We start from the raw sequence: 57,671 nt of genomic DNA, 5'->3' as shown, positions 1-57,671 counted from the left end.
GAATATGGCCACCGGCGAGGACATCGCCGAACTCCAACGTCTCCAGGACCTGATTGAAGAGAACAACTTCGCCGATACGTTCAGGCACAGCGAGCTGGATACCGCCTTCCACACCGTGATGTACCAGCGGCATTACAACCGCCATGCCGCCGAGCTTTGGTGGAAGCATCGTGAAGTGCTGCGAGCCGTGAGCCGGCGTTTCAATTTCACGCTTGCCCGGCGTGCCGCGATCATTCGCGAGCACTGCGAGCTCATCGCGTTCGTAAAAGCCGGAGACGCCGACAAGGCGGCCGAACTCGTTGCTCGCCATGTCGAGGGCTCCGGCCGGCACATCCTCGAACATATGCGTGCGCGCAACGCCGCTCGGGCCGGATAGAATGCCCGTTCCAGAACATCGCTAGCCCGACGATCAGACAGAGGTAGCTGACATGAAAATTACGAGCATTCGGCCGTGGCTGATCAAGTCCGATGCGTCCTATTGGGGAGAGTACCTGTTCGTCGAAGTGACGACCGACGAGGGGGTGAGCGGCTGGGGAGAGATCACGACCACCACCAAGCTCGCCAACCGCGCGCTCTGCACGATCCTACGGCAGATCGGCGCCGCCGTGACCGGCGAGGACCCGGCCCGGATCGAGCATCTCTGGCACAAGATTTTCCGCAGCTTCACCTATATGGGCAGCCGCGGCGCCGCGGTCGAATGCGTGAGCGCCATCGACATAGCTCTCTGGGACATCCGGGGCAAAGTTTTGGGCAAGCCCATCTACGAGCTGCTGGGCGGGCCGGTGCGCGATGAAATCGCGCTCTACACCCATCCTAACCAGTCCAAATTTACCAGCAAGGAGGCGGTGGTCCGCGAAATTCGGGACATCGTCGAGTCCGGACACACCGCGCTCAAGTTTGATCCTTTCCCGCATCAGGGACGTAGCGCCGATGGCGTGTCGCGCGAACAGCGGGACGGCTACCTCGATGGCAGCATGACTCGCAAGGACGAGCGCGAAGCGGCCGAACTCACGGCTCTGATCCGCGAAACGGCGGGCCCTGATGTCGACATTCTCATCGACGCGCACGGCCGTTTCGATGTTCCAACCGCCATTCGCCTCTGCCGAAGCCTCGAGGAAGCCGGCCAGATCGACTGGTTCGAGGAGCCTTGCCCGCCCGAGAGCCTCAATGCCCTCAAGCAGGTGCGTGAGAAGGTCAGCGCCGCCATCTCGTGGGGAGAGCGCGGCCACACCAAGTGGGACTTCGTGCCGGTGCTCGAAAACAAGCTCGCTGACTACATCATGCCTGACGTCACCTGGACCGGCGGCATTACCGAACTCAAGAAGATCTCTGCCCTGTGCGAAGCCTACTACGTCCCGGTCTCGCCGCATGACGCCGCGGGGCCGATCAACGTGGTGGCGGGCGCGCAGGTGATGATGACAGTTCCTAACTTTTACAAGCTCGAGACGTCGGAGTGGAACCTGGGTAAATACGATCATCTCATCGACACACCGCTCGACGTTTCGAACGGCAGCCTGAAACTGACGTCGAAGCCCGGTCTCGGCATCGAGATGGACCGCGAGTACCTGCAAGCCCACGAGATTGAGCTGGGCTGACGCATGTCGCCTCATGTCGGGGCTGCATGCCGCCGAAAAGCCCGCCTACCAAAACGAGGATAAGTGATGCCCAAGACCGGTGGAGCCGACGAAGCCCTTGATCGGGTGAACATGAACTCCAAGCCGTCCGATCTTCGCATCACCGACATGCGGGTGGCTGAAATCGTCGGCGCACCGTTCACAACGGCGCTGCTCAAGATCTACACCAACCAGGGCATCGTCGGGCTTGGCGAGGTGCGCGACGGGGCCAGCGCCACCTACGCGCTGATGCTGAAGAGCCGGTTGCTTGGCGAGAATCCCTGCAACATCGATCGCCTGTTTCGCCGGATCAAGCAGTTCGGCGGGCACGGCCGGCAAGGCGGCGGCGTCTCGGCGGTCGAAATCGCGCTGTGGGATCTCGCCGGCAAGGCCTATGGCGTTCCGATCTACCAGATGCTCGGCGGCCGGTTTCGGGAGAAGGTGCGCCTCTATTGCGATACCGATGCAACCGTGCCGAGCGGCACAGAGACCGGCAAACGTCTCAAGCAGCGCATGGAGCTCGGCTTCACCTTCCTCAAGATGGATCTGGGGCTGATGCAGATCGCGGATGTGCCCGGCGCGGTCGTGTCTCCTGCCGGCTCACTGGAAGGCTATCGCGTTCATCCTGCCCGCGGCCCACTCAAGACCGTTGATGAGCGGCGCGCCCGCAACGCGGCCTACGACCTGCATAATGTCGCCCACCCGTTTACCGGCCTCCATTTTTCCGACAAGGGCCTCGACCTGCTCGAGCAGTACATTGCCGAGGTTCGCGAGGTCATCGGCATGGAGATCCCGCTCGCGATTGACCACGTCGGCCACATCTCGTTGCAGAACGGCATTCGGCTCGCCAGGCGAATTGAAAAATACGTGCCGGCCTGGCTCGAGGATGTAATCCCCTGGCAGTACACCGAGCAGTACCGGCAGTTGCAGGACGCCACCACGGTGCCCATCTGCACCGGCGAGGACATCTACCTCAAGGAGGGGTTCGAGCCTCTGCTCAAGAGCGGTGGCCTCTCCATTATCCACCCGGACCTGCTCACCAGCGGGGGCATCCTGGAGACCAAGAAGATCGGCGACATGGCGCAGGATCACGGCGTCGCCATGGCCATCCACATGGCCGAAAGTCCAATCGCCGCGATGGCCGCGGCCCATGTCGCCACCGCGACCGAGAATTTCATGGCGCTCGAATATCACTCCGCCGATGTCGACTGGTGGGACGATATCGTCACCGGCCTTCCCAAGCCGCTCGTGCAGGACGGGTTCATCACTGTTCCGGACAAGCCGGGTCTGGGGATCGACGACGTCGTAGACGAGGTGATCTCGCAGCATCTGCAGCCGGGTGTGGTCGGCATCTGGCAATCCACCGAGCATTGGGACAATGAATATAGCTGGGACCGGACCTGGAGTTAGCCCAGACCCCCAGCCCTCATTCCTCCAGCTCACAGGGCCAACGACCGGCCATTCGTGTCGACCTCTCCGAGGGGAGAGGCGAAGAAAGAAACGGACGAAACCATGATCTACGAACTGCGTATCTATGACTGCCTGCCGGGCAGGCTGCCGGCTTTGCTCAAGCGCTTTTCCGACCAGACGCTGGCCATCTGGGAGAGGCATGGCATCCGCCAAGCCGGGTTTTTCACCACGGCGATCGGCGAAAACAGCAATCGCCTTACCTATTTCCTCGCCTGGGAATCGCTGGCCGAGCGTGAGGCGAAATGGGCGGCTTTCGTCACCGATCCGGCATGGCACAGGGCCCGGGACGAGTCTGAGCGTGACGGGCAGATCGTTGCCAATATCGCCAGCCAGCTGCTCACACCGACAGCTTTCTCGTCTGTGAAATAGGACTGTGCCATGAAGATCGCCGACCTGCGCTGCGCTGTCATCGGGCGGCATCCCATCGTTCGCGTCGTCACTGACGAGGGCCTCCATGGCCTTGGCGAGGTCGAGTTCACAAAGACCTATCTCAAGCCCTTTGTGCTGCATTTCCGCGAGGCGCTGATCGGCGAGGATCCGACCGACGTCGAGCGGGTGATGCTGAAGATCCGCCAGCGAGGTTCGTTCAAGCCCTATGGCGCCGCCGTCTCCGCGATCGAGCATGCGCTGTGGGACATTGCCGGCAAGGCCGCTGGCGTGCCGGCCTACAAACTGCTCGGCGGCAAGGTGCGCGACAAGGTGCGCGTCTATAACGGCTCGATCCGCCGGAAACGCGCGGGCGACCGGCCGGAGGATTATGCGGCCGACGTCAAATGGATGATGGAGCAGCCGCAGAACTTCTTCATGGTCAAGCAAGGAATCTCGTTCCACTCGAACATGAAGGACAGCATCGAGGACTTCCATTATGGCGTGACGCAGAAGAAGGCCGGCTATCACGGTGCCATGGATCAGGGCGTGATCAGCGAGCGCGGTTTCAACCACATGCTCGACTGCGTGATCGCCATGAAGGAAGTGCTGGGCGACAAGGTCAGCCTGGCGCTCGACTGCGGCCCGGGCTGGATGCTGCCCGACGCGATCAAGTTCGCTCGCGCGGTGGAGAAGTACAATTTGATGTGGCTCGAGGACATGCTGACCGGCGACTATGTGCCGTGGGTCAATCCGCAGGCCTATCGGGAGCTGACAACCTCCACCTCGACGCCGATCCATACCGGCGAGCAGATCTACTTGCGGCACAATTTCAAGGAGCTGATCGAGACGCAGGCCGTGCGCGTCATCGGCCCCGATCCTGCCGATATCGGCGGTATTGCCGAACTCAAATGGGTCGCCGAGCACGCCTACATGCACTCCATCCTGATGGCGCCGCACGGCACCGCCAACGGCCTGCTGGGCCTCGGCGCCCTGATCAACGTTTGCGCCACCTTGCCCGCCAACTACATTGCCTTCGAATATCCGAGCGCCTCTGACCCCTGGTGGGAGGATCTCGTGATCGGCCTGCCGTCGCAGATCGTGAAGGACAGCATGGTGGACCTGCTGGAAGCGCCGGGACTGGGCCTCGATATCGACGCCGAAGCAGCCAGGAAGTATCTCAGGGAAGAGGATACGGGCTTCTTTGATTGAAGCCCTCTTCTTTCGCCACCGGACACACGCCGACCGCGCCGCCTACATTCTCATCGGTATCCGTCGTCAGACGCCGGTTGATGTGATCGACAGCTTGGGTCAAAGTTGGTTGGTCTGAACTGGACCGTCAGAGGCGGTGGCGTTGAAGCGGACTGGCAAAAACATCGTTGTCTGCTGCGATGGAACGGGAAACCAGATCGAGCGCAATCTCTCGAATGTCTTGAAGTTGTTCCGCATCCTGAAGAAGAATGAGGAGCAACGCGTCTATTACGAGGCCGGTATAGGAACAATCGGTGCCAGCGATGCCTGGGCGCGATGGCGTCAGAACACGAAATCCGTGTTCGAGCTCGCAACTGGATATGGTCTCGACGCTGAAATCGCCGGCGCCTACGCCTTCATCTGCAGGCACTACGTCGAAGGGGACGTAATCTTCCTCTTTGGCTTCAGCCGGGGAGCCTATACAGCCCGCGCCGTTGCGGGCTTGATCCACATGATCGGCCTGCTGCATCCGGACCAACTCAACATCGTCGAGTATGCCGTAAGCTCTTACAAGCAAGCCAGCGACGAGCACGACCTTAACGTTGCCTGGCACTTTTCCAAGGTTTCAGGAGCCCGGGACGCGCGCATCAAGTTTCTTGGTGTCTGGGACACCGTAGCGTCGATCATCGTGCCGCGAGGCGACCGGCTTCTGCCACAGCTCCTCACACTGCCGCATACGAGGACCAACCCGAGCGTCGAAGTCTTTCGACATGCAATTGCGATCGATGAGCATCGTCGCATGTTCCGGCTGAACCGGTGGGTCGAGCCGCAGCCATTCGTCGAAAATCCTTTCGACAAGATTTCGCCGGCAAAAGAGCAGGATATCAAACAAGTCTGGTTCGCCGGATCTCATTCCGATGTCGGCGGTGGCTATCCTGAAGAGGAAAGCGCCATATCCAAATTTCCGCTCGACTGGATGGTTGATCAGGCCAAAGCATTTGGATTGCAGACCAATTCCCGCATGCTGGAGCGGCTTGTCTTCGGGGAAGGGAAGGGCGAGGGGACGATGACGTTCGTCAGCCCCGATCCGTTGGGGATCGTGCATGATTCAATGACCGTGGGCTGGAAGCCGCTCGAGTGGATCCCAAAGTCCGTCAAATGGCGTGAATGGAAGCGAAAATCGGTCCTCGGCTTCTACCTACCGCAAGCCGAGCCGCGCACGATCGAGCGACAGGAACGGCGGCCGCTGGTCCATCAGTCGGTTCTGGATCGGAAGGCGGCGATCCCGGCCTATAAGCCCGAGAATTTTCCAACCGCATTCGATGTTGAACCTTATGGTGACCTCATGCAGGACCACCTGGCCAACGAAGCCGCTACCTAGCGCGGACACCGAGCGGGCCAGCAGGTCTGTGACGGCAGAGAATTTCGGGTGGGTCGGTCCTACTTCGGCAGTCAACGCGTGGAACGCGCGCGTTTCGTCGGGTCATGGAACTCTGCTGCTTTCAACGCCGGTTCAACGAGACGGCAATGATGATGATAGCGCCCTTGATCACCTCCTGGATGCTGGTCGAAAGACCGAGCACGAGAAGACCGAATCCGAGAATTCCTATGAAGATTGCTCCGACGACAGAACCGACGATCGATCCATAGCCGCCGAAGAGACTTGTCCCGCCTATGATCACGGCCGCGATGACGTCGAGTTCGAGACCCGCCCCGAGGCTGGGATTGCCGGCGGTGGAGCGGGCCGCGAGCATCATGCCTGCAAGGGATGCCATCATGCCGGACAGCACAAAGGCGAAAATCTTGACGCTGTCCGTCCGCACCCCGGAAAAGCGGGCGGCTACAGGGTTTCCACCAGTCGCATAAACACGCCTGCCGAAGGGCATCTGGTGCAGAAGATAATAGCCGACGGCAGTTAGGACGATCGTCCACCAGATTGGCGCCTGCACGCCCAGAAAACTGCCGTTCCAGAACAGGTTCGAGAAATCATCGTCGACGATCGACACTGGCCGGGTGCCGGTGATCGTCAGCGCCAGTCCGGAAAAGATCGACAGCATGCCAAGGGTCACAAGAAACGATGGGATGCGTATTTTCGTAACAAGGATGCCGGAGGTGGCCCCGATCGCTGCGCCGGCTGCCAGCACCAGAAGAGCTGCGACGTAGGTGGGAACATCCTGGCCGAGCAGCAGCGCTCCGATCATCCCTGAAAAACTTGCAACCGATCCTACCGACAGGTCGATTTCGCCGCAGATGATGACGAATGTCATGCCGATCGCCATTGCCGAAACGATGGCCGTGATGCGCAGAACCGCGCTTGCGGTCGAGACAGACGCGAAGTGGGGAGCAAACAGGACGAAGTAGAGGGTTATCGCCAGGAAGATCACATAGGTGATGTGATCGCGGAAAAAATTTATCGCATTTGCGTGCGAGGGCATAGGCGAAGGTTTCATGCTGCAACTCCCTGGGCGCGCGTACTGGCTTGTCTGGCCGCCTCGGCCTGCAGCAACGCGCGAAGTTTTGTCTCGTCGTCCGCGCGATCGATGCTGCGCGTGATCCGCCCTTGCGCCATCACCAGAATGCGATCGGACAAATCCAGGAGTTCTTCGAGTTCCGAAGAAATGAGCAGCACGGCGACGCCTTCGCCGGCCGTGCGGCGCACAAGTTCGCGCATATCGCGCTTGGCATTGATGTCGACGCCGGAGGTTGGTTCGTCGAGGATCAACAGCTTCGGCTTCATGGCCAGCCATTTGGCGAAGACGATCTTCTGCTGATTGCCGCCCGAAAGCTCCTGGGCTTTCTGTAAGGGACCGCGGCACAGGATACTGAGATCGTCCCGGTATTGTCTGAACAGAGCCGTTATCCGGGCCTTCGCCATCGGCCCGAACGGACCCGCCAGCGAGAACTCGGAAAGGCGGGGAAGTGCGAGGTTCTCCTCGATCGAACGTCCACCCACAAGACCTTCGAGCCGACGGTCTTCGGGGACAAGCGCGATACCGGCAGCGATGGCCCTGCTGACACTGCCCGGCTGGACGGGGTCGCTCCCGACGGCGATGTGGCCGGTTACATCCGGAAGGATGCCGAACAAGGCCTTGCCCAGGGTCGAGCGGCCACTGCCGACAAGCCCGGCAAGGCCGACGATCTCGCCCGGGCCGATCGAGAACGACACGCCGGACAGTTTGCGCGAGGTGGCAAGGTCACGGACCTCAAGAGCCGGCGTCCCGGCGGGCGTTGCAGGCTGCCGATTTGCTGGCGCGGCTGCGGCGGGGGAAGGCGTTTGGACCTTGGGCCGGGACATCAACGCCGCGATATCCTCGATGGACGTCTTCTCCGGATCGAGCGGACCGACCAGACGTCCATCCTTGATGATCGAGATGCGATCCGAAAGCTGCAGCACATCGGCCATGCGATGGCTGATGTAGACGATACCGATTCCGTTCTGCTTGAGCTGACCGATTGTCCGAAAAAGCGTTTCCTCCTCATGGATGGTCAGCGACGAAGTCGGCTCGTCCATTACGAGCAGCTTGGCGCCCCGCGAGATCGCTTTGAGAATCTCGACCATCTGGCGCTGAGCGAACGCCAGGTCGCCCACACGTGCCGAAGCATCGAGCGAGAAGGCATATCGCTCGATCAGAGCCCGGGCCTCGCGCAGCATTTTTCTGGCATCGACACGTCGGCCGAAGGCGAGCGGCTCGCGAAGGATAAACAGGTTTTCGGCAACCGAACGATTCGGCAACACGCTCAGTTCCTGGAAGATCATTGCGATTCCGCGATCTATCCTCTCTCGAAGCGACAGGGCGGTGACATCCTCGCCGTCGAACAGAATCCGGCCTTCGTCCGTCCGATACGCGCCCATGAGGATCTTCATGAGCGTCGACTTGCCCGCACCGTTTTCGCCGAGCAGTGCATGCGTTTCGCCGGCCTTGACCTCGAACGAAATGTCCGACAGCACGCGGTTCGCGCCAAACGACTTGCCGATGCGTTGCATCGTTACGATAGGGCGCTGGGACGTTGGAGTTTTCGCTTCGGCCATGACGATTTTCTCGATCGCTCGGGGAGCGCTGGCGGACTGCTGCGGCCCGCCGGCGAAAGAAGGAGCTAGAGCAATTCCAAGAAACGTGTGTACGGTTTTCCGTCCGGAATTGCGCAAAAACAAAGAGATAGAGCAGTTCACCGTTTCCGTGAAACGGTGAACTGCTCTAGAAGCACTCGCCGTTGCAGATTTTCACCACCGAAGCCGGCGCATCTTCCTTGGTGACCTGCTTGAGGGCACTGAGAAGGTCGAGCTTCTTGACGCGCAATGTAGGTACCGAAATATACGGCGGGACGTCATGTCCAAGCAGAGCAAGCGCGGCCGCCTTGGCCTCCGCGACGCCCTGGTCATAGGGGCGTTGCGCACCCACGGCCAGAAACTCGCCACGTGCAACGTTCAGCGCGCTGTCTGCGGCAATGTCATTCGTGGTGATGACGATGTCGCGGCCGAGTGTCTTGGCCGCTGCCACGACCTGCTGCGCGGGCGTGTCCCAGGCAACGAAAATGCCCTTCATGTCGGGATGCGCCGTCAACATGGCTGTGGCGACCTCGTAGGCCTTCTCAGGCGCGGTGAAGGTACCGACGTCCGCGACCTTGATGTCGGGGTGTTCGCCGAATGCCTTGAGTGCGCCGACCTTGCGGGCCGCGACCGAGTAGTAATAGTCATAGACCAGCGTGATGATGCCGACCTCGCCCTTGCCACCAATGGCCCCGACAAGTTCCTGCGCGGCGAAATAGGCGTTCTTCTCATTGTCGGAAGCGACAACGGACACATAATCCTTGCCCGGCGCCATATCGACCGGAACGTTGTCCATGAAAACAAGCTTGATGCCGGCTGCCGCCGCCTTCTTGTAGGCTTCGGATTCGGACTTCGGATCGATCGGGATCGAGAAGATCACATCCGGCTTGCGTGCGATCATCTGCTCGAGATCACTGATCTGCTGGCCGGGCTGGAACTTGGCGTCGGTGGTTCCGACAACCTCGATGCCAAAATCCTTGAGCGTGTTCGAGATCCCGGCCACCTGCAATTGAGGCCAGCCGGCATCCATGGTGTGCATCACCAGCCCGGCGGTGAACTTTCCGGCCTTCAGCTTTGCAAGGTCGGCATCGGAGAATTTCAGCACGTCTGGCGACACCGCCGGTGGACCGTCAGGGAAGCCCGGAACGGGTTGGCCTCTCGGCGACAGGGGCAACGGCTCAAGCAATGCCTTTGCTTCCGGTGGAATGGTGTCGTCGGCGATCGCCGAAGATGCGGCCAGTCCTGATAGTGCCACGGCCAAAGCCGCCGCCATGAATCCACGATAGTGCATTTTATTCCTCCCGATGAGATAAAACGGCCATTGCGGCCGGGTAGCGACCTGGCTGGTCGTACTGGCTGGGCGCTGTTCAGCGCCCGTAAGGCATCAATGCCGCCGTGGCGGCACCCGAGTAATTCACGTAGACCGTCTTCTTGCGCATGTAGCTCTCGAGCCCGTGTACGCCGTCATCACCGCCCAATCCGCTCTCGCGGAAGCCGACATGGAAGCCCTGCAGCATTTCTGGCCCGATCCGGTTCACATAGATTTCGCCAAACGAAACCTCGTTGACGGCGTTCATGACGCGACCCAGATCGTTGGTGAAAAGATAGGCCGACAGGCCATAGCGACTGGCATTGGTGATGCTGACTGCCTCCTCGAAGGTGCCGAAGGGCATGATCGGCACGACCGGGCCGAAGATTTCCCGCGTCATGATCGGCATGTCGGGCGTCACGTCGGTCAATACGGTCGGATTGAGCCAGTAGCCACCGTCGATCGGCGCCTTGGCCGGGCGTCCGCCGGCCAGAGCCAGCTTCGCGCCGCCCGCAACGGCTTCCGCCAGGACCACCTCGACCTTTTCCAATTCCTCACGGCTGACTTTGGGACCGATATCGGTATTCGCCTGCATAGGGTCACCGACGACCAGCGACTTCGAGAACTCCACGAAGCGCGTGACGAACTGATCGTAAATCGAACGGTGAACGAGCGTGCGTTCGTTGCATATGCAGACCTGCCCGCAATTCATGTAGCGCGAAGTGGCCGCCGACCGCACCGCCAGGTCGAGATCGGCATCGGCCAGGACGATGAAGGGCGCCTTGCCGCCAAGCTCCAGCGAAACGGGCGTCAGGTTGCGCGAAGCATTCGCCATAATGCGCTTGCCGGTCGGCACGCTTCCGGTCATGGTGATGAGGTCGACGCCGGGTTCCGTGCACAGCACCTCGCCTATGGTTTCGCCTCGTCCTGTTATGATGTTGACCACGCCGTCCGGCACGCCCGCTTCCACAAAGATGCGAGCCATTTCGAGCGCCGAAAGCGGCGTGTCTTCATGCGGTTTGAGGACGATGGTGTCGCCGGCGATCATGGCGGGCGCCACCTTTCGGCTGACCAGGGCGCTCGGATAATTCCAGGGAATGATGGCGGCGACGACGCCTACGGGTACGCGCTGGATCCAGACCTGCTCTCCCGCGTAGTCGGATGGCAGGATCTCACCTTGAATGCGGCGGGCAAACTCGGCGTAGTAGTCGAAGAACTCGGCCGCACCGCCGACTTCACCCATGGCCTCATTGATCGGCTTGCCTTGTTCCCTGACGACCACCTCGGCCAGATGCCGGGCGTTCTGCCGGATCAAGACGGCGATCCGCTTCATGATCGCCGCACGAGCGAGGGGGGATTTGAGCCCCCAGGCTTTCTGCGCCTTACGGGCTGCCTCTATCGCCTGGCGAGCCTGATCCGGACTTGCCTCGGGCACGTCGACAAAAGCCTTGCCGTTGGCCGGGTTGATCACCGGGCGCGTGCCGGCTTCGCCGGTGACAAATCTGCCGTCGATCAGCATGAGATGGGACGTCTCTACAGCCATGGTTCGATCCGCTTCTTCGTGCGTTGCAGGCGTGCCGGCGCCTAAGGTTTGGATTTTGCCGCGGCCATCTGGACGGCGAACTCGATCGCCTCGACCAGGCTGTCCTCGTTGGCGATGCCCTTGCCGGCGATGTCGAAGGCCGTGCCGTGGTCGACGGAGGTACGAATGATCGGAAGGCCGAGCGTCACATTGACACCGGAGAGCGCTTTCCATTCACCGGTCGCGGGATCGACATTGAAGCCGAGCAGCTTCACCGGAACATGGCCCTGATCGTGATACATCGCGACCACCGCATCATACTGACGGGCACGTAGCTTGACGAAGACCGTGTCGCCCGGAACAGGTCCAACCACGGTGAAATCGGGCGATGTGTAAGAGGCGACGACCGGAGTCGTGATGTCGATATCCTCACGACCGAAAATGCCGCCTTCGCCAGCGTGCGGGTTGAGCGCGGCAATCGCAATGCGCGGATGCGCAATGCCGAGGCCCTGCAATGCCTCGACGGTCAACTGGATCACCCGCCGCAATCGGGGTTCGGTCAGTTTCGATGGAACCTGAGCCAGCGCCACATGGGTCGAGACATGGCTGACGCGAAAATCCCCATGGGCAAGCATCATCACGGAATCGCGTGCGCCTGTCAGTTCTGCCAGCATGTCGGTATGGCCGGCATAGTGATAGCCGGCCAGGTTGAGCGCTTCCTTGTTGAGGGGGGCCGTAACGATACCCGCAATCGAGCCGGCCTGGGCCAGGCGAACAGCCTTCTCGATGGCCAGGTAGGCAAGGCGCCCGCCTTCGGCCGACATGACGCCTGTCTCTATGGGTGTCCGCTCTGGTCCGGCCTCAAGAATGGCCACGGGCGGAAAAGGTCTGGCGGCCGAAGCCGACGGTTCTTCCCGCTCGATACGTCCTGAAATGGACTCCATCGCGCGCATCGCGGTGGCGCTGCCGATGATGAGAAGCGACAGTGACCCGTCGGCCAGGCGCGGTTTCAGCCGTGCGCATGCCTTCGCGATGATCTCGGGGCCGATGCCCGCGGGATCACCCATAGTGATGCCGAGCCTTGGACCAGACATAAACACTCCATATCGGTCAATTGTGATCATCTTCTAATCCTTCTGGCCATATATGCGCAATAGTTTTCTTTCGCGATCATTCGCAATCAAACTTCACGGCTGATCGGGCTCGCATCTCTCCCTTTGCGGGCTGAAATCTCGACCACACCCGGCTTCGCAGTGCTTTTTGACGCTATTTGACCGGCAAGGCGGATGTACCGCGGCTTCGCCGGCGATCGTTTTGATCAGGGACGCGCGAGAGCGGCAAGCCTGCAGAGCAGGGCGCTGTCGCCGAACGCGCCCGATTTCGAAATCGTGGCCAGCCCCTCGAAAACGCCGCCTTTGATGACGGAAACCGGCAGCCCCGGCTCGATCTCGCTTTCGACCGTGAGTTCGACGGCGCCTAGGCTGTCGCACACCGACCGCAATGTTTCGCCGCCAGTGACGAGCAACGTGCCGGGCCTTGGCAAACCTTCGAGAAGCGAGGCAAACACCTTGCCGATATGATCCGCCACCGCGTGGCGATCACCCGATGCAGCGACGCTGACAATTGATGGCGCGCCTTGCATCATACGCTCCGCCAAGCGCTTTTTCGCTTTGTCGATGTCGCGTTCGACGACGATATGCGCATCCGCATGCCCGGCGGCAAAGACGGCCACCTGTCCCGCCGTGATCTCGTGATTTGTGCCGACAAGGCCAAGGAACGGCCCGGATAACGCAAGAGCAGGCTTCTGCGGTGCTTTCATGTGCCGGGCGAGTGCCGCCGCCAAGCCGCCTGTACCGACCCACAAGATCCGTGCCTCCGGCATTCCGGCCGTTGCGACGATCTTGTCCAGGTCCGTGTCCGTTTCGGCGTCGTAGAGGGTGATGAAATGAGCCGACCGTACCCCCGGTGTTGAACGCCCGACCGAAAAGCGCTGGCCGAGGTCGGCGAGGAGGTCGGGACCTACCATTTCGGGGCGATCGAGCCGCCATTGGCGTCCGACGCGCGTAACGCGCCCCTGAAACGGGAAAGCAGGCGCCAGCACAACGCGCTGGTACGTCCCCTCGACGATGCAGGCTTCTATTTCGGCGATGACGTGACCGCGCAAAAGGCTGTCGATCTTCTTGAAACTCAGCTGTCCGGCGGCGAGCCATGGCGCGAGCGCCCGGTGCCTCGCGACGGCCGTGGCCTCGGCGCCCTCTCGTGTGGCGACATCGACAGCCATGCGCTCCGAAAACGGAACGTCCAGTCGCCAGCTCACCCCAATGCCGTGGCCAGGCGACGCGAAAGAAACCGCGCTGTCCAGGGCGCCGGTCAGGTCGTCGGCTACGACCCGGATATCCGCAATCTCAAGAGCGCTCAACTGAAGAACCTGGACGGCTGACGCGCACGACGCGGACGTTCACATCGAGCGTCCGAAGATTGGTGAGGTGAGCCTGATCGATGCCCTCGTCGGTAATGATCTGGTGGACATCGGCCAGACGGCAGATGGTGCAGAAATTGGGGGCAGTGAACTTCGAATTGTCCGCAAGCACGACGACACGGCGCGCCGCCGCGATCATCGCCTGCTTCATCGCCGCAACCTCTAGCGAGGTCTCCGTGAGCATGTCTCCGGTGATGGCATGGGTCCCAAGAATGGCCACATCGGCGTGGATGGTTCGCAGGAAATTCTCGCCGGGCTGGCCGACCAGGGTCAGTGAGCCTGGCTTGCAGGTGCCTCCAAGCATGACGAGGCGTACTTCCGGCACGGTTGCAAGTATCTGCGCGATCGCGAGGCTGTTGGTAACGGCGGTAAGCGGAATAGGCGCCGCGGCGATGGCGCGGGCGACTTCCAGCACGGTCGTGCTTGCGTCGAAAATGACGCTTTGGCCGGCGCGGAGTTCCGACATCATGGCGGCACCGATGGCCTCTTTCTCTGCCCTGGCGAAATGCGCCGCGGTGGCGAGATCCGGCTCGAAGGTGGCGAGTTCCGTGCGCTGAAGCATCGCCCCGCCATGCGTTCGCTCCAGTGCTCCCTGCCGTTCAAGCATCTCGAGGTCGCGCCGGATGGTCGAAGGCGATGCGCCAATGAGATCGATGAGTTCCTGAACGCCTACAGCTCCTTGCCGTTTAAGGCATTCGAGAATGAAGGCATGACGCTTGGCCGGAATCAAATCGACCCGTCCGCGCCCGCTATCGTCTTCCCGTGACCCGGCGGACGCCGAGGGCGCCATGTCTTCCACCGCTGATTTTCGGACATTCCTAGCCACGTTTGTATCTCCGCACGGTGCCGCAAACGCGCTCGCCTGAATCACGCGAGCGATGTCCCGCAAATATCACCAATCCATCCAGCGAGCCCAATCGTTTGTCATTTTGGTGGGCGATTTCCCACCGTTTGGCTCCATTGGAATTATTTTGACTGATTTTGACCGCATATGCTAATCAAATGCGGTCAACCTTGGTCAGGAGAAATTGAAAAACGAGCAGTTTTCGTCAAACATTAAACAGCAATGCCGGTCCCTGTGGGCTTCCGTTGCGAACCGGATTGGAGGAACCATGTCTTTCTTGTCGAGCCTCAAATCGGCCGTCGTCGCTGCCGCGGCCTCGGATAGCAAGCGACCCGCAGGGAAGGCGAGATGATGGGCGCCAAGGCGAGGAATCCCGACGCCAAGCTCCTCCGGCTCGAAGCCAAATTCAACGCCGCGAGCGATCGATGGAACAAGGCGACGGACCGGACGGCGGCAGTTGAGGAGAAATTCGAAAAGGCGATTGACCGCCTCAAATCGCGTCTCATGTCGCGCATCGCAAAGGCGGAAAAGAAGGAGGAGAAAAGGGCAGTGGCCTTCGGCCGTGCGCTCGATAAGGTCATGAAGACCAGGGCGAAAACCATTGAAGGCCTAGCCGCGAAAGTGAGAGTTCGGGAACGCGACTATACCGATGCCGAGGATATCGAGATTGAAATCCTCAAAAGCCTGGTCGATGACATCAAGGCGATGGCCGGCGGCGTCACAGGAGAAACGAGCGGTGTAACCGATTGAGTACGGTGGCTAATTTTGCCACGATTTGACAATGGTCAGGTTGGGGAAATTCCCCACGAGGATGGGGTCCGCAAATTTGTGGATCCGGCACCCCTGCCCGAGCTGCGCTATGACATACACGACCTTGCCCCTTGGCTCGACAGCCCGGAATTCGGCGATCTAGCCCGCGACGAACTTGTCGGAAAACTGGGCGATCGTTCGCGTCAAGGGCATTGCCGTTTGCCAGGGTTGGCAGGATCGAAGCCGCTATTCAAATGTCGTTTGCAGGTATAGCAAGATCGACCCGATGATAGACTTGGCCAAGTTTCCGTTTGGCGACTTGGCGGAAGATGGGACCAAATCTGGCGGAGGACCGCCAATGATCTTCATTTGAAATCCTTGCGGTCGATGTGATCTCGATATAACATTTACGCAATCCAGGCATGACCCCACCGCTCCACTCGATCATTTCCAGGCTCCACCTGAAACAGCTGCGGCTCCTAGTCGCGCTGGGCGAGCACGGCTCGCTTTTGAAGGCATCGCAGCAGGTCGCGTTGACGCAACCGGGCGCGAGCAAGGCATTGCAGGAAATCGAGACGACCTTCGGCACGCCGCTGTTCGTTCGCACCAACCGGGGCCTGGAGCCCAATGCCGTAGGCCATTGCGTGATCCGCTATGCGCGCCTGATCCAGACGGATCTCGCGCACCTGCGCGACGAGATCGTCGGAATCATGCGTGGCCAGGGCGGGCGGGTGGCGGCCGGCGTCATCATGGGCGCGGTGCCGCTGCTCACCGATGCCATCTCCGCGCTCGTTGCGCGGCAGGCCGACTTGTCCGTCGAGATCGTCGAGGACACCAGCGCCGCCCTGCTGGCCCAGCTCGAAGCCGGCCGGCTCGACCTGGCGATCTGCCGCACGACCATCAGCCAGGCGCCGCAGGTCTACGACAGCGTGAAGCTCCAGGATGAAACGCTCGCGGTGATCGCGAACGTCGGCCATCCGCTCCGGCACGCGAAGAAGCTCACCCTGCAGGAGCTGGCGCCATACCGATGGGTGGTATACCGCGCGAACATGCCGATGCGGCTCTTGCTCGAACGCGAATACCGCGATTGCGGGATCCGGTTCCCGCAGCACCTGCTCGAGACGACCTCCGCTTTTGCGACGCTGGCGCTGCTGCAGGCCAACCCGTCCTTCGTGGCCCTGGTGTCAATCGAAGTCGCGCAGTTCTTCGCGCACCGGCAGATGACGCGCATCCTGCCGCTGGCCCTGGCGTCGCGAAGCGAGGCCTATGAGCTCGTCACCCGCAAGGGGGCGTGGGTTCCGCCCGCCGCCAAACTGCTGATCGACGAATTGGTCCATCGCCAGTCCTGAGCATCAGGTCGGCGCGACCGCGCCGGTCAGCGCTGTATCCGCCAGGGTGCCGCATGGGCAAGGCGATGGACCTGGCCAGCGGGGCCGAGGGGGGCCGTCCGTGCGCGCCATGACCAAGCGGCTCGGCTTGCCGACGGGCTTGGCCCAACTGGGCGTGGCGCGCGATGTTCCCCGACATCGTCCGGGGCGCCTTGAAGGACCACAGCCACCTGACCAACCCGCGCGTTGCATCCGACACCGGTTATGAAGCGATGCTCGAAGCCAGCCTTTAGGAAGCAAGCACACTATGTTCAACAACCTGATCGGCGGCGAGTGGGTCGAAGGCCCTCGCGTCTCGCGCAACATCAACCCCTCGGACACGCACGACGTCATTGGCGAGTTCACGCAAGCCGAGGCGGCCCAAGCCAGGCAGGCCATCGCCGCAGCCACCCAGGCCCGGTCCGCCTGGGGCCTGTCCACCCCGCAGCAGCGCTTCGACATCCTCGACGCCGCCGGCGCCGGGATCCTGGCGCGCAAGGCCGAACTGGGCGACCTGCTCGCCCGCGAGGGAGGCAAGACCCTGCCCGAGGCCATCGGCGAGGTGGCACGGGCCGGCAACATCTTCAAGTTCTTTGCCGGCGAAGCGCTGCGTGTCGGCGGCGACGTGGTGCCTTCCGTGCGCCCGGCGTCGGCGTGGAAGTCACCCGCGAGCCCGTAGGCGTCATGGGCCTGATCACGCCCTGGAACTTCCCATCGCGATCCCCGCCTGGAAGATCGCCCCGGCCTTGGCCTGCGGCAACGCCGTGGTGCTCAAGCCCGCCGATCTCGCACACGGCAGCGCCTGGCCATCGCCGACATCCTGCACCGCGCGGCCTGCCAGCGGGGGTGTTCAACCTGGTGATGGGCCGCGGCTCCGAAGTGGGCCAGGTGCTGCTGGACGACAAACGCGTCAACGCGATCAGCTTCATCGGCTCGGTGGCCAACGGCCGGCGCATCGCGCAGGCCTGTGTCGCGCGCATGGCCAAGTTCCCCATGCCGCCGGTGCTGGAATCACTGGCCTCGGGTCTGCGGAACAGGTAGTCCCGCCGGACCGAGAGGCCTGGCGGGACTATTGTTGAGAGCCGTAGTCCTGCTAATACGAACTGGAGGCTGCGTGCCTTCCTGCGATGATGCCCTGAGAGAGAGCTCGACCGTTCCCGTGCTGACTGAATCCGCCAGCAGCTTCGCCGGCGGCGTAGAGGCCGGGAATCACCTGAGCGGCATAGTCGAGGACCTGGCTTGAGCCGTTGATGCGCAGGCCGGACCGGGCGTCGTGGATCACCGGCGTCGACCAGGCGGCATAGAAGGGGCCCCGTTGGATCTTGTATTGGGGTGTCGGTTTGCCGAAGTCGGCGTCGGCACCCGCGTCAACAAAGCTGTTGTACCGCGTCACCGTTTCGACCAGGTTGCTTGCCGGCATCGGAACCCGCTGATGCGGCATGACGATCTTCTGTGCGAGTTCCTCCAGCGTGTTTGCCTGGAAGAAGAATCCATCGGGATCGACGAAGGGCGGCGCCACATTCCATCTCTGGCGGGCCACGGCATCTGCATCGAAGATGGCCCAGATCGGGCCACCGCCGTTGTGGCCGTCGCCGATTCCAGCCAGAGCGGCGTTGATCCAGTTTTGCGGGTTGTATGTGATGTTCTTGGCGTTCAGGTAGCTGCCCTGAGTGTACGGGTTGACCGAGCCAGCGCTGTTCGTCCCGAATTGACCTCCCGTTTCGTCGTAGAACCGCCTCCCGATCATGTTTACATGGATAACGTTCTGGTTGTTGACGTTGGCTAGTCCCGAAGCTTTCGCAAGGTGGAAGACAGGGCTATTGGGCCCCCACTGCAGGAACGAGTAGTTGTACCGCGTTCCGATGGCGGTTGGCTTGGTGATGTTAGTGCCGAACTCTCCAGTCTGGTTGTACGTGCCCGCGAGCGACGCGCCGACATTCAGCCCTGCGAGTATGCCGCTGGCGTCCTGGAAGGAATAGGGCTCGCCAGCGACGCCGCAGTACTCCGCGGTGAGCCGTGGGTCGAACTGTCGGCGGTATTCCACATTGCCGTTTCCGCCGCCACTCGCAATCACTACGCCCTTGCGTGCCTGAATGTTAACGAGGCGGCCCTGATTGGAGGCTACGACCCCGACCACGCCCGCTTTCGTCCGCAGCAGTGACTCCAAACGGTAATTCAGCAGGATCTTCACGCCACGCGCCTTTGCCGCGGCCTCCAGCGGATATATGAAGCCGGGCCCTTGAGACGTCGTCCGCTGTTGGCTCGCGGCTACCGGCAAGCCGGTCCGGACCGAGACGTAGTTCATGATCGCCGTATGCATCATACGGTTCACCGAGTTGCCGACCTCATTGCCGCCGACATTGTCGGGCCTGGATGTCGTCCACACGACGCCATGGCGGACCAGAAAGTTGTAAAGGTCGACGTTGACGTCGGCAAATGCCCGGATCAGCTCGCGATCGTTATAGCGGTAGCTCGGAAAGCCGTTCGCCTGGACGATGGACCAGTCGGTAAGGTCGCGATACAGGAGGTCTGGCGAGTCCGCGATGCCGGCCGCCATCTGGGCAGGGGTTCCGCCTCCCAGGGGAATGTTGCCTGAGCTGACGATGCCACGTCCCCCGATGTGCGGTTGCGCCTCGAGGACAATAACCGACGCGCCCGCCTCTGCGGCGGCGACTGCGGCCCCGAGGCCCGCCGAGCCGCAACCCACAACGACGATATCGGCTACGCGCGGGTCCGCGGCATTGGCAATGCTCGGCTGCAATATGCTGCTGGCCACCCCTGCGGCGGCGATTCCGGCGCCGGCCTTCAACAATGAGCGTCGGCTGACTGTCATTACGTTCTCCTCCTGATATTTTTAGACCAGCGCATTCGGGCCAGCGCATTCGGGATTGTTTGGATCTGGGCCTGAACAGCGAAACTCATTAATCGTGATCGCCGCAGAGACTTGGCCGGCCGGAGTATTGCAGCATTCGCTCGCGCGACAACTGAGAAGATGTGATCTCGGTATAACGTTTACTCAACCCAGGCATGGCCCCACCGCTCCACTCGATCGTTTCCAGGATCCACCTGAAACAGTTGCGGCTCCTACTCGCGCTGGGCGAGCATGGCTCGCTCCTCAAAGCCTCGCAGCAGGTCGCGTTGACGCAACCGGGCGAGCAAGGCATTGCAGGAAATCGAGACGACCTTCGGTCGCCGCTGGGTTACGGCAGGCCGGAACGCATTGTCATCGACGGCAGCCAAACCAACCGCGAGGCGGTCATTTCCTGCGATGCTGAAAGCCGTCTGCGGGACCGCCCGCGACGTTCACCGAAGCCGATTCACATCCGCAACAGCAAGTACCTCAATAATTGGATCGAACAGAACCATCGACGCGTCAAGCGCCGCATCCACTCCATGTTCGGCTTCAAGTGAATGCGACCGCCGAGGTTATTCTCACTGGCATGGAGATGGTTCACATGATGCGCAGACAGCAGGCGAGGTTTGCCTACAATCCATCTCCCTCGATCGCCGAGCAGTTCGAGATCCTGGCAGCCTGATCAGCGACGCGAAAACAAAAGAACGATTTGCGACAGAGCCCGCGAATGTCGATAGCCAGCGGCAGCCTTGCGCCGTCTGCATGCCACACTGTTTTGCAAGCCTGTTATCGGCGCCAATCGTACAGCCCTGCGGAGTTCAGAAGCCGATGCCGTAGCGCTGCAGACACGGCGCGAGCGCTTCGGCCGCGCCGCAACGCGCGGGCAGCTCGACGCGTAACCGCGCATAGGCCCATTGCCGCCAGGGACGCGGAGAACTGCCGGATATCTCGATACGGACGAGTGACGGCATGCGGTTGGTGCTTGTCCATTCGGGGCTGAGCGCGCCGTCCGGCCCGGCATAGCTGAACGAAAGCTTCAGATCGCCTCGCACCAGCGGAAGATCCTCCCCGCCCTCGCCCATCCTGTGATCGCGGCGGGCACGAATGAGGGCCTCGTCGGCTCCGGCCCGACCCATCGAATAGGTGATGTCATCAAGTCCCGCACGCGGCTCGTAGCCGAGCGCTGGGCGCTCGAAGGTGACCTCGTCGGCATGGCCGGTGAAGCGGATCGCAGCGGCTCCCTCCGGGTTGGAATAGCCGGGCTGCGCCGCCTCCAGATCCTCGACCATCCGGTCGAGAATCACCGCCACCGTGTCCTCCTGCCCGCCTCTGGCGATTATCCCCTGCCATTGGCGCAGCCAGGTTCCGGTGTAGAGTGCCAGCCCGCCAAACAGCATCGTCGCAAGCACCAGCGAAGCCAATGCCTCGATCAGCGTGAAGCCGGCCCGAGCGCTGCGTTTCCTTGTCATTGCCGCTTGCCGAGGCGCACGGTCTGCATCGCGTCGTCATCCGATCCGTCGGTGCTGCGAACGGTGACGGAGTAAAGCTGCCATCCGGCGCGAGCCAGGGCAGTGCCGCGTTCGAAGCGGTACGGTTCCACGATGACCGTGAAGCCTCCGATCACGCGCCGGCCCGTTCGCAACGGGTTAAGGGTCATCGCCGCCGCCATGGCAGCCTGCATGCCGACACGGCGTTCGGTCGATCGTTCCAGACCCGCGAACGCACCTGCGGTGCCCGTGATCATGCGCGCGATCGGAACGATCAGCAGCACGGCGACGGCAAGCGAGGCCAGAACCTCGATCAGCGTGAAGCCGCGTCTGCGCCGTCCTGTCATTTCGGGCTCATTTCCACGCGGCCGGTCAACCAGTCGACGCGCAGTTCGATCTCCCGGCCGCTGGCGGACAGTGTCATGACGCCCCCACACGACCGTCCGTCGGCAAGGAAGCGCAAGGCTCTGGTTCCGCCTCGTATGGGACACCGGTCCGACGTGACCCAGTTCATGGCCACCCCATCCCTGATCGAGATCGGATTGGCGCCATCCACCTGGATGCGTTTGTTTCCCGGATCGACCCTCACGTCGGCGACGCTGCCCGTGGTCAGCGCCTTCGCTCTGCCCTTGCGGAACTCCCCGCTGACACGAACCGCCTCGCCAGAAAGCTCGGCAGCCCCGATGCTGGAACGCGGGCGCGGCATCAGCACGAAGGCCGCGAGAGCGACGATCGCAAGCGCCGCGACCACGTCGAGCAGCACGACACCGCGTTGCGTCCTTTTGCGGTTGCTGTTGCCCTTAGGGCTGGGCGGACACATTGGAGCCGCGCCCACCGGGCCCGTCGGTGGTGATGTTGAACGTCTTTCCGTCGCTTGCGTATCTGTATTCATGGCCCCACGGATCGAGCGGAACGGTCTCGCCGCGAACGTATGGCCCGTTCCAGACCTGGATGGTCGAGGGCTTGCGCACCAGCGCTCCCAGCCCCTCGGCCTGCACCGGATAACGGCCGACATCGATGTAGAAGATGTCGAGCGCGCTGGAAAACGCCTCGATCTGAAGCTTCGCCGCACGCACGCGCGAGTCGGACAACTGCGCGAGAACACGAGGACCGACGAGCGCCGAGATCAGGCCGATGATGGCCAGCACGACCAGCATCTCGATCAGCGTAAAGCCTGCCTCGCGGCGCCGGGCACGCTTGCGCTGCATGAGATTGGGACCAACTGCGAAATGAACGCTCATGCAAACAGCCTCCTAGCGGACCATGTCGTTGAATGACATGAGGGTGGACATGATCGACACGATCATACCACCGATCAAGATACTGATGGTTGCCACTGCCGCAGGGCCGACAAGCCCGACGATACGGGACAGCGAACGCTCCAGCCGCACTTCATAGAAGTCGGCGACACGATAGGCCAGCCCTGCGAGTTCGCCACTTTGCTCGCCGAGCCTCAACATGCGCACCGCCAGCGGGGGAAGCTGAAGAATCTCAAGCGCATGGCCAAGCCTATTCCCCTGCCTCAGCGCGTCGGACGCCTGCTGCGCGCGTGCCCGCGCGGCCTCGCCGTGGTCGACGGTATCGCTGATGAGCTTGAAAGCCACAGGAACCGCCACGCCGGTCTCGACCATGATGCCCAGGAGACGGGCGAAGCGCCCCGTCCGATAGCTCCCCGGTATCTCCGACAAAAGCGGAAGTTTCTTGGCGAAACCCCAAAGCCATGCCCAGAGAAGGCCCCGCCGCGCCGCCACGAACCCCAGCAATACGAGTATCGAAGCCGCAAGCAAAAGGACCAGCCCATAAGCGCGCAGGAAATTCGAGACCGCGAACATCACCACCATCAGCGTGTCCTTCTTGCCGCTCTGCATGAGCATCGGTTCGAACTGAGGAACGACCCCCACCAGGAAGAAGACCAGTACGCAGATCGTGCCGGCAAACAGGACTGCCGGATACCGCAGCGCCTCGCTGACTTTGGCCCGCAATGCCTCGAAATGCTGGCGCTCCTGCACGATGCGCGACAGGAGGGTGGGTAACTTGCCGGAGGTCTCCGCGACACGAACCATGGCGACCTGGAACGCCGGGAACAGAGCGGGCCAGGCTTCCAGCGCTCTGGAGAACGAGTTGCCCGACGCCAGGTCGGTGCGAATGCCGGCAACCACGGGCTGAAGCCTGCCGCTGTCGAATTCCTTTTCCATGATCGCCAGCGCTTCGTCGATCCGGATCCCCGCATTCAGCATGATCGACAGGTCGGAGAGCAGCCGCGTGACCTGCGACGCCGGTATCCGGGTCGAAAACAGCGGTGCGCGCGATGCAGACTGCCTCGGTTCGACACTTACCGGGATCAGCCCGCGCGCCCCGAGCTTCTGGACGGCATCGTCGGAATCGGACGCATCGATCCGCCCGAGTTCGAGACGACCCTCGCCATTCAAAGCCTTGTATGCGAATGCCGTGGAGACCATGGAGGCCAAATTTCCTAACTGTACGCCTCTACTGGAGACGTTCGTTCCTGATTGCTGTCTGTGAAAGAAACTCGCTCCATTAATCCCTGCCGGAGGCTCGGAATGTGCAACCACTCCATTTGGATCAACCCCCTGAAGGCGTGGGCACCGGCTCCTCCGGTGGCAACATTTGTTCACCGCTTGCCTCATCCGAAAACCGCAGCGAGGCGCGTCCTCCCGCTCCATCGAGCTTGACTTCGAACTGGCCGACTTCCTTCAGGGTCCAACCTTCCCGGCTTTCCCCCGTGCGCAGCGTGAAGGCCGCCATTTCGGCCGGGGTGGTGAAGGTCGCGCTGTTGAGCCTTTCCGACCGCACGATGCCAACCAATTGCCACTCGGGCGCCGCGGCAGGCGGGGGCTCGGGTTCCGGCTCGGGCTGCACGACAATAGGTTCCGGCTCGGGGGCACCGAACGCGATCGGGGCAGTCCGGTCCGGCGAGAACAGGGGCCGATCCCGAAGCGCCGCATAGTCGCTCACCTGGCGTTCCCTGACCGATAGCTTTTCTGCGCCGAAGGACAGGCTCGAAGAGGCCGCGATGGCGGCGAGCATCATTGTCGCGCCCAGCATGGTCATCATGACTGGGGTCCCTTCTCCCGGAAGGCCGACAGCATGACGTTCAGCGACAGCGGCCGATCCATGGAACCCGAGGTCTGATTTCCCCCCAGATCGACGTTTCGGTTCAACCGAAGCCTGAAGCTATCAACGACCATGACGGGCGAGCTTGCCTCGATGGCATACATGAGATCGGGCAGCGATTGCTCCATAACCTCGATATCGGCAGTTAAACGAATGCGTTCCAAAGACTCCAACTGAGGATCGCCTATATCGGCGACCTGACCGTCTGTGGGAACATCGACGCGCCGGATAACGGCACCCACGCGTTCAACGCGGTTGGAGAGCAGACTCTGGAATTCGGCCGAGACGAGCCCACTGGTTTGCGCATCGAGAAGAATCTTGCCCTCGCCGGGATCCAGAGCCTGGTTCGCGCCTTGGGGAACCGGGGAAGTGGACGCCTTGCTTTCGAGCAAGGCGGTACGTTCCTCATAGAGCGCCAGCGCGCCCGCCTCCGCGCGCCAGGACAGCAGCGTATCGGCGACGAGTACAAGAGCTCCGACGACCAGCAGGGCCATGACGACCAGGGATTGAAGCCGCGTGTCGCGCCACAGGGGTGTCGTCCTCATCGCAGCGAACCTCCCGTGCGGATGAGCGGGCGGGTATCGACCTCGAACTCCGAGGTAACGCCATCCTCGCCGCGCAGGGCCGATCCGACCAGCTTGCTGTCTTCGAAGCGACCCGATGATTCCAGCGCGGTCAGTACTTCGGGTAGGTCCTTGGTCCGGCCCGAGAGACGCATGCGGCCATTGGCGAAGGACACCTCAATGGCATAGGAATGCGTCGGCAAAACCTGAGCCAGGTCGTCCAATGCTCCCAGCGCGCTTATCGCGTCGTCCTTGATATTCCGCGCCTCCTGCTCAGGCGCTGTTTCAGCCTTGTCCGGAGTCGCCGCCAGCGCGATTGCCTGGCGCGCCTTCTCGGCCCGGATCTCGACGGCGGCGCGGCGCTCGGCATAGTTGTTCTGGATCATCGGCCGCACCGCCGGAGCCGTGACTGCAGCGACTAGGCTTACGCCCAGAACTCCGGCAAGGACAAACTTTATCCGGCCACGCGTGCCGGTGACCCGTTGCCGCTGTGTCAATACTTCCACGGCATCGCCTTCCGGAAACGGCGCCGAGATCACGACCTGGCGGGCCTCGGCCACATTCAGGCAGGCCAAGGCAGCAGCGACACGCGACCTCGGAACGATTGCGACGGCGACGGTGATCTGCCGCGCCTCACGGCTGATCCCGAGGACCCTGTGGCCGAAATAGATATCGGAAGCAGGCAATGGCGAAAGCGCGCCCATCCGCGACGTAACGATGCCTTCGACGTGGCTGGCAGCCTCCATCGGCAGTTCGATCCGGCGCGCGATCACCCAGCTCGCCGGGATGCCGAGATGGACCGCCTTTCCATTCACCGCGGCGCGCAATGCGGCCGGCGCCTGCGTGTCTGGAGAAATCAGTATCAACAGGGGTGCTGACGGCTTTCGGCTGGTCGCCGGCTCGATTTCAAACGCGCTCCCATCGTCCGCGACCCGCGCGACCACGCGGCTGCTGGATTTGACGCGCGCAAGTTCATCCAGCAGGGAGGCCGGTCCCGCGATCCAGTCATCCAAGCCGCGGATCGCCGCGGTGAAAGGATAAGCCATTCCGGTCAAACCCCAGAGCAGAAGCCGGCACCGGATCCGGAGTTCCGTCGCCCGCGTGAATACAAATCATAGCGCATCTTCAGGCCCTAATTCCAGATCAGTCACAGTTCTTCGCCAATCGAGCACCGATCTTGAACGCAGAGTAGGAACTGTTCTAATGATTGTCGCGCGGCAGGCCGCTGGTGACGGCGATGTTCTGGTACTTCACCGCCGGCTTCAGAACCATTCCCTCGGACAACTGGTCAACCATTGACCGCTGGATCTCCTGCCAGGGTGTCTGATGCTTCGGATATGCATAGCCGCCCTTGTTTTGCAGGTCGACGCGACGGCGCTTGATCTCGTCGTCCGACACGAGGATGTCGGCGGTCCCCTTGCGCAGGTCGATGCGTACCCGGTCACCCGTACGCAGCAGCGCAAGGCCACCACCGACGGCCGCCTCGGGCGAGGCGTTGAGGATCGATGGAGAGCCGGAAGTGCCGGACTGACGGCCATCGCCGATGCAGGGCAGCGAGTGGATGCCCGCCTTCAGCAGGTAGGCCGGCGGCTGCATGTTCACGACTTCGGCGCCGCCCGGATAACCGACAGGGCCGGCTCCGCGCATGAACAGGATGGTATTCTCGTTCAGGCCGAGTGACGGATCCTCAATGCGACGGTGGTAGTCTTCCGGACCGTCGAAGACGACGGCGACGCCCTCGAAGGCATCGGGGTCTCGCGGATTTGACAGATAGCGGTCGCGAAACTCCGGCGAGATGACCGACGTCTTCATGATTGCGGAATCGAACAGATTGCCTTTCAGGTTGATGAAGCCGGCTTCCTTCCTGAGCGGATTGGCCACGGTACGGATGACCTTGCCGTCGAGATTCTCCGCCGCGGCGCAATTGTCGCCGATCGTGCGGCCGTTGACGGTCATGGCTCCAGGATGCGGCAGCAAGCCGGCCTTCATCAGCTCTGCCACCACGGCCGGCACACCGCCCGCATGATGATAGTCCTCGCCGAGATATTCACCGGCCGGCTGGAGATTTACGATCAGCGGAACGTGGTGACCGACCTTCTGCCAGTCATCGACGGTCAGCGACACGCCGAGATGCCGCGCGATGGCGTTGAGGTGGATCGGCGCATTGGTCGAGCCGCCGATGGCAGAATTGACGACGATGGCGTTCTCGAAGGCTTCCCGCGTCATGATGTCGGAGGGTTTCAAGTCCTCGCGCACCATGTCGACGATGCGCTTGCCGGTTTGGTAGGCGATCTGGCCGCGCTCGCGATAGGGTGCTGGAATGGCGGCGGAGCCCGGCAACTGCATGCCGAGCGCCTCGGCCAGCGAGTTCATCGTCGTCGCCGTGCCCATCGTGTTGCAGTAGCCGACGGACGGCGCCGATGAAGCGACGATGTCCATGAACTGGTCGTAGTCGATCTCTCCTGCCGCCAGCCTTTCGCGTGACTTCCACACGACCGTGCCGGAGCCGGTGCGTTCGCCCTTGTGCCAGCCGTTCAGCATCGGGCCGACGGACAGCGCTATGGCTGGAATGTTGACGGTGGCCGCGGCCATCAGCAGCGCCGGGGTGGTCTTGTCGCAGCCGATGGTCAGCACGACGCCATCCAGCGGATAGCCATAAAGCAACTCGACGAGAGCGAGATAGGCGAGGTTGCGGTCGAGCGCGGCGGTGGGCCGCTTGCCTGTCTCCTGGATCGGGTGGACCGGGAATTCCAGCGGCACGCCGCCGGCGGCCACAATGCCGTCGCGCACGCGCTTGGCGAGCTCGATATGATGCCGGTTGCAAGGTGACAGGTCCGAGCCCGTCTGGGCGATGCCGATAAGCGGCTTTCCGGACTGCAGTTCTTCGCGGGTCAGCCCATAGTTCAGATAGCGTTCGAGGTAGAGCGCCGTCATGCCGGGATTGTCCGGATTGTCGAACCACTCGCGCGAGCGTAGCCGCTTCGCACCATTGATCTTGGACATTTACACCTCCAGAACCGCCGTTTGGCCATCGATATGGCATCGGCAACTGGCGGACAAGTACCCTCAATCAGATATGTGGACAAATTGCCCATTTTGTGGATTGTAGTAAGATGTGAACGATACGGCAGGCGCGCAGATGCGCCGCGTGCCGGGGAGGGGTAGCCAAGCGTGAGCCAGATCATCTTCATTCCCGCCGAGGGCGGCTCGGGCGAACCCCGTGTCGCGGCTTCGCCCGATACGGTGAAACGGCTGGCCGGCCTGGGTCTTGAAGTGGTTGTGGAGGCCGGTGCCGGCACGCGATCGCGCATTCCCGATGAGGAGTTCGCCAAGGCGGGCGCTTCGATCGGCGAGGCCGGCGATGTGGCCAAGGCCGACGTGGTGCTGAAGGTGCGCCGGCCGACGGATGCGGAGCTGAAAAGCTACAAGTCAGGCGCTGCGGTCATCGCCATCATGGATCCCTATGGCAACGATGCCGCCGTTGCGGCGCTGGCCAAGGCCGGGGTGACGGCCTTTGCGATGGAATTCATGCCGCGCATCACGCGCGCCCAGTCGATGGACGTCTTGTCCTCGCAGGCTAACCTTGCCGGCTACCAGGCGGTGATCGACGGCGCAGCCGAATACGATCGCGCGCTGCCGATGATGATGACGGCGGCCGGCACGGTTCCTGCCGCCAAGGTGTTCATCATGGGCGTCGGCGTCGCCGGCCTGCAGGCGATCGCCACAGCGCGCCGGCTCGGCGCGGTCGTCACCGCCACCGACGTTCGCCCCGCCGCCAAGGAACAGGTCGCCTCGCTTGGCGCAAAGTTCCTCGCCGTCGAGGACGAGGAGTTCAAGGCGGCCGAGACCGCCGGCGGCTACGCCAAGGAGATGTCCAGGGAATACCAGGCCAAGCAGGCGGCGCTGACCGCCGAGCACATCGCCAAGCAGGACATCGTCATCACCACGGCGCTGATCCCCGGCCGCCCGGCGCCGAGGCTGGTGTCGGCTGACATGGTCGCCTCGATGAAGCCCGGTTCGGTGATCGTCGATCTTGCGGTGGAGCGCGGCGGCAATGTCGAGGGCGCTGTGCCTGGCAAGGTCGTGACGACGGCCAACGGCGTCAAGATCGTCGGCCATCTCAACGTGCCGGGCCGCGTCGCGGCCTCCGCTTCGCTGCTCTACGCCAGGAACCTTTTTGCTTTCCTCGAGACCCTGGTCGACAAGGCGACGAAGACGCTTGCCATCAACCGCGATGACGACCTGGTCAAGGCGACCATGCTGACCGACGGCGGCAAGATCGTCCATCCGGCCTTCGCCAAGGCCGACCAGCAGCCGCCAAAGGGCCAATATATCGAGCCCCCCGCGATACCGGCCAGCACAATGGTCGCTGATGCTTCGGCGCCCAAGAAAGCCGCGCCCAGGAAAGCTGCCGCATCCAAGCCCTCGCCAAAGTCGCCCTCGCCCAAGCCGAAAGGGACCGCGTGATGGACCAGACCTTGCAGAAAGCCCTCGACCAGCTCGACCAGGCAAGTGCCGCCGTCCGGCTGGCGGTGCAGAACCTGGCAAATGCTCCCGGCGGCGCCGAGGCGGCCGGCGACGCCGCGCACGCGCTGTCGGGCGGCGCCATCGATCCCTTCGTCTTCCGCCTGGCCATCTTCGTGCTGGCGATCTTCGTCGGCTATTACGTCGTCTGGTCGGTGACGCCTGCGCTGCACACGCCGCTGATGGCCGTCACCAACGCCATCTCCTCGGTCATCGTCGTCGGCGCGCTGCTTGCCGTCGGCATCGCCGCCTCGGGCGTCGCCGCGGGCTTCGGCTTCGTCGCGCTGATGCTGGTGTCGGTCAACATCTTCGGCGGCTTCCTCGTCACCCAGCGCATGCTGGCAATGTACAAGAAGAAGGACAAGTGACGTGACCGTCAATCTCGCCTCCTTCCTCTATCTGGTTTCCGGCATTCTCTTCATCCTGGCGTTGCGCGGCCTGTCGCACCCGACGACCAGCCGGCAAGGCAATCTCTACGGCATGATCGGCATGGGCATCGCCATCGCCACCACGCTGGCGCTGGCCACGCCATCGGCCGGACGCTTCGGCCTGATCGTGCTCGGCCTTGCCATTGGCGGCGGCGTCGGCGCCGTCACGGCCAGGCGCATCGCCATGACCTCGATGCCGCAACTGGTCGCCGCCTTCCACTCGCTCGTCGGCCTTGCCGCCGTCATGGTGGCGGCCGCCGCCATCTATGCGCCGGAAAGCTTCGGCATCGGCACGGCGGGCGACATCCACGCCCAGGCGCTGGTCGAAATGAGCCTGGGTGTGGCCATCGGCGCCATCACCTTCACCGGCTCGGTCATCGCCTTCCTGAAGCTTGACGGGCGCATGTCGGGCAAGCCGATCATGATCGGCGGCCGCCATTTCATCAACATCGCGCTTGGCATCGCCTTGGTCGTGCTGATCGTGCTTTTGGTCACCACCGAATCGAAGCTCGTCTTCTGGCTCATCGTTGCCGCATCGCTGGTGCTGGGCGTGCTGCTCATCATCCCCATCGGCGGCGCCGACATGCCGGTCGTGGTGTCGATGCTCAACTCCTATTCGGGCTGGGCGGCGGCCGCACTCGGCTTCACGCTCGGCAATCTGGCGCTGATCATCACCGGCGCCCTGGTCGGCTCGTCGGGCGCCATCCTGTCCTACATCATGTGCAAGGGCATGAACCGCTCCTTCATCTCCGTCATCCTCGGCGGCTTCGGTGGTGAGACCGCAGCCGCGGGCGCTGATGATGGGATCGAGCGCACGGTCAAGCAGGGCTCGGCCGACGATGCCGCCTATCTGATGATGAACGCGCAGAAGGTCATCATCGTGCCTGGCTACGGCATGGCCGTCGCCCAGGCGCAGCATGCACTGCGCGAAATGGCCGACAAGCTCAAGGCCAATGGCGTCGACGTCAAATACGCCATCCACCCCGTGGCCGGCCGCATGCCGGGCCACATGAACGTGCTCTTGGCCGAAGCCAACGTGCCTTACGACGAAGTGTTCGAGCTCGAGGACATCAATTCCGAATTCGCGCAGGCCGACGTCGCCTATGTCATCGGCGCCAACGACGTCACCAACCCGTCCGCGCGGGATGACAAGTCCTCACCTATTTACGGTATGCCGATCCTCGACGTCGACAAGGCGCGCACCTGCCTGTTCGTCAAGCGCTCGCTCGGCTCCGGCTATGCCGGCATCGACAACACGCTGTTCTACAAGGACGGCACCATGATGCTGCTCGGCGACGCCAAGAAGATGACCGAGGAAATCGTCAAGGCCATGGATCACTGAGATTGATACGCCCGGCAAGGCGATGAAGCGGGAAGGGCTCCAGCCACTCCAAGCCTGCTCATTCCAACGCGGCGCAGTCTGCGGCCCTCGGCTACGATCGTCACGGTCGCATGGGTCATGACGATTTCCCACCAGCTGCTGGCGGGCGTGACGCTTGCCTTGGTCGAGTGGGGTTCCGCAATATTGGCGGCGATATGTGGGTGTAGCGAAAGATTCTCAATCGCTACCTCGTGTGGCACCCGGTTCACCGTCTGGTGGGAGTAGAAGGGCACGGGCTCTTGACACCCATACCGCACAGCCTTCTGGTCTGGCGCAGCTTTCCGGGGAACCGCCGGGTCCGGAATCGTACGTCAGGCAGACCGCTCTGCGGACTAAACCGACAGACGGATTCGGCATGCGCAAGCCGGCGTCCATTGTGCTCAAGGGTCAAGTGCGACAGGTACGTTCAATGAACCCACAGCTTACAGACTTACACTCGCTCCTGTCGTCCATGGCCGATGCCGGACTGGCGAGCCGCGAGGCTACGCGGGGTCTTTTCGGTGAGAGCACGGCCTCGCGAGCCTCCGACCTGCACCGCCTGATCGAAGCGCAGATCGTCGACGCCGATGCCCTCGCAGGCTTCCTGTCGTCCTATTATGGCGTGCGGCTTCTCGACCGGCACCAACTCGCCGACTACAGGCCCGTCGCGCAGAATCTCTCAAACCGATTTCTTGTGGAGAACTGGATCGCGCCGCTCACGGCGCCTGACGGGAGCGCCGTCATAGGGGTTCTCCACCCCGGAGACGCAGACCCGATAGAGGCGCTGCGATCCGTTCTCGACGGTGACGTCGAGGTCTGCGTGGTTCCCGCACCCGACCTGGAATCCTGCTTGGAACGTCTTTCCGGCACCCAGGACGTTGCCCAGGCCACCGGCGAAGGAGCAACCTCCGAAGCGGCTATCGCAAGCCTGCGGGATCTCGCGAGCGGCGCGCCGGTTGTGGTTGTCGTCGACGACATCTTCCGGCGCGCGCTCGACCTGAGGGCAACCGACATCCACCTCGAACCGATGCGCGGACGGCTCGTGATGCGTTTCCGTATCGACGGCGTCTTGCGGATCATGCCTCCGCCGCCGCACGAAATGGGCGATGCGATCGTGTCGCGAATCAAGGTTCTCGCCGGCCTCGACATCACCGAGCGCCGCAAGCCTCAGGATGGTGCGATGCGCCTTCCCATCGGCGACCGCGAAGTCGAACTGCGCGTTGCCACCCTCTCCTCCATCCATGGCGAGACCGTCGTCATGCGCATCCTGCACCGCGACAGCGTCCTGCTCGATTTCGCGGGCGTGGGCCTGGATGACCAGGAACGGCAGACGCTGAACCGGCTCCTTGAGCACACCCACGGAATGATCGCCGTCGCCGGCCCGACCGGCAGCGGCAAGACGACGACGCTCGCCGCCGCGCTCTCGAAGCTAAACGATCCGGGCCGCAAGATCGTGACCATCGAGGATCCCGTCGAGTACCAGATCCCCGGCATCGTGCAGTCGCAGATCAACTCGGCGATCGGCATCACCTTCTCATCCGCGATCCGGACGTTCGTGCGACAGGACCCCGACGTGATCCTGGTCGGCGAGATACGCGACGGCGAAACGGCACGGGCCGCCGTCCAGGCAGCGCTCACCGGACACCTCGTTCTCACCACCGTCCACGCGAACACCGCTGCGGCGGCCTTCACACGTATGCGCGACCTGGGTGTCGAGACCTATCTGCTGGTCGGCGCCGTGCGCGGCATCATCTCCCAGCGCCTGTTGCGGCGGCTCTGCGATCACTGCAAGCAGGAAGGAATTCTTTCGACCGAGACTTTCTCCTTCGACTCGCGCTACCAGGCCGTCGGGTTCTCTCCGGGCCAAAAAATATTCAACGCAGTGGGCTGCGGCCGTTGCAACGGCACGGGGTATCGAGGCCGCATCGCCGTGTTCGAGATCCTGGTTCTCGATGAGGCTATCATCGAGCTCGCTTCACAAGGGGCAGACCACTCCAGGATCGAAGCGCTCGCGCTGGAGCGGGGCATGAGCACGATGGCGCATGACGGTGCCAGGAAGGCAGGGCAAGGTCTCACCTCGCCGGCGGAGGTGCTCAGGGTCACCGGGTTTCGCTGAGCGCATCCATCCACGGACGCACCTGCCTCCGACCAGCGGACTGGCGGTTGGCATTGCCTCCGCGGGACTATTGCCCGCCACCCTCGCCTTGATAGGGCTCGATGCTGTCGCCCTCCAGGACGTAGCCCGAAGCAACTTCGCTTGAACCGTCCACAAAGGAGAGGTCTTTCCTTTCGGACTGCACGCGCATCGTGCCGGTTATCATCACGCCCTCGAACAGGGCCGCAGGCGCGTACGGAGCAGTGGATTTCAAGTAGATCACCTGGTTCGGCGGCGGTGGCGGCTCATGGATGCACGCACCGAAATAGGGGACAAGCAGGAACTCCGTCGTACCGTTCGGATCAAAATCCAGGGGCAGCAGATAGCCGGCGATGGCTACCCGCTCGCCGTCATATTTCTTCTCGGTAAGCGTTCCACGCCTCCCGATCTCCGTAGCCCAGGTTACGTATCGTTCGTAAAGCTTATCAAGATCGACGCCTTGCGTTGCGAGTTTTTCCCTGTCGACGTCGACCCTTTTCTTGGCTTCGTCGCGCTGAAGGGCAAACTCTTCGCTCAACTCGCCCGACGGGTGACCTTTCCAGTATAGGACATTTCTCAGGGCCTCCTGCTGCTCAAAAGGAAGTGCGTCCGGGAAATTTGCCAGCGGTTCTGTCGGCGGGATCAGCATCTCCCATTTCAGCTGGGTTGCGGCCTCGCTGAATGCCGCGCCGCAGCCCGCGCCCAAAACGGCCAGGATGAGAGCGATGCAGCGCAACATCGACCTCGCGTTGCCGAGGAATCCGGAAGTCTTCATGTTCTCACCATCATGCCATCTGCGAGTGACATCCTGTAGGCGCGACAGGCCGGCAGGAACCCGGCGGCCATCCCGCCGATCAATATTGCCAACAACAACAGGGCATCGGTCGTGGACGGAGGCTGAATGCCGATGTCGACGCCGAACTGTCTGTCAACAAGCGGGCGGGCCACCATCAGGACCGCATAAAGTGCCGCCGTACCGATTGCGATTCCCGCCACCGTCAGCAAGGTAGCCTCTCCGACAAGAAGGCCTGCAACCGTGCCGGGTCTTGCCCCCAGCGAGCGCAATATCGCGATCTCACGCCGTCGTTCGTTGAGCGTCGACAGGATCATTGCCGACAAGCCGAGCATCGAGGTCACCACGACCATCGCTGAGACGCCAAGCAATGCGGTCTCGGCGGTGGCGACCAGTCCCCACATCTCCTGCAAGGCGACCCCCGGCAGCACAGCCGAAAGAGGCTCGGCCCTGTACTCGTTCACGCCGCGCTGGAACCCGATGACTTGCAGGCGCGACTTCAAGCCGATGATCGCGGCGGTTATCGCCCTCGTAGGAAGCGACATCTGCCGCAGACGGTCGGCCGGTGTAACTTGTCCCGGGATCCGTGAACCGGACCGCCAGTCGACATGAATGGCCTCGATAGCCTTGAGACTGACATGGAGGGATTTGTCCACCGGCGTGCCGGTACGTGCCAGTATGCCGGACACGCGAAACGGGAGGTCGTCATGCTGCGGCCCAAGCGAGCCCGCACCGTGCGCGACAGTGATCTTGTCGCCGATGGAATAGCCAAGCCGGCTCGCAACATCCGAGCCGAGGACGACATCGAACAGGTCGTCAAAGGGTGCGCCTGCAGCAAACGTCAAGGCCTGGCCGCCGCGATATTGGAAGTGCTCGAAGTAATCCGGAGTCGTCCCGATGACGCGAAAGCCGCGATGGCTGTCGCCAAGTGAAAGCGGAATTGCCCAGGCTACCTGCGGGCGCGAAACGATGTCCTGGTAGCTGCGCCAGGTGACATTGTTGGTCGCGTTGCCAATGCGGAACACCGAGTAGAGAAGGAGCTGCATGGCACCCGATCGGGCGCCAATGACCAGATCCGCACCAGACACGGTCCCGGCAAAGCTGTCTCGCGCGCCACTGCGGACTTTCTCGACACCGAGCAGAAGCATGACGCTGACGGAGATCGAAAGGATCGTCAGCAACACCGTGATCCAGCGGTTGCGCAGCGATTGCAGAGCGAGACGTGCGACAATCATGCCCGGGCTCGGCTTTTCGACGTTGTAAGGATGTCGTTGAGATGGATCGCCCGCGTGAAATGCTGCGCCAAGCGGCGGTCGTGACTGACCATGATCAGAGTTGCCTTTGTGGCCTCGATCTGGCCGAACAGCAGGTCGAGAAAATCCTGCTGCCGATCGTCGTCGAGAGCCGATGTAGGCTCGTCGGCGACAACAATATCGGGGGAGCCGATGAGCGCCCGCGCCGTCGCGACGCGTTGCTGCTGACCGACGCTCAGGGTGGCCGCCGTCTGCTGCCCGATATCCGCCGGAAGTCCCAGGGCCGACAAGAGGCGCCGGGCTTCGCTCTCCGCGCCTCCCGCGGCATTTGCGCGGGCGCGACGTTCCGGTGCGAAGCTGAGCGGTAACAGCACATTGTCGATGACGGCGCCGTAGGGAAGAAGATTGAACATCTGAAAGATGATGCCAAAATGTTCCGCCCGAAACCGATCGCGCCCGCTGCCGCTCAATTCGTCAAGCCGTTGCCCGAGGACTTCCAAGCGCCCAGCTTGCGCCAACGCGATGCCTGTCAGCAAGCTGAGGAGCGTCGATTTTCCGCTACCGGATGCGCCAAGCAGCAGAAGACGTTCGCCGCGGGAAACTTCGAACTCGCCGATTGAGAGGCAAAACGGGTCTCGCGCGTTCCACCTGTATTCGACGCCGTGCAAGCGCACGGCGTCCGTCGCGGCGTCCGCGTTCATCTCATCTCTCCAGATAGCGCGCCTCGCGGGACACCTCGAAAGCGGTCTGTCCATTGGCATCGACGACCGTCACGCCGAGTTTCCAGGATCCGGCGAAGCGATCGAAGAAGGGGAAGTCGAGCCACGCGGCCTGGGCAGTATCCGCGCAGGCGAGAGCATAAGTTGCTCGGAACTCGGTGTGATGGGCCCCGTGCTCTTCAGAACCCGCGGCCTCACCAGCCTCCGCGGTAGCAGGGTGGTCCTCATGTTCTTCCGCGACGACTTTGACGTCGGCGGAGGTGACGGTGCACCCTGCGGAGTCGGGCATCGCGAAGAGCTTCAAGGGTTCCTTAAGGTCGGCGAGCGCGGTCTCGACGGTGCTCTTCTGCTCCGCGGTTTCAGCTTCGTGCTCAAACCCGACAATATCCATGCCAGGGGCAGCGAGCTCCATCTGAACATTGTTGGCCTCGAAAGCGATCGCCAATGTCCCGTGTCCATGAACATGTGGTCCAAGCTCTCGACGATCTTCTTCTGCGTGCGCCGTCGAAATAACAATAAACATGCCAGCGGCAAACAACGTCCCGGTGTGGTGATGCAATCCCATCTCTGTCTCTCCAGATCGATATGGTCATTAGCCGCCATCACAAGTTTCGGCGCGTGGCGCGACCGCGAGAAGCGGCAGTTCAGCCATCCATTCAAGCTCGCGGAGGGCCGCGGATATCGTAGTGTGAAGAGAGTTCTATGGTGTCCGGGCGCGCCGCAGTCGCGACCCAGTCGATCGTGTAGAAGGTTAGCTCGGAAAGGACATGAACTGCCGGAGGCGCCGGCAGTGCGGCTCCCATGGAGCCGATGATGCATATGTCACAACGGCCCTGGGACTTGTCGTCGTGGTGCCCCGACGCGGGCCCTTCTCCGGATCCTGCGAGCGACCGCTCGAAGCTGGATAAGAGCAAGCCGTTTCTATGCGTCGGGCCATCGATGTGTCCGAAAGCAAATGCGATATGGAAGAGCATGCCAAGCAATGTCACCCAGGCCATCGCCTGAGATCGTCGCAGCCATTCCGGCACAGTGAGTTCGCCTGGTGTCATCCTGCAGGATGTCCTGGTTCAAGACATGTGAGGAGGCCTTCGGGGCGCGCCGCTGAAGGTCTTGAGATACTCGGCTTAGTTGATTCGTCGAGAGCGTCGTGTGCCCTGTGACGGTTGTAGCGATGGGCGAAGGCATTGACGAAGGGCTGCCGCTTGTCGATCTGGTGCGGCAAGTTTCGCGGCAGGATCGAAGCGACGATTTCGAGGCGTGCGTCTGGCTTTTTCTCTCGCTTCTTGCCAATGGCTGCTGGCACGTTGGCCTCCCAATCCGCGAGCATGTCTTCGAGGCATGCTTCAACGAGCTTGTTGTGGGCCCCTTCGGGCCTGCCTGCCGGGTTTCCGGACTGGCCTGGCTTGAACGGCCCCCAAGGCTGTTTCGGTGCTGTTGGATCAGCCATCTTCCTCAGCGTCGAATGATAGCGATGCCGTTAAAGCGGCACGTCGATGGTGGCGATGGACGCGGTGGCGCGCCCGGCGCTACACCATCCTGGACAATTCGCCACTGATCTGTTTCGCCGTTTGACGCACCAGCCTTGCGCAGAGCTCGTGGCGCCGAGCGTCGTGCCGGTACACCGGCATGCTGATGCTGACCGCTCCGATCGGTTCCCCCGAACGATTGAAGATCGGGCTGCCGAGACAGCGGATATCCGGTTCGTTCTCCTCGTCATCGAACGCGAACCCTTGCTCGCGCGTCCGCTTCAACTCATCGAACAGCGCTTCGGGTGTCGTGAACGTCTTGGCGGTATGGCGTCTCAGATCCAGGCTCTTGATGACTTCCAACAGCCGCTGGTCTGGCAGACCAGACAGCCACGCCTTACCCACGGATGTCGAGTGAAGTTCAACCTGGCCGCCAATGCTGGTTTTCATCTGAACCCTGCTGGAGCCCACCAACTTGTCTATGTAGACCATCCGGTTATTGCTAGGCACCGCAAGGTGAACCGCCTCATCGGTTGCGTCGCGGAGCGAAACCAGAAAATCCCTAGCGATCGTCCGCAAGTCGGAGTCCTCCCAGGTCTTGGCAGCAAGCTGGAGGAGGCGCGGCCCCAAGCGGAACGTTCCACCCTCTCCCGATTGTGTGATGAGTCCCTCCGCCGTGAGCGCCGAAACGAGACGGTAGACCGTCCCCCGGGGAAATGGCGCGCACTTTGTCAGTTGGGCAATGTCCAAGGTTCCAGGGGCATCCGCGATGATCTGCAGCACCGTGATGAACTTCGAGAACGAGGCCGCTCCCTGCACGTGAGTAGAAGCTCTCTCATCGGCTTCGTCCTGGAGCTCACTTAGGCCCATGGCGCATCTCCTTGCAAGCTTGACAACGAAACATGGTGGTACTACACGCTTTTGGACAAGCTGTCCATATTGTAGTCAGCGTCGTAGTTTCGGTTCTAGCCGTGTGATCGAGGAGGATCAACGGCAAACGCACTTGTGGCGAATTTGAATGCATCGGGACGTCCGTATCTTCCGCGAGAGGGTATGGGAATTTCTGTGGGAGAGGAAGCAGATGACCAAAAAAGGATACTGGGTTGCAATGGTCGATATCGCGGACCATGAGGGCTATAAAGAATACATTGCCTTGAACAAGGCAGCGTTCGACAAATACGGGGCGTCCTTCGTCGTTCGCGCGGGAACGAGCCAGGTCATGGAGGGCCCTCACGCGAACCGCCTGGCGGTCATCGAGTTCAAGGACTACGAGACCGCTCTCGCCTGCTACAACTCTCCAGAGTATCAGACGGCGATCAAGGCCCGCGAGAAGCATGCCAAGGCACATCTGGCCGTGGTGGAAGGTGTCTGACACCGGAAGCTCGCCCGGGACCTCCTACTGGTTGGAGGGATCGTTGGCTTTACCCCTGCGCTGTTCGACCGGATGAGCAGGACAGGCCTTCATCACGCGATTGGGTGTTTCTACCCCATCAGCATGCTGGAGGCTCCCTGCTCACGGTCTGCGGATTCTCGTCAGAGTGCCGCAAGGATCGATGCATGCGCGCACAACCTCTTGGGAGCAGTTATGACCACGCCGTTACAGTGGCTTTTCAAGGCTTTTGACGTCTTCGTCGTCGTCGGCATGGCCGTCATCAGCATCCTAATCTTTACAAATGTCGTGCTACGCTACGGCTTCAGCTCAGGCATTCCGTTTGCCGTTGAAGTCTCCCGTGTGGTTCTCGTCTGGATCATCTTTATGGGATCCGTGGTGGCCCTAGCCAAGGGCGCGCATCTCGGCGTCGACTCATTGGTGGTCCGGTTGCCTCGCAGGGCGCGCTTCGTCTGCTTTCTTGTTTCATACGGCCTGATGCTCTGGTGCTGCTGGCTCCTGGCACAAGGCAGCTGGTCACTCACCGTGATCGAATGGGGCAACGTCCAAGCACTGTCGGGAATTCCCGTCGGGGCCATCTACGCCGCGGGTATCACCGCTGCCATCATGATGGCTCTGATCCTCCTTCTTGATCTGTGGCGCTCGCTGCGCGGCATCCTGCCCGCCCCATGGTCGGGAGCAGAGATCGATGTGCCGCCACCGGCCGTGTCCCCCGCGCTAGTTTCGGAGAAAACACCGTGAGCGGCTTGGTCTTCATAGGTTCACTCCTCGGTGCAATGGGCATCGGGATTCCCATTGCCTTCGCTCTGATGCTGTCGGGGGTTGCGATGATGCTGCTGATGGGAAATCTGGATGCTCAGATCCTCGCGCAACGGCTGGTCAATGGCGCGGACAGTTATCCGCTGATGGCGATCCCGTTCTTTCTCATTGCTGGCGAGCTCATGAACGCCGGCGGCCTCTCCCGCCGCATCGTGAACGTGGCCCTGGCGCTCTTCGGTCACATACGTGGCGGCCTCGGTTACGTGGTCATCGGCACGGGCTTGCTGATGGCCAGCCTCTCCGGATCGGCAATCGCGGATACGGCGACGCTTGCCGTCATGCTGATCCCTCTTATGCGCGATGCGGGCTACAGCATGAGTCGCGCCTCGGGCTTGATGGCGGCGACGGGCATCATTGCCCCCGTGATCCCGCCCTCTGTCGGATTCATCATCCTGGGCGTCACCGCAAACATTTCCATCGTCGGCTTATTCCTCGCCGGAATCGTGCCAGGGATCCTGATGGGGCTGAGCCTAGTGGTGACTTGGTGGATCGTCTCCAGAAAGGAAACGTCGGCGGTCCAGCCCAAACTCCCGCGCAGGGACATCCCGAAAGCCATTCTGACCGCCGGTTGGGCGTTGATGCTGCCGGTGATTATCCTGGTCGGACTGCGGTTCGGCATCTTCACCCCCACGGAGGCCGGCGTCGTTGCAGCCTTCTATGCACTGTTCGTGGGGCTGGTTGTTTATCGGGAGCTGACGCCGCGGCTGCTCTTTGACGCGCTGCTCGACGCCGGTCGAATGACGGCAGTAATCATGCTGCTGGTGGCAGCCTCCGTGGTCACCGGCTTCATGATGACGATCGCCAGTCTGCCCGCCCAGCTCGTTACTCTCCTCAGTCCTTTCATCGATATGCCGATCCTGCTGATGGCCATGATCGTTCTGGCGATCTTTGTCATCGGCATGGTGCTCGATTTCGCACCTTCGATCACCATACTGGTACCCATCCTCATGCCGCTCGTAACGGCGGCCGGGATCGACCCGATCTATTTTGGGGTCATGTTCATCATGACCGCCGCGGTCGGCATGATTACGCCCCCTGTCGGAACTGTCCTCAACACGGTGTGCGGAATCAGCAAAGTTTCAATGGGGTCGGCCCTGAGAGGTGTGTGGCCTTTCCTTCTGGCCGAGATGGTCCTCATCGTGCTGCTGGTTCTGTTCCCGGCATTGGTGACCGTGCCAGCGGGCTGGTTCCATTGAGAATCCCAACCGTGGAGGAGTTAGGCTGAACATTCGACGATGGCTTTGCCGCCCATGCGAGCAGGGCCTCAACGACGACGTCGGCGGGGCCCTGACGCGGGAGGAGTTGCAGCCGCTGGCGCAGGCCAATGTCGAATCGCGGCATAAGTTCGAGTTCTTCACCTACCTCGGGCTGACCGAGGTCGACGAGGTGTACGGTGTCCAAGCGGGAAGCAGAAAGCGTGCCCTGTGGTTTTCAAGCGTCATAGAACGGTACTTTCCCGAGGCGGCGGGCGTAGGCTTGGGTTGGGTGTGTAGGTGAGGGTAGGTCGGCAAGGCAGCGCTCCAAATGCCTGTTCCGTGTGGGTTCGCAGAGGCGCGGCGGCCTGCGTCCTGGCGGTAGTGGCCGCGTGTACCTCCACTGGTGATTATCTTGGAGACGTTGCCGCGCGGCCGGATGCCCTGGACAAGGTCGCGAACGCAGATTTGAGTGCGCGCAAGCCTTCCGGCGGCGGTTTTCTGTCGAGGCTCGGCTTCGGCCGCACGCAGAACAACCGGCAGGGTGAAGTATACTACGGATACCAACAGCAGCTGACTGCCGGCGAGCGCAAGTCGCTCGAGCGGCTGAGCGGCGAAAAGTTCGAGGTCAACCTCGAGGGGGCCGAGATCAAGGTCGCGGCCCGCACGGTGCTGGGCGAGGTGCTGGGGATCAGCTACTCGCTCGACCCCAGAATCGCGGGCAAGGTATCGATCACGACGTCGAAGCCTACGCCGGCCGCGGAAATCCTCACCATGTTCGAGTCCGCGCTGCACAGCAGCGGCGTGGCCATGATGCGCGAAAGCGACCGTCTGCGGCTGATACCTGCGAACGAAGCGTTCGGAGCCGCCCAACTCGATCCGGGCACCACCATCCAGCCTGGCTACGCCGTCACGGTGTTTCCCCTGAAAAACGTTTCCGCCAGCACGATCCTGCCGCTGCTCGAAAACTTCGTCGCCCGTCCCGGCATGGTGCGCGAGGATCCCAGCCGCAACGCGTTGATCTTCCAGGGGACGGCGGCGGAGCGGACTGCGGCGATCGAAGCAGCGCGCTCTTTCGACCAGGACTGGCTGGCCGACCAGTCAGTTGGCATTTTCCCTGTCAACAATTCCAGCGCCGCCACCATGATGCCCGAGCTGACCCGCGTGCTCGACATCGGGGAGGGCGGTCGCGGACGCAACACGATCAGGGTCGAGCCGATCGAGCGCAGCAATGCGATTCTGGTGGTGGCGAAGACGCGCAACCAGTTGCAGCGCGCGGCGAGCTGGATCGAGCGGCTCGACCGGATCGACGCGTCTGCCTCCAATTTGCGGGTGTACAAGGTCCAGCACCTGGAGCCACGGCGCCTTGCATCGATGGTCAACGAAATATTCAACGGCGCCCCGGCATCGTCGGCTTCGGAAGACCCGGCCTCGCAGTTTCCGCCCGGCTCGCAGGCCGACGGCCAGAATCAGGGCGCAAACGGTTCGCAGGCGGCCACTGCGACGCCGGATCAGCGCATGGCGGATAGCCTGCCGGCCCCCGCTGGCGAAACCGACCAGCCTATCCCGGGCGGTGGTGGGTCGCAAAGCGGCGTGCGCATCGCCGCGAACCCGGAAAACAACACCATTCTCATCTACGGGCGGCCCGACCAGCAACGGCTGATCGAACAGGCGATCACCGCACTCGACAGGCCGCAAGAGCAGGTCGCTATCGAAGCGACGATAGCCGAGGTCACCCTGACCAACGAGCTGCGCTATGGCGTGCAGTTCTTCCTGAAATCCAATGATATCGGCGTGGGCGGCAACCACGGATCGGTCGGTCTGTTCCAGGAAGCCAGCAAGGCCGTGCTGTCGCGAACGCTTCCGGGCTTCAACCTGCTGCTTGGCCCCGACACCGAGCCGCGCGTTGTCATCGATGCGCTGCGCGGCGTTACCGAGGTCAAGGTGCTTTCCTCGCCCTCGGTGGTGGTGCTCGACAACAAACCCGCCTTGCTGCAGGTCGGTGATGAAATACCGATCGTCACCCGCACCGCGCAGTCCGTCACCGATCCCGAAGCGCCGGTCGTCAACAACGTCGAGTTCCGCGATACCGGCGTGATCCTGAAGGTTCTGCCCCGGATCACCGGGAACGGCACGATCAGCCTCGTCATCGAACAGGAGATCAGCTCGGTCCAGCGCAGCCAGGCCCAGTCCCTGACGCCGACCATATCGCAACGAAAGGTCAGCTCGACCGTATCGGTCACCAGCGGCCAGACCGTGATGCTCGGCGGACTGATCAGCGAACGCCAGCAGCGCGGCCGCGACGGTGTGCCGGTGCTTGGCGATCTGCCCGTCATCGGCGACGCCTTCCGGAGCAACCAGAACTCCGCGACGCGGACGGAGCTGATCATCCTGATCCGGCCTCAGGTCATGAAGGACGGCATGGATGCGCAACATGTGGCGGAGGAGATGCGGTCGCAATTGCGGCTGATGAACGAGCCATCCAGAAACGTGCCGCTGCGGCGGCCGGCCAAGACGATGATCGAATGAAGATTCTGAGGGCGCGGCGTCGGTCTACCGCCGCCGTCGCAGTCGCGCTCGCCGCCGCTACCGTGCCCGCTGTCATCGGAAGCCCCGCATTCGTCGTCGCGTCGACGCTTGCGCTATGCCTTCTGGCCGCGGCAATCGCGGTCCATGATCTTGCGTCTTTGCTCATTCCTGACCGCTACACGGCCGGCATCTTGGTCGTCGCGCTCGCCGACTGGTGGTTTGAGGCGAGCGATTTCGCCGCGCTGGCCTGGCGCATCGGGCCGGGGGGCGTCCTGATGCTCCTGCTGTGTCTGTTCGACGTCACGTATGGGAGGCTGCGCGGCCGCGACGGCATAGGCTTCGGCGACATCAAGCTGATCGGTGTATCCACCGTCTTGGCCGGGCTGGCCGGCGTCGGCGCCCAGATCCTACTTGCTTCGGTCGCGGCTTTCATCTTCAGCATCATCCGCGCGGTTCGCTTGCGCCGCCCGCTCCGTGCCGCGGCGCGCGTTCCGTTCGGAACGTTCCTCGCGCCGGCACTGGTCATCATCTGGGCGTGGCTGCCCGCCGCATGGTGATCACATTGCTTGAGCCGGGGAGCGAAGTCTTGATTTCGACGCGATCGTGGCGTCACCTTTCGTGGCGAAGCATGGGGCCGAAATGGGTCTTGCGGCAGTGGGCATGAGCTCGGCAACGAGCCGGCGGGGTGCAATCCTCGTCAGCGTCCTGTGGATCATGATTTTTCTGGGATTCCTTGCCGTCATACTTCGCGCGCAGATGACCGGGGTCGTGGCCAGTGTGCGCGTCACGGAGGACAAGGCGTCGGCGCGCATTCTGGCTGAAGCCGGGCTGTCGCAGGCCGCGGCCGAGATCCGCGCCGGCCCGCCCGACGGTGTAGTCGCGCTGAGCGATCAGATATCGTCCACGATCACCCTGCCGGCCGGGGTCGCTTCCATCTCTGCGAGAAATGAAGCGTTGCGGATCGATCTCAACACCGCCGAGCGGCCGCTGATCGTTGGCGCGTTGCGAGCCGCCGGCGCCGCTCCCGGAACCGCGGAGGATCTGGCGACAAAGATCATCGGCCACCGCGCCCGGCCGACTCCGGCGAACGGACAGCCGGCCGGTTCCGCTCCGCAGCAGGCTGGAAACGACACAAAGCTGTTTCAGACGGTCTCCGAATTGGCCGCCTTCCCGGGAATAACGCCCGATATGGCCATCGCCATCGAACCCTATGTCACCGTCTCCTCCGGCTTGGCCGGCGTTCGCCTGGAAGCGCTCGATGATGGACTGCTGGGCGATATTCCTGGCCTGCCGCCGTCGGTGCGAAAGGCGATCAAGGATTTCCACGCCGGCCGTCTGTCGCGCGAGCAACTCGATCAGTCGCTGGCGGGGGTGACCTTCAACACGCTGAAACCGGCACCGAGCTGGCGCGTCGATCTCAGGACGACCCTGCGGTCCGGCTACAGCGAATCTTTCGAGGCATTGATACTTGTATCGAACGCGGACGAGGCACCTTACAGAGTGCTTGACTGGCGTCGCGCGGCAATTGAGCTGGAATGAATGCCCGTGGATGGGGCGCGACCGGTCTCAGCAGGAGTGCCAGGCCAGCCTGGCACTCCCAGCGGAATATCCCGACCGCGGAGCATCAGAGCCCCCCGGACACCGTGATCAGGGTGCCTGTCATGAACCCCGCGCCAGGAGACGCAAGCATCAGGGCCGCGCGCGCGATGTCTTCAGGCTCCGCGATGCGCCCCATGGGGGTTGCCGCCGCAATCCTGGCTGGTCGCTCGGGGTTTCCGCCTTGTGTGTGTATCCGCGTGTTGGTGGTCCCGACACGTATGGCATTCACACGGATGCCCTCCGGCGCCAGTTCTTTCCCCGCGCCGATGGAGATGGATTCCACTGCACCCTTGCTTGCGGCATAATGCACATATTCGTTCGGGCTGCCGAGGAAGGCGGCGAGCGAAGACATGTTGATAATCGTCCCGCCTCTGCCGCCCTTGCGGTTGGACATGCGTTTCGCGGCTTCCTGTATACAGTACATGACGGCGAAGACGTTGGTCCTGAAGGTGTTTTCCAGCACCGCGGGCTGCAACTCATCGATTCTGCAGGCTTTCCCAATGATCCCGGCATTATTGACCAGGCAGGTCACTCGCCCCAGTGCATCGTCGCAGGCACTGAACAGGGCCTCGATGTCCTCCCTCTTGCCCACGTCTCCCTGTACCGCGATGGCGCGGGCGCCTGCGGCCTTGCAGTGCTCAACGACTTCGGATGCAGCGGCAGCGTCCGAAAGATAGTTTATGCAAACATCGTAGCCTTCAACGGCGAACAGCCGCGCCGTTGCGGCACCGATGCCGTGGCTTGCGCCCGTTACGATCACGATCGGTCTCACGGAATTACCTCCTCGCTCCTCCTTTGAGGACATTCGCAGCCTAGAAAACGGTCTCAAGGATCGCGGCGTAGTCTTCCTTGGTCAGCGAACGTGGATTTGTGGGATGGCTGTGGTCTGCAATGGCTCGCTCACACACCCAATCGATGACGTGCCGGGGAACCCCCAGTTCGGACAATCTGGGCGTAATGCCAAGACTACGGTTCAACCCGTCCAGTGCATCTGCGAGCGTTGTATGTTCAAGTCCCGCCAGGCGCTCGAGGTAGTCGACCTTCTGAGCCACGGCTTCAACTTCCACGTTCCACCGAAGGACGGTCGGCATCAGGATGGCGTTGAGCGTCCCATGATGGAGCTTAGCCTCCTTGAGACCGCCCAATGCATGGCTAAGCGCATGGACGGCGCCAAGCCCCTTCTGAAACGTCATGCCCCCTTCGAGGGCACCCATCATGAGTTCGGTCCGCGCCTCCGCGTTCGCGCCGTCTGCGTAAGCGACAGGCAAAGCCTTCCAGATCCGTTGGAAGCCGTCGGTGGCAATTGCCTCGGCAGGCGGATTATAGCGGGGGGAAAGGTACGTCTCGATACAATGCGACAGTGCGTCGAGCCCTGTCGAGGCCGTCAGAGCCGGGGGGAGCCCCATCGTCAACCCCGGGTCACAGATCGCCCTGCGCGGGATGAGGTGCGGGCTGATAAATCCGAGCTTCCGGCCGTCATCCAGTGTGATCAGTGCCGCGCGTCCAACTTCGGACCCCGTACCCGCCGTTGTCGGGATGGCCACAAGCGGCGCTACCGCGCCGGTGATGCGTGCCAGCCCGCCCAGGATCGCTGCATAACGCTCAAGTTCACCATCGTGCGTGGCAAGCAGCGCCACGCCCTTTGCCAGGTCGATCGGAGAGCCTCCGCCAATCGCCACTACCCCATCGCAGCCGCCTTGCCTGTATAGCGCGAGACCGGCAGCAACTGCGCTCTCAGTCGGGTTGGAGGGAACGTCCAGGAAGATCGGCGCTGTTCTCAGGAACTCGAATACCGGACGCTCAAGCAAACCAGCGGATTTGATGCCGTGATCGCTGATCACCAAAGGGCGGGACACGCCGAGTTCGCCCAAAATTTCTGCCAGTGACTCGGCCGCTCCAAGCCCGAAATTGATATTTGTAAGGTAGTTTATGTTGTTCACGCTGCCACTCTCCTTGACATTCCGCACATGCATCGCTGCAGCCACCGCCTGGCATTCGGCACATTCGTGCAGCCGGTGAATGCGAACGCGCGACCTTTTTGGAATCGCTTCGTCCATAATATGGACAATATGCCCAAGCATTGGGTGGAACTGCACACTTGTCAAGCTCCCCCTTTTGGTTGCGGCGTTCCCGCCGCCTTGACAAAGAGGTCGCGGCCCCCTATCAAAGTTTTGGGCAGGTTGACCACATTATGGTCACATCGATGGCGACCTTGGAGGACGTGGTACAGGAACCGCTGACATGCCGATTGCGCTGGAGAAACTGGCCAGCCGCCGCGAACTCGAAGCCAAAATCAAGTCCGCGGCTCACTATCGGCGCATTGCGCAATCCAAAGGCCTCCCGTGCGAAAACCCTGATTCACCTGCGGCCATTCGTGCCGGCAGTGACACCCCGAACCGGAAGGAAAGCCTTTGTCGAAACCCGCCGCCACCGTGTTGATACCAGGCTGGATGCACGAGCATGCCCGCTGCATGCTCGGAACGCATTTCAGCCTGGTCGAAACCCCTGACTGTGACATTCACGCCCGTTTGTCCCCGGAGGTGCGGGCGTCAATTCGTGGCGTGGCCTGTCGCGCCAGAATCGATCGGCAGTTCATAGACGCCCTTCCCAACCTTGAGATCATCGCCAGCTACGGCGTTGGCTACGACGCGGTGGATGCTGCCTACGCACGAAGCAAGAATATCGTCGTCACGAACACCCCTGATGTCCTGAACGAGGAGGTCGCCGATCTCACGTTGGGGCTCCTTATCAGCGTCGTGCGTGAGATACCCAGGGCGGCAGCCTTCGTTCGCGGGGGCCACTGGAAAGCATCGGACTACCCGCTTAGCCGTCTGACACTGCGGAACCGCAGGGTCGGCATCTACGGAATGGGGCGGATCGGTCGCTGCATCGCCCGACGAGTTGAAGCGTTTGGGCTTCCTGTTGCCTATCACAGCCGGCGCCCGGCGGAGGGGGTCGCGTATGATTACTTTCCTTCACTGCTGGAACTTGCCAGTGCCGTCGATGTGCTCATCTCCATCGTGCCGGGCGACCCGTCGACCGCAAACAGCGTGAATGCCGAGGTGCTGTCCGCCCTCGGGCCCGAGGGCGTGTTCATCAATGTAGGCCGCGGAACCGTCGTGGACGAGGATGCACTGATCGGCGCCCTGCGCACAGGAGCCATTGCGGCGGCCGGCCTCGACGTGCTCGCGGATGAACCCAATGTCTCCGAAGACCTGCTGGCGCTCGATAACCTGACGATCCTGCCGCATATCGGGTCCGCGTCGGTCAGTACGCGCACCGCAATGGCGGACCTCGTGGCCCAGAACGTGATCGCCTGGTTCCAGACTGGAGCGGCGATCACACCCGTACCCTAGACAGCCTCCGATCAGCCGCCGAGGCCTCCTGCACTGTCAGCGGACGTTATGATCCATGCACGTTAACCCAACAGGCAAGCATCCGATCGACAGGCCCTGAAGCGCCGCGGTGAGGCGTTGACAACCCATTAATAGTCTGCCCAATATGCATTGTTGGACATCGCGTCCACATTGTGGATTTTTCTGATCGGTCGATGCTTGGGGTTTCGGTCAGATTCGCGGTGTCACCATCGGTCAAGCAGAAAACGGAGGAGTGACTCTCATGAACCTATGGAAAGGCGGATTGGCCGTGGTGGCCGCGCTGGCGATCGGGGCGGTATCGTCCACCGCGGCGCTCGCACAGACGGTGTTCACCTGGACGCCAAAGCCGGTGGCGCTGGCACCATACAAGGCCCCGAACAAGCCACACACGACGATAGCCGACGTGCGCGCCAAGATTTCTCCCGCCAATCAGTCCAAGACTTGGCACCAGGAGATCGTCAGCGACGCGCACCTGCGGGCTTCATGGGTTCAGTTGGCGGTCGGTGATCAGTCGCCGGCCATGTTCATATCGGATACCCGCGCGGCCTTCATTGTCTGGGAAGGTTCGGTCGAGTTCACGATCGGGAGCGAGGCGCCGTTTACGGCCACCAAAGGCTTTATGGTCCAGGTTCCCGCGCGTACGCAGTTCCAGATGAAGAACGTCGGCGCGGTGCCGTCCTTGCACTTCGAGGTCTTCACCGCGGACGCCAAGATCACTTACCCGCAGGCGGCGGCAACCTTGCCTAAGCCGCAGCCGGGGATGACCTGGGCGTTGACGCGACAGGATCCGGGTGCAGAAGCCCTTGGGACAGGCAATTCTACTTTCAGGGATTTCCTTGCTTCGCCCTCGGGCGGCGCGTTCGTAACCGCCCCTGGCTTGTTCGTTAACGCCATCCGCGGCCAGGCGTTCAACTGCAATATGCAGTCCCCCACGGCGCTCGGACACAGGCACATCAACTATGGTGAATTCTGGTTCATCATGGAAGGTCAGATCCAATACAACCTCGAAGGCCTGCCGGGCTTCGTCTCGGAGGCCGGCGACATTGTCTATGTCCCGGCCGGCCGGTGGCACTCGGCGGCGAACTATTGTCCGGGGAGTGACACGCGGATTGCCATCAATCCCTTCCCGACCGGTACGCATAACTGGCCGCCGACTGCCAGCCAGCCCAACCCACCGATGCCCCCGATCTCGGGCAAGGGATGGCTTGATTGATGTTGCCGGTGGCCCGTCCTCATCGTGAGGGCGGGCCGTTGGTCTGACCTGACTTTGGCGCGGGGGAGCATCGGCCGGGGTGTATTCGCGGGGGCGCGTTCATCGTGGCCGTAGAATTGATCACACCGCCCGTCGGAGGCTCGTCGGCGCCGTAGCAGAAGCGGCGTACCGTCCGCTTCAGCAGCCAGGGACGCCATATCGTTAGTCTTGGCCGAATAGGCCATTCTCGTACCGCCGGTCCTGTTCCTTAGTGGTTGCAGTTCCTGCATTCTGGTTCCTTTGAACCAATTCTTGGGAGGTTGAACTATGAAGAAAGTATTGTTTCTGACTGCGGCGCTGCTGGGAGGGCTCTTGGCCGCCGCTCCGGCCATGGCTCAGAACCCGCGCCTGGGCTACGTGCCTACGGAAGACCATCCGGTCGGACAGGCTTCGCGCTATTTTGCGAAGCTGGTGGAAGAGAAGACGGGCGGGCGCATCAAGATCGACACGTTCGGAAATGGCGTGCTCGGCAGCGAGCCCGAGATGCAGGCGTCGGTTCAGGCCGGCTTCATCGATATCATGGTTGGCCCCACGCCCAACCTGGTCGGCGTCGTTCCGCAATTCATGATCTACGATCTTCCGTTTTTCTACAAGGACTTCGCCGCGGTCGATGCCGTCATGGACGGCGCGGTCGGCGAGCAGCTGTTTGCACAGCTGAAGGAAAAGACCGGCATCGTCGGTCTGGCGTGGTGGGACAACGGCTTCCGCCACATGACCAACAAGGTTCGTCCCGTCAAAACGGTGGACGATATGGCAGGGATCAACATCCGCGTCATACCCAACCCGTTGTTCATTGCGACCTGGACGGCTTTGGGAACCAATCCGACGCCGCTTCCTTGGCCTGAGCTGTACAGCGCGCTCGAAAATGGCGCCGTCGATGCCCAGGAGACGCCGTACGCTCTTATCTACACCGCAAGGTTCTATGAGGTGCAGAAGTATCTGACCAAGACGGGCCATGTCTATACGCCGTTTGTTCTTCTCGCGAGCCAGAAATGGTTTGGAAGCCTCTCCGAGGAGGACAAGGCAGCCGTCATGGAAGCTGCGAAGGAATCGGCAGCCTTCCAACGGGATCTTTCTCGCAAGGAGGCAGGGAAATTGGAGGCGGAGCTCGCGGCGAAGGGCTTCGAGATTTCCCAACCCACGCCTGAAGCGCTCGCAGCCATGACCGAACGCGTTGCGCCTGTCGTGAAAGAGTACAGCGAAAAGATCGGCGTCGATCTGGTCGAGCAGGCGCGCGCCGCTATGGCGGCAGTTGCCAAGCCATAGAGGTCTTATGGCGCCGGAGCCAGGTTCGCCTGCTCCGGCGTCCATTTGCAGAAGCATCGTGCGTCCGAGTCAGTTTGAAGCCGCAAGCAGTGTGCGCGGCTTACGACACGTCGCAGACGCCAAGGTTCAACAAATTGACGATGCCCCCGCGCTCCAATCCGGCTTCCGGCATCCGGCGCGACCGGCATCGATATCTCTCACCTCTAGTTGGGGACAATCAAAATGAAGAAGACGGCACTACTCTCATCCAAACGTTTCGCTTCGACACTTCTGGCCGCGACGGCGATGGCGCTGGTGTCTGCGCCGGCCTGGGCCGACGACAACTTCGCTAACGTCTCGCAGACGGGCAGCGGCAACACTGGCATGGTGGTCCAGGGTCCCGGCGACGAGAACGAAGTCGGCACCGCGACGGACGCGGCCAGCCAGAACGGCTCGGGTAACAACCTCGATGTCGGGCAGGCCGGCAACCGCAACCAGGTGGGTACCCGCGGCACCGGCCTCGACCAGACAGGCGACGGCAATGTGCTGGTCATCGACCAGCTTTCCGACGGCAACCGCGTCAACCAGATCAACCAGAGCAGCGCAAGCGGCTCGGGGAGGCTCAACAGCGCGACCGTCACCCAGCAGACCGCTTCGGGCGAGCCTGTGGATGGGCTCTCCACCGTCACCGGCATCGCACAGACGCATGTCTCGGGTGCTGCCAACACTGTGGCGATCACCCAGACCAGCGAAGGCGCCGGCGGCAACATCATCGGCACCGGCAACGCTGACTCCGTCAGCGGCGGGGTGACGCAGACCGGCGGCGGCAACGACGCCAACCTGAGCCAGACCGGGGCAGGCAACCGCATCGGCGCCTCGCTCCAGAACGGCCAGGGCAATGCGACGGCCATGAGCCAGGACGGCGACGGCAACGCGATCGACGGGTCGCAGGTCGGCGATGGCAACACCGCGGAAGCGTCGCAGGTCGGCAACTCGAACGGCACGACCGGCTTCGGCACCTTTGTCAGCACCTCGTCCTCGGTGACGCAAGGCTTGATCAAGCAGGAAGGCAACGGCAACAGCCTGCTGCTCGACATCCTCCGTGACGGCAACCAGTTCGGCATCGACCAGTCCGGCTCGGGGAACGACGCGGTGGCTCGGGCGACCGGCAACGCCAACGAGTTCGCGGTGGGCCAGACGGGCGACGCGAATATCGGTCGGATCGCGATCGGAGACCGGGATGGCGCCAGCAACGAGAACCTGGTGGTTCTGAACCAGGACACCGGCTCCTCGTTCGGCAATGAAGCCGAGATCCTGGTCGACGGAAACGGCAATACGGTGTCGGTCGATCAGCTCGGCGCGATCGGCTACAATGAGGCGGCCGTCGACGTCCAGGGCGACGACAACGACCTGGCTGTCGACCAGAACGGCAGCAATCAGAGCGACGTGTACGTCGTCGGAAACGCCAACGACGCAACGCTGGACCAGGACGGCGCCGTCAACAGCGCGCTGCTCGAGATCATCGGGGACGACAACGAGTTCGACGTTGACCAGTCCGGCGATTACAACGAGGCGACGGCGCGGGCGACCGGCAACGCCAACGACGTCACGATGAGCCAGACGGGAGGCACCAATATCGGCCAGATCCTGGTCGGCGACCGGAACGGCGGCAGCGACGACAACGTCGTGGCTCTGAACCAGGACAGCGGCGCCTCGTTCGGCAATCAAGCCGAGATTCTCGTCGATGGAAACACCAACACGATTTCCGTCGACCAGCTCGGCGTGACCAGTCTCGATTACGGCAACAACGTGCTCGCCGACGTCTTCGGCGACACGAACCACGTCGCGGTCGACCAGGTCGGCAGGAACGAGGGCTTGGTGTCGGTGGTCGGAAACCTCAACACCGCATCGCTCGACCAGACCGGCGACTCCAACAACGGGCAGATCGAGATCCTCGGAGACAGCAACGAGCTGGCGGTGGTCCAGTCCGGCACGTTGAACGATGCGCTGGGCCTGGCGACCGGCAATGGCAACGAAGCGCTGATCAGCCAGGTTGGCAGCTTCAACACGGCCCTCATCACCTTCCAGGGTGACACGAACGGCGCGAACGGCTTGACTGGCGCTGCGGGAGCTCTGGCCGGCAGCTCTGGCGGCCTCCTCATGGCGGGCAGGGCTCTTCAGGACTCGTCCTCGGCCCTGACGGGGAACAGCCTGACCTATGAGGTCATCGGCAATCTGAACCAGTTCGCCTTTGCTCAGATCGGTGGCGGCAACTCCATCACCGGCCTCGTCGGCAACGCCGGCGCATCCGATGGAAACCAGGTTGCCGTGTTGCAGAACGGGTCGAACAACGTGACGTCGTTCACCCAGAACGGTGGCGGCTCGAACAGCCTCTCAGTCTCGCAGTAAGCACTATCGGCCGGGCGGGAAGCCGCCCGGCCGACGTCTTCGAGCAACATTCAACCGCGTGACAGGGGTTACACGATGACATTCAAGCTGACACTTGCGACCACCACGGCGGTCGGACTTCTCATGGGGGCGGCACTCGCAGGCGGGAACGAGGCCTATATCGACCAGATCGGCGACGGTAACTCGGCCTCCATCGTCCAGGGCCAGTCGAACGGTTCAGCCGTCGGCAACAGAGCCGGACATACGACGCAGCGAATCCGGCAGGACGGCACCGACAACGAGCTGATCATCAACCAGACGCATGACTCGAACGTGAACAGCCCGCCGCGCAACCAGATCAACCGGGCAGGAGCGCCGGGCGACCAGGCGGGTCTTGGCATCGACCAGATCGGAAACTCCAACTATCTGCGAATCGATCAGACGGGTGCCAACCAGGCCGTCTTCGAGGTGCAGCAGAATGGCGGCACGTCTGCGACGACCTCTTCCAACAACGCAACGATCACCCAGAACGGCGGCTGGTCGGCACGCGTCTCCAACTTGCGGCAGACCTTCACCGGCGGCGCCGCGGACGGTTCCAACGACGTCACCATCACCCAGACCGGCCAGTCTTCGCGCGTGGGCAACACCAGCAGCGGCCCGCGCAATGACGGCAGTGGCGCGCACCAGACCGGCTTCGGCAACCAGCTGACCGTCAACCAGACTGGCAATTCCCAGCTCGTCTACACGGCGACGCAGATCAACAGCGCCTCGAGCGGCGGCACGAACGTCGCGTCGGTGACCCAGGGCGGCGGCAATGGCAACCAGATTCGCGAGCTGAGCCAGACCAACACCGGCACCCTGGACAACACCGCGAGGCTGACCTTCTCGGGTGCCGGCAACGGGGTGACGTCCGGCGTCTTCACCGGGGTGGCGCTGGGCGTGGGGATCTCCCAGTCGCGCATTCGCCAGACCGGGGAAGGCAACGACCTGAGCTATGTCGCGACCGGCGACGGCAACCTGTTCGGCTTCGTCCAGGACGGGCTGGGTAACCGGATCGTCGGCACTGTGGACGGAAATGCCAATCAGGTCGCGGTATCGCAGGAAGGCGACGTCAACAGCGCCGAACTCGAGATCCGCGGAGACAGCAACCAGTTCGGCATTGCCCAGATTGGCGAGGCAAACGAGGCGCTGGCGTTTGCGAACGGCAACTCCAACGAACTTACACTGAGCCAGATCGGAATCGCCAATCTCGGCGAGGTCCTGATCGGATCCCGGACCGCCGGCAGCAGCGACGACAATGCGGTGGTCCTGAACCAGGACAGCCTCGCTTCGTTCGGCAATGTCGGCGAGATCGACGTCGACGGGAACGCCAACACGATTTCGCTCGACCAGCTGGGCGTGATCGGCAGCAACTACGGGACCGTCGACATTCTCGGCGACGAGAACGCCGTGGCGGTGGACCAGGACGGCAGCAATACGGGCGAGGTGTTCGTCACCGGAAACCTCAACGTCGTTTCGCTCGACCAGGAAGCCATCTCCTCCTTCGGTAATGAAGCCGGGATCCGCGTCGATGGAAACAGCAACAACCTTGTCGTCGATCAACTCGGCGCGGCCGGCTCCAACGAAGCGACAGTCGACATCCAGGGCGACCAGAACGACGTGGCGGTCGACCAGGAGGGCAGCAATACGGGCGGGATGGTCGTCACCGGAAACCTCAACGGCGCAACGCTCGCCCAGGACGGCGCCATCAACAGCGCGCTCATCGAGATCTACGGGGACGGCAACCAGTTCGACGTCGATCAGGACGGCACCTTCAACGACGCGGTGGCGCTGGCGAACGGCAATGCCAACGAGGTCACGCTGAGTCAGACAGGAGACGTGAATACCGGCTCTGTCGACATCTTCGGCGACCAGAACGATGTAGCGATCGACCAGAACGGCAGCTTCAATACGGTCAGCATGACCTTCCAGGGGGACTCGAACGGCAGTGGCAGCCTGACCGGCGCCGCGGGATTGCTGGTCAGCACGTCTGGCGGTCAACTCGTGGCGGGCAGGGCGCTTCAGGACTCGTCCTCGGCGCTGTCGGGCAACAGCCTGACCTATGACGTCGTCGGCAATCTGAACGAGTTCGCCTTCGCCCAGATCGGCGGCGGCAACACGATCGACGGGTCGGTCATGGGAACCGGCAACGAGGTCGCGATCGTCCAGGCGGGGAACAGCAACTATGCATCGTTCAGCCAGATCGGCAGCTCAAACAGCATCGGCGTCTCGCAGTAGGGTTGCCAGGCCGCCCCGCCAGCACGTCCCGTAAAAGCGCAGTGAGGCCGGGCGCAGGCGCAATAGCGATCCTGTCATGTACGTTGGGGAAAAGCGGCAGGGTGGCGGAAACGGTGCCTGGAAGTGTTTGCAAGAAACGCCGTTATGGCGGTTTTCATTCGCAAGGTGTTGGGGGAGATGAGATGATGAAGACTGCTTGTGCGGCGCTTCTGACCGCTGGCGTTGTTCTGGCTGCCGCGGGCGGTTCGGTCGCTCAGGATATGGTTTACACTCCGGTCAACCCCTCCTTCGGCGGCAGCCCGCTGAATTCGTCTCACCTGCTCGGCCTCGCCAACGCCCAGCGTACGGCCACGGCCCGTACGCCAGGCCCGGGCACGGATTCGACGGATCCGAGCGATCCGGGCTCCACCGACGCGGACCTCTTCATCCGCCAGCTCCAGAGCCGCCTGCTTTCGGGGCTCGCGAGTCAGGTTACCGAGGCGATCTTCGGTGACAATCCCCAGGACTCGGGTACGGTCCGTTTCGGTGAGACGACCGTCACCTTCGAGCGGACCGTCGATTCGATCCGGCTGATCATCACTGACCCGACCGGCGTCACCGAGATCGTGGTGCCCCTGCTGGTCGCGACAAACAACACCGTGAATTCCCTCATGCAGGGCGCTGGTGGCCTGGAGTCGGGCAACGCTCTGTCCGGCGGATTGAACACCGGCGCCCTGAGCGGCGACCTGACGTCGAGCACGTCGCTCAGCCCGGGGCTCAATTGATTTCGATGCGGGATGGATCAGTGCGAGTGCGGGCAGCGGCCTCACGGGAGGGCGACATGCCGAAAAGCCGGCGCTTTGGGACAAAGATCGCAAGGGTCGCCGTCGTAGGCGCACTCGTGTCAGTGCTTGGCGGATGCCAGGCGGTGCCGACCGAAGGCGTTCTGCAGCCTGTTTATACGCCTGTGACGAAGCAGAGCCACAGCCTGCGCACCATCCCGGCCCCCTCGAAGCGAATTACCGTCGCCGTCTACGATTTCCCCGATCTCACCGGCCAGTACAAGGAACGCGAGAACGTCCAGACCCTGTCGCGGGCTGTCACCCAGGGCGGTGCGCCCATGCTGATCAAGGCCTTGCAGGATGCTGGCGAGAAGCGCTGGTTCACCGTGCTCGACCGTGCCCGCCTTGACGACCTGCTCAAGGAACGGCAGATCGTCACCGAGATGCGGCGGCTCTACCGCAACGAGCAGCGTATCGACGCGCGGGTCCTGCCGCCGCTCGATCACGCGGGCATCATCCTCCAGGGCGGAATCACCGGTTACGACACCAACACCATGACGGGCGGCATCGGCGCGCGCTACCTGGGCATCGGCGGCGATGTGAAGTGGCAGCAGGACACTGTGACCGTCACATTGCGGGCCGTTTCGACGAACACGGGAGAGGTGCTGTCCAGCGTGGCGGTTCACAAGATGATCGCCTCCTACGCGCTGCAGGGCGGTGCATTCCGCTATGTCGCCCTGGACAAGATCCTCGAGGCTGAGGCGGGCGTCACCCAGAACGAGCCCAAGCAGATCGCCGTGCAGCAGGCCATCGAGAAGGCGGTGATGGGTATGATCATCGAGGGCGCCGAACTCGGTGTCTGGTCGTTCGAGGACCGGGATGCAGGACGCGAGCTGATAGCCGACTACCGCAACGAGAAGTATGGCACCAAGCTGACCGCGGCCGCTGAAATCGTGCCGCCGCCCAAGACACGCAACGCCGCGGACGTCGTCGAGACGACAGCCGCATGGCCGCGCGCGGCGGCTGCGCCGCGACGCACGACTCCGGCCCTGGCGGCTCCGCCGCCGGGCGCGCCCGTCCCCGTGGCTCCGCCTCCCGCAGCGCCGGACGAAACCGTCGGCTCGCTTGAGCCGGGCGTGGCCGTTCCCGAGGCTTCGCCTGCGGTC

At 62.5% G+C, this 57,671-nt stretch carries 52 protein-coding genes and 2 pseudogenes (2 of these 54 cut by a window edge); 29 read left to right on the top strand and 25 right to left on the bottom strand.

The annotated features are described in order from the left end of the window. The 6 genes from FJ426_RS00540 to FJ426_RS00515 form a co-directional block, all read left to right on the top strand. Positions 1-376: the 3' portion of a GntR family transcriptional regulator gene (locus tag FJ426_RS00540; RefSeq protein ID WP_140560845.1), read on the top strand. Its footprint begins 335 nt before the window's first position; the window shows 376 of its 711 coding nt (coding positions 336-711); its start codon lies off the left edge, out of view; the stop codon is at positions 374-376. Between the two features lie 52 nt (positions 377-428). Beyond that, the gene (locus tag FJ426_RS00535) at positions 429-1,595 is read left to right on the top strand and encodes a mandelate racemase/muconate lactonizing enzyme family protein (protein WP_140824710.1); all 1,167 of its coding nucleotides are present in this window, start codon (positions 429-431) and stop codon (positions 1,593-1,595) included. Between the two features lie 66 nt (positions 1,596-1,661). After that, positions 1,662-3,023, top strand: a complete 1,362-nt coding sequence (locus FJ426_RS00530) for a mandelate racemase/muconate lactonizing enzyme family protein (protein WP_140557675.1) — start codon at positions 1,662-1,664, stop codon at positions 3,021-3,023. Positions 3,024-3,125: 102 nt separating this feature from the next. Then, positions 3,126-3,452, top strand: a complete 327-nt coding sequence (locus FJ426_RS00525; protein WP_140496531.1) for an NIPSNAP family protein — start codon at positions 3,126-3,128, stop codon at positions 3,450-3,452. 9 nt (positions 3,453-3,461) lie between these two features. Continuing rightward, positions 3,462-4,661 (top strand): mandelate racemase/muconate lactonizing enzyme family protein, encoded by a 1,200-nt coding sequence (locus FJ426_RS00520; RefSeq protein WP_140564765.1) that lies wholly within the window; start codon positions 3,462-3,464, stop codon positions 4,659-4,661. 142 nt (positions 4,662-4,803) lie between these two features. Next, a complete protein-coding gene (locus FJ426_RS00515) occupies positions 4,804-6,021 on the top strand; it encodes a DUF2235 domain-containing protein (RefSeq protein ID WP_140824709.1) in 1,218 nt (405 codons plus the stop codon). 121 nt (positions 6,022-6,142) lie between these two features. On the opposite strand, the gene FJ426_RS00510 is transcribed toward FJ426_RS00515, so the two are convergent. The 7 genes from FJ426_RS00510 to FJ426_RS00480 all read right to left on the bottom strand — a co-directional run bounded on the left by FJ426_RS00510 (position 6,143) and on the right by FJ426_RS00480 (position 14,887). Beyond that, on the bottom strand, positions 6,143-7,090 hold the full coding sequence (locus tag FJ426_RS00510; protein ID WP_181168517.1) for an ABC transporter permease: 948 nt from the start codon (positions 7,088-7,090) through the stop codon (positions 6,143-6,145). Continuing rightward, positions 7,087-8,670: a sugar ABC transporter ATP-binding protein gene (locus FJ426_RS00505; protein WP_140824708.1), complete on the bottom strand. Its 1,584-nt coding sequence runs from the start codon at positions 8,668-8,670 to the stop codon at positions 7,087-7,089. The genes FJ426_RS00510 and FJ426_RS00505 overlap by 4 nt, the downstream gene beginning before the upstream one ends. 166 nt (positions 8,671-8,836) lie before the next feature. Next, positions 8,837-9,979, bottom strand: a complete 1,143-nt coding sequence (locus FJ426_RS00500) for a substrate-binding domain-containing protein (protein WP_140557683.1) — start codon at positions 9,977-9,979, stop codon at positions 8,837-8,839. A gap of 76 nt (positions 9,980-10,055) precedes the next feature. Beyond that, the gene (aldA, locus tag FJ426_RS00495) at positions 10,056-11,540 is read right to left on the bottom strand and encodes an aldehyde dehydrogenase (RefSeq protein WP_140560840.1); all 1,485 of its coding nucleotides are present in this window, start codon (positions 11,538-11,540) and stop codon (positions 10,056-10,058) included. A gap of 41 nt (positions 11,541-11,581) precedes the next feature. Continuing rightward, complete coding sequence (gene pdxA, locus FJ426_RS00490) at positions 11,582-12,613, bottom strand: 4-hydroxythreonine-4-phosphate dehydrogenase PdxA (RefSeq protein WP_140560839.1); 1,032 nt, start codon at positions 12,611-12,613, stop codon at positions 11,582-11,584. Between the two features lie 224 nt (positions 12,614-12,837). Beyond that, positions 12,838-13,938, bottom strand: a complete 1,101-nt coding sequence (locus tag FJ426_RS00485; RefSeq protein ID WP_140560838.1) for a four-carbon acid sugar kinase family protein — start codon at positions 13,936-13,938, stop codon at positions 12,838-12,840. Beyond that, positions 13,925-14,887, bottom strand: a complete 963-nt coding sequence (locus FJ426_RS00480; RefSeq protein ID WP_348642469.1) for a DeoR/GlpR family DNA-binding transcription regulator — start codon at positions 14,885-14,887, stop codon at positions 13,925-13,927. Before FJ426_RS00480 ends, FJ426_RS00485 begins: the two co-directional genes overlap by 14 nt. A 303-nt stretch (positions 14,888-15,190) precedes the next feature. On the opposite strand from FJ426_RS00480, the gene FJ426_RS00475 reads away from it, so the two are divergent. The 5 genes and pseudogenes from FJ426_RS00475 (at position 15,191) to FJ426_RS31975 (ending at position 18,000) form a co-directional block, all read left to right on the top strand. Further along, entirely contained in the window at positions 15,191-15,592 is a 402-nt protein-coding gene (locus tag FJ426_RS00475; RefSeq protein ID WP_140496513.1) for a hypothetical protein, read from the top strand. Between the two features lie 422 nt (positions 15,593-16,014). Next, the gene (locus FJ426_RS00470) at positions 16,015-16,941 is read left to right on the top strand and encodes a LysR family transcriptional regulator (protein WP_140496511.1); all 927 of its coding nucleotides are present in this window, start codon (positions 16,015-16,017) and stop codon (positions 16,939-16,941) included. 286 nt (positions 16,942-17,227) lie between these two features. Continuing rightward, positions 17,228-17,638, top strand: a complete 411-nt coding sequence (locus tag FJ426_RS31985; RefSeq protein ID WP_281405477.1) for an aldehyde dehydrogenase family protein — start codon at positions 17,228-17,230, stop codon at positions 17,636-17,638. After that, positions 17,571-17,717, top strand: a pseudogene (locus FJ426_RS31980) (hypothetical protein); the annotation flags it as partial. The gene FJ426_RS31985 and the pseudogene FJ426_RS31980, both read left to right, overlap by 68 nt. Positions 17,718-17,805: 88 nt before the next feature. Then, a complete protein-coding gene (locus FJ426_RS31975; protein ID WP_281405476.1) occupies positions 17,806-18,000 on the top strand; it encodes an aldehyde dehydrogenase family protein in 195 nt (64 codons plus the stop codon). Between the two features lie 52 nt (positions 18,001-18,052). Here FJ426_RS31975 and FJ426_RS00455 read toward each other — a convergent pair whose 3' ends face one another. Beyond that, a complete protein-coding gene (locus FJ426_RS00455) occupies positions 18,053-19,792 on the bottom strand; it encodes an FAD-dependent oxidoreductase (protein ID WP_140560898.1) in 1,740 nt (579 codons plus the stop codon). Between the two features lie 368 nt (positions 19,793-20,160). Between FJ426_RS00455 and FJ426_RS31655 the strand changes: the two are divergent. Continuing rightward, positions 20,161-20,495, top strand: a pseudogene (locus FJ426_RS31655) (DDE-type integrase/transposase/recombinase); the annotation flags it as partial. Between the two features lie 136 nt (positions 20,496-20,631). On the opposite strand, the gene FJ426_RS00445 reads toward FJ426_RS31655, so the two are convergent. The 9 genes from FJ426_RS00445 to FJ426_RS00405 all read right to left on the bottom strand — a co-directional run bounded on the left by FJ426_RS00445 (position 20,632) and on the right by FJ426_RS00405 (position 28,001). Continuing rightward, positions 20,632-21,282: a prepilin-type N-terminal cleavage/methylation domain-containing protein gene (locus FJ426_RS00445; protein WP_140496507.1), complete on the bottom strand. Its 651-nt coding sequence runs from the start codon at positions 21,280-21,282 to the stop codon at positions 20,632-20,634. Then, positions 21,279-21,647, bottom strand: coding sequence for a prepilin-type N-terminal cleavage/methylation domain-containing protein (locus FJ426_RS00440; protein WP_140524045.1), 369 nt, complete (start codon positions 21,645-21,647; stop codon positions 21,279-21,281). Before FJ426_RS00440 ends, FJ426_RS00445 begins: the two co-directional genes overlap by 4 nt. Further along, on the bottom strand, positions 21,644-22,063 hold the full coding sequence (locus tag FJ426_RS00435; RefSeq protein ID WP_140557696.1) for a hypothetical protein: 420 nt from the start codon (positions 22,061-22,063) through the stop codon (positions 21,644-21,646). Before FJ426_RS00435 ends, FJ426_RS00440 begins: the two co-directional genes overlap by 4 nt. Before the next feature lie 37 nt (positions 22,064-22,100). Continuing rightward, positions 22,101-22,541, bottom strand: a complete 441-nt coding sequence (gene gspG / locus FJ426_RS00430; RefSeq protein WP_140496499.1) for a type II secretion system major pseudopilin GspG — start codon at positions 22,539-22,541, stop codon at positions 22,101-22,103. A gap of 12 nt (positions 22,542-22,553) precedes the next feature. Next, entirely contained in the window at positions 22,554-23,873 is a 1,320-nt protein-coding gene (locus tag FJ426_RS00425; protein WP_181169861.1) for a type II secretion system F family protein, read from the bottom strand. Between the two features lie 10 nt (positions 23,874-23,883). After that, the gene (locus FJ426_RS00420; RefSeq protein ID WP_140496494.1) at positions 23,884-24,375 is read right to left on the bottom strand and encodes a hypothetical protein; all 492 of its coding nucleotides are present in this window, start codon (positions 24,373-24,375) and stop codon (positions 23,884-23,886) included. Continuing rightward, entirely contained in the window at positions 24,372-24,980 is a 609-nt protein-coding gene (locus FJ426_RS00415) for a GspMb/PilO family protein (RefSeq protein ID WP_140496491.1), read from the bottom strand. The genes FJ426_RS00420 and FJ426_RS00415 overlap by 4 nt, the downstream gene beginning before the upstream one ends. Continuing rightward, positions 24,977-26,011 (bottom strand): PilN domain-containing protein, encoded by a 1,035-nt coding sequence (locus tag FJ426_RS00410; protein WP_140670962.1) that lies wholly within the window; start codon positions 26,009-26,011, stop codon positions 24,977-24,979. The genes FJ426_RS00415 and FJ426_RS00410 overlap by 4 nt, the downstream gene beginning before the upstream one ends. Before the next feature lie 187 nt (positions 26,012-26,198). After that, entirely contained in the window at positions 26,199-28,001 is a 1,803-nt protein-coding gene (locus FJ426_RS00405; RefSeq protein WP_140560836.1) for an IlvD/Edd family dehydratase, read from the bottom strand. A 168-nt stretch (positions 28,002-28,169) separates the two neighbouring features. Here FJ426_RS00405 and FJ426_RS00400 point away from each other — a divergent pair, with 168 nt between their 5' ends. The 4 genes from FJ426_RS00400 to FJ426_RS00385 all read left to right on the top strand — a co-directional run bounded on the left by FJ426_RS00400 (position 28,170) and on the right by FJ426_RS00385 (position 33,426). Further along, on the top strand, positions 28,170-29,465 hold the full coding sequence (locus FJ426_RS00400; protein ID WP_140560835.1) for a Re/Si-specific NAD(P)(+) transhydrogenase subunit alpha: 1,296 nt from the start codon (positions 28,170-28,172) through the stop codon (positions 29,463-29,465). After that, positions 29,465-29,890, top strand: a complete 426-nt coding sequence (locus FJ426_RS00395; protein WP_140512858.1) for an NAD(P) transhydrogenase subunit alpha — start codon at positions 29,465-29,467, stop codon at positions 29,888-29,890. Before FJ426_RS00400 ends, FJ426_RS00395 begins: the two co-directional genes overlap by 1 nt. A 1-nt stretch (position 29,891) precedes the next feature. Then, the gene (locus FJ426_RS00390; protein ID WP_140512860.1) at positions 29,892-31,292 is read left to right on the top strand and encodes an NAD(P)(+) transhydrogenase (Re/Si-specific) subunit beta; all 1,401 of its coding nucleotides are present in this window, start codon (positions 29,892-29,894) and stop codon (positions 31,290-31,292) included. Positions 31,293-31,686: 394 nt separating this feature from the next. Next, positions 31,687-33,426 carry a GspE/PulE family protein gene (locus FJ426_RS00385; protein WP_140560834.1) on the top strand — a complete coding sequence of 580 codons (1,740 nt, stop codon included), beginning with the start codon at positions 31,687-31,689 and terminating at the stop codon, positions 33,424-33,426. A 67-nt stretch (positions 33,427-33,493) separates the two neighbouring features. Here FJ426_RS00385 and FJ426_RS00380 read toward each other — a convergent pair whose 3' ends face one another. The 6 genes from FJ426_RS00380 to FJ426_RS00355 form a co-directional block, all read right to left on the bottom strand. Then, entirely contained in the window at positions 33,494-34,219 is a 726-nt protein-coding gene (locus FJ426_RS00380; protein WP_140560833.1) for a DUF3299 domain-containing protein, read from the bottom strand. After that, positions 34,216-35,472 carry an ABC transporter permease gene (locus FJ426_RS00375; protein ID WP_210240550.1) on the bottom strand — a complete coding sequence of 419 codons (1,257 nt, stop codon included), beginning with the start codon at positions 35,470-35,472 and terminating at the stop codon, positions 34,216-34,218. The genes FJ426_RS00380 and FJ426_RS00375 overlap by 4 nt, the downstream gene beginning before the upstream one ends. Next, positions 35,469-36,191, bottom strand: a complete 723-nt coding sequence (locus FJ426_RS00370) for an ATP-binding cassette domain-containing protein (RefSeq protein ID WP_140560832.1) — start codon at positions 36,189-36,191, stop codon at positions 35,469-35,471. The genes FJ426_RS00375 and FJ426_RS00370 overlap by 4 nt, the downstream gene beginning before the upstream one ends. A gap of 1 nt (position 36,192) precedes the next feature. After that, positions 36,193-36,774 carry a DUF2796 domain-containing protein gene (locus FJ426_RS00365; protein WP_140560831.1) on the bottom strand — a complete coding sequence of 194 codons (582 nt, stop codon included), beginning with the start codon at positions 36,772-36,774 and terminating at the stop codon, positions 36,193-36,195. A gap of 480 nt (positions 36,775-37,254) precedes the next feature. After that, positions 37,255-37,656 carry a DUF5681 domain-containing protein gene (locus FJ426_RS00360; protein ID WP_140560830.1) on the bottom strand — a complete coding sequence of 134 codons (402 nt, stop codon included), beginning with the start codon at positions 37,654-37,656 and terminating at the stop codon, positions 37,255-37,257. Between the two features lie 79 nt (positions 37,657-37,735). Further along, complete coding sequence (locus FJ426_RS00355) at positions 37,736-38,545, bottom strand: IclR family transcriptional regulator (protein WP_140500977.1); 810 nt, start codon at positions 38,543-38,545, stop codon at positions 37,736-37,738. A 211-nt stretch (positions 38,546-38,756) separates the two neighbouring features. Between FJ426_RS00355 and FJ426_RS00350 the strand changes: the two genes are divergently transcribed. The 6 genes from FJ426_RS00350 to FJ426_RS00325 all read left to right on the top strand — a co-directional run bounded on the left by FJ426_RS00350 (position 38,757) and on the right by FJ426_RS00325 (position 45,145). Further along, a complete protein-coding gene (locus FJ426_RS00350; RefSeq protein WP_140558623.1) occupies positions 38,757-39,047 on the top strand; it encodes a DUF1330 domain-containing protein in 291 nt (96 codons plus the stop codon). 213 nt (positions 39,048-39,260) lie between these two features. After that, positions 39,261-39,806: a TRAP transporter small permease gene (locus tag FJ426_RS00345; protein WP_181165438.1), complete on the top strand. Its 546-nt coding sequence runs from the start codon at positions 39,261-39,263 to the stop codon at positions 39,804-39,806. Further along, on the top strand, positions 39,803-41,080 hold the full coding sequence (locus tag FJ426_RS00340; protein ID WP_140560829.1) for a TRAP transporter large permease subunit: 1,278 nt from the start codon (positions 39,803-39,805) through the stop codon (positions 41,078-41,080). Before FJ426_RS00345 ends, FJ426_RS00340 begins: the two co-directional genes overlap by 4 nt. A gap of 465 nt (positions 41,081-41,545) precedes the next feature. Next, positions 41,546-43,606 carry a type II secretion system secretin GspD gene (gene gspD, locus FJ426_RS00335; protein ID WP_181172769.1) on the top strand — a complete coding sequence of 687 codons (2,061 nt, stop codon included), beginning with the start codon at positions 41,546-41,548 and terminating at the stop codon, positions 43,604-43,606. Next, a complete protein-coding gene (locus tag FJ426_RS00330; RefSeq protein ID WP_140558618.1) occupies positions 43,603-44,163 on the top strand; it encodes a prepilin peptidase in 561 nt (186 codons plus the stop codon). Before gspD ends, FJ426_RS00330 begins: the two co-directional genes overlap by 4 nt. A gap of 103 nt (positions 44,164-44,266) precedes the next feature. Then, complete coding sequence (locus FJ426_RS00325) at positions 44,267-45,145, top strand: type II secretion system protein GspK (protein WP_181171668.1); 879 nt, start codon at positions 44,267-44,269, stop codon at positions 45,143-45,145. Between the two features lie 85 nt (positions 45,146-45,230). Here the strand turns inward: FJ426_RS00325 and FJ426_RS00320 are convergent, their stop codons facing one another. Beyond that, on the bottom strand, positions 45,231-45,977 hold the full coding sequence (locus tag FJ426_RS00320) for an SDR family oxidoreductase (protein ID WP_140500991.1): 747 nt from the start codon (positions 45,975-45,977) through the stop codon (positions 45,231-45,233). A gap of 40 nt (positions 45,978-46,017) precedes the next feature. After that, on the bottom strand, positions 46,018-47,145 hold the full coding sequence (locus FJ426_RS00315; protein WP_181167624.1) for an iron-containing alcohol dehydrogenase: 1,128 nt from the start codon (positions 47,143-47,145) through the stop codon (positions 46,018-46,020). A 471-nt stretch (positions 47,146-47,616) separates the two neighbouring features. On the opposite strand from FJ426_RS00315, the gene FJ426_RS00310 reads away from it, so the two are divergent. The 7 genes from FJ426_RS00310 to FJ426_RS00280 all read left to right on the top strand — a co-directional run. After that, complete coding sequence (locus FJ426_RS00310; protein ID WP_246675450.1) at positions 47,617-48,561, top strand: 2-hydroxyacid dehydrogenase; 945 nt, start codon at positions 47,617-47,619, stop codon at positions 48,559-48,561. 262 nt (positions 48,562-48,823) lie between these two features. Next, positions 48,824-49,795, top strand: coding sequence for a cupin domain-containing protein (locus FJ426_RS00305; protein WP_140500993.1), 972 nt, complete (start codon positions 48,824-48,826; stop codon positions 49,793-49,795). A gap of 306 nt (positions 49,796-50,101) precedes the next feature. Then, the gene (locus FJ426_RS00300) at positions 50,102-51,100 is read left to right on the top strand and encodes a TRAP transporter substrate-binding protein (protein WP_140525785.1); all 999 of its coding nucleotides are present in this window, start codon (positions 50,102-50,104) and stop codon (positions 51,098-51,100) included. Between the two features lie 222 nt (positions 51,101-51,322). Further along, positions 51,323-53,488 carry a hypothetical protein gene (locus FJ426_RS00295; RefSeq protein WP_140824706.1) on the top strand — a complete coding sequence of 722 codons (2,166 nt, stop codon included), beginning with the start codon at positions 51,323-51,325 and terminating at the stop codon, positions 53,486-53,488. Positions 53,489-53,563: 75 nt separating this feature from the next. Then, positions 53,564-55,744, top strand: a complete 2,181-nt coding sequence (locus FJ426_RS00290) for a hypothetical protein (RefSeq protein WP_140560824.1) — start codon at positions 53,564-53,566, stop codon at positions 55,742-55,744. Positions 55,745-55,926: 182 nt separating this feature from the next. Further along, positions 55,927-56,508: a curli assembly protein CsgF gene (locus FJ426_RS00285; protein ID WP_210239494.1), complete on the top strand. Its 582-nt coding sequence runs from the start codon at positions 55,927-55,929 to the stop codon at positions 56,506-56,508. Between the two features lie 56 nt (positions 56,509-56,564). Further along, a protein-coding gene (locus FJ426_RS00280) for a CsgG/HfaB family protein (protein WP_181165454.1) crosses the window boundary here: on the top strand, positions 56,565-57,671 show its 5' portion. The gene runs 90 nt beyond the window's last position; only the first 1,107 of its 1,197 coding nucleotides appear in the window; its start codon is at positions 56,565-56,567; its stop codon lies off the right edge, out of view.

Origin of the sequence: Mesorhizobium sp. B2-6-4, assembly GCF_006441495.1 — a bacterium.
In the GTDB taxonomy this organism is placed as follows: domain Bacteria; phylum Pseudomonadota; class Alphaproteobacteria; order Rhizobiales; family Rhizobiaceae; genus Mesorhizobium.
The sequence above is the reverse complement of the archived record's forward strand: the minus strand, read 5'-3'. Positions and strand labels throughout refer to the sequence as shown.

Excerpts from the sequence above, each read along its gene's own strand:
- FJ426_RS00405 (WP_140560836.1), bottom strand. The coding sequence starts at position 28,001 with ATGTCCAAGATCAATGGTGCGAAGCGGCTACGCTCGCGCGAGTGGTTC.
- FJ426_RS00360 (WP_140560830.1), bottom strand. The coding sequence starts at position 37,656 with ATGGCTGATCCAACAGCACCGAAACAGCCTTGGGGGCCGTTCAAGCCA.
- FJ426_RS00290 (WP_140560824.1), top strand. The coding sequence starts at position 53,564 with ATGACATTCAAGCTGACACTTGCGACCACCACGGCGGTCGGACTTCTC.
- FJ426_RS00345 (WP_181165438.1), top strand. The coding sequence starts at position 39,261 with ATGACCACGCCGTTACAGTGGCTTTTCAAGGCTTTTGACGTCTTCGTC.
- FJ426_RS00500 (WP_140557683.1), bottom strand. The coding sequence starts at position 9,979 with ATGCACTATCGTGGATTCATGGCGGCGGCTTTGGCCGTGGCACTATCA.
- FJ426_RS00505 (WP_140824708.1), bottom strand. The coding sequence starts at position 8,670 with ATGGCCGAAGCGAAAACTCCAACGTCCCAGCGCCCTATCGTAACGATG.
- aldA (WP_140560840.1), bottom strand. The coding sequence starts at position 11,540 with ATGGCTGTAGAGACGTCCCATCTCATGCTGATCGACGGCAGATTTGTC.
- FJ426_RS00285 (WP_210239494.1), top strand. The coding sequence starts at position 55,927 with ATGATGAAGACTGCTTGTGCGGCGCTTCTGACCGCTGGCGTTGTTCTG.
- FJ426_RS00525 (WP_140496531.1), top strand. The coding sequence starts at position 3,126 with ATGATCTACGAACTGCGTATCTATGACTGCCTGCCGGGCAGGCTGCCG.
- FJ426_RS00385 (WP_140560834.1), top strand. The coding sequence starts at position 31,687 with ATGCGCAAGCCGGCGTCCATTGTGCTCAAGGGTCAAGTGCGACAGGTA.
- FJ426_RS00330 (WP_140558618.1), top strand. The coding sequence starts at position 43,603 with ATGAAGATTCTGAGGGCGCGGCGTCGGTCTACCGCCGCCGTCGCAGTC.
- FJ426_RS00455 (WP_140560898.1), bottom strand. The coding sequence starts at position 19,792 with ATGACAGTCAGCCGACGCTCATTGTTGAAGGCCGGCGCCGGAATCGCC.
- FJ426_RS00300 (WP_140525785.1), top strand. The coding sequence starts at position 50,102 with ATGAAGAAAGTATTGTTTCTGACTGCGGCGCTGCTGGGAGGGCTCTTG.
- FJ426_RS00375 (WP_210240550.1), bottom strand. The coding sequence starts at position 35,472 with ATGATTGTCGCACGTCTCGCTCTGCAATCGCTGCGCAACCGCTGGATC.
- FJ426_RS31985 (WP_281405477.1), top strand. The coding sequence starts at position 17,228 with ATGTTCAACAACCTGATCGGCGGCGAGTGGGTCGAAGGCCCTCGCGTC.
- FJ426_RS00520 (WP_140564765.1), top strand. The coding sequence starts at position 3,462 with ATGAAGATCGCCGACCTGCGCTGCGCTGTCATCGGGCGGCATCCCATC.
- FJ426_RS00535 (WP_140824710.1), top strand. The coding sequence starts at position 429 with ATGAAAATTACGAGCATTCGGCCGTGGCTGATCAAGTCCGATGCGTCC.
- FJ426_RS00305 (WP_140500993.1), top strand. The coding sequence starts at position 48,824 with ATGAACCTATGGAAAGGCGGATTGGCCGTGGTGGCCGCGCTGGCGATC.
- FJ426_RS00325 (WP_181171668.1), top strand. The coding sequence starts at position 44,267 with ATGAGCTCGGCAACGAGCCGGCGGGGTGCAATCCTCGTCAGCGTCCTG.
- FJ426_RS00510 (WP_181168517.1), bottom strand. The coding sequence starts at position 7,090 with ATGAAACCTTCGCCTATGCCCTCGCACGCAAATGCGATAAATTTTTTC.
- FJ426_RS00380 (WP_140560833.1), bottom strand. The coding sequence starts at position 34,219 with ATGAAGACTTCCGGATTCCTCGGCAACGCGAGGTCGATGTTGCGCTGC.
- FJ426_RS00420 (WP_140496494.1), bottom strand. The coding sequence starts at position 24,375 with ATGATGACCATGCTGGGCGCGACAATGATGCTCGCCGCCATCGCGGCC.
- FJ426_RS00475 (WP_140496513.1), top strand. The coding sequence starts at position 15,191 with ATGATGGGCGCCAAGGCGAGGAATCCCGACGCCAAGCTCCTCCGGCTC.
- FJ426_RS00355 (WP_140500977.1), bottom strand. The coding sequence starts at position 38,545 with ATGGGCCTAAGTGAGCTCCAGGACGAAGCCGATGAGAGAGCTTCTACT.
- pdxA (WP_140560839.1), bottom strand. The coding sequence starts at position 12,613 with ATGTCTGGTCCAAGGCTCGGCATCACTATGGGTGATCCCGCGGGCATC.
- FJ426_RS00395 (WP_140512858.1), top strand. The coding sequence starts at position 29,465 with ATGGACCAGACCTTGCAGAAAGCCCTCGACCAGCTCGACCAGGCAAGT.
- gspG (WP_140496499.1), bottom strand. The coding sequence starts at position 22,541 with ATGAGCGTTCATTTCGCAGTTGGTCCCAATCTCATGCAGCGCAAGCGT.
- FJ426_RS00415 (WP_140496491.1), bottom strand. The coding sequence starts at position 24,980 with ATGAGGACGACACCCCTGTGGCGCGACACGCGGCTTCAATCCCTGGTC.
- FJ426_RS00440 (WP_140524045.1), bottom strand. The coding sequence starts at position 21,647 with ATGACAGGACGGCGCAGACGCGGCTTCACGCTGATCGAGGTTCTGGCC.
- FJ426_RS00295 (WP_140824706.1), top strand. The coding sequence starts at position 51,323 with ATGAAGAAGACGGCACTACTCTCATCCAAACGTTTCGCTTCGACACTT.
- FJ426_RS00470 (WP_140496511.1), top strand. The coding sequence starts at position 16,015 with ATGACCCCACCGCTCCACTCGATCATTTCCAGGCTCCACCTGAAACAG.
- FJ426_RS00365 (WP_140560831.1), bottom strand. The coding sequence starts at position 36,774 with ATGGGATTGCATCACCACACCGGGACGTTGTTTGCCGCTGGCATGTTT.
- FJ426_RS00445 (WP_140496507.1), bottom strand. The coding sequence starts at position 21,282 with ATGACAAGGAAACGCAGCGCTCGGGCCGGCTTCACGCTGATCGAGGCA.
- FJ426_RS00530 (WP_140557675.1), top strand. The coding sequence starts at position 1,662 with ATGCCCAAGACCGGTGGAGCCGACGAAGCCCTTGATCGGGTGAACATG.
- FJ426_RS00350 (WP_140558623.1), top strand. The coding sequence starts at position 38,757 with ATGACCAAAAAAGGATACTGGGTTGCAATGGTCGATATCGCGGACCAT.
- FJ426_RS00370 (WP_140560832.1), bottom strand. The coding sequence starts at position 36,191 with ATGAACGCGGACGCCGCGACGGACGCCGTGCGCTTGCACGGCGTCGAA.